The organism is Flavobacterium sp. B183 (genome assembly GCF_023539155.1).
Taxonomy (GTDB): domain Bacteria; phylum Bacteroidota; class Bacteroidia; order Flavobacteriales; family Flavobacteriaceae; genus Flavobacterium; species Flavobacterium tructae.
This window is the reverse complement of record NZ_CP097434.1, coordinates 3,862,700-3,920,370: the sequence shown is the minus strand read 5'-3', so window position 1 is coordinate 3,920,370 and position 57,671 is coordinate 3,862,700. Positions and strand designations below refer to the sequence as shown.

The 57,671-nt window shown below is 33.4% G+C and carries 45 protein-coding genes and 3 pseudogenes (2 of these 48 running past the window's edge); 27 read left to right on the top strand and 21 right to left on the bottom strand.

The window, feature by feature from the left end:
- Together M4I44_RS16530 and M4I44_RS16525 are read right to left on the bottom strand one after the other, a co-directional pair.
- Window positions 1-2,213 carry the 5' portion of a CusA/CzcA family heavy metal efflux RND transporter gene (locus tag M4I44_RS16530; protein WP_249965420.1) on the bottom strand. 2,128 nt of this gene lie to the left of the window's left edge, so 2,213 of the gene's 4,341 nt are visible here — the first part of the coding sequence; the start codon lies at window positions 2,211-2,213; the stop codon falls past the left edge of the window.
- Window positions 2,214-2,308: 95 nt separating this feature from the next.
- Window positions 2,309-2,605 carry a hypothetical protein gene (locus M4I44_RS16525; protein ID WP_249965419.1) on the bottom strand — a complete coding sequence of 99 codons (297 nt, stop codon included), beginning with the start codon at window positions 2,603-2,605 and terminating at the stop codon, window positions 2,309-2,311.
- 955 nt (window positions 2,606-3,560) lie between these two features.
- Between M4I44_RS16525 and M4I44_RS16520 the strand changes: the two genes are divergently transcribed.
- The 4 genes from M4I44_RS16520 (at window position 3,561) to M4I44_RS16505 (ending at window position 6,167) form a co-directional block, all read left to right on the top strand.
- The gene (locus M4I44_RS16520) at window positions 3,561-3,713 is read left to right on the top strand and encodes a chromate resistance protein ChrB domain-containing protein (protein ID WP_249965418.1); all 153 of its coding nucleotides are present in this window, start codon (window positions 3,561-3,563) and stop codon (window positions 3,711-3,713) included.
- Complete coding sequence (locus tag M4I44_RS16515) at window positions 3,697-4,410, top strand: chromate resistance protein ChrB domain-containing protein (protein ID WP_249967424.1); 714 nt, start codon at window positions 3,697-3,699, stop codon at window positions 4,408-4,410. Before M4I44_RS16520 ends, M4I44_RS16515 begins: the two co-directional genes overlap by 17 nt.
- Before the next feature lie 78 nt (window positions 4,411-4,488).
- Window positions 4,489-4,989, top strand: a complete 501-nt coding sequence (locus M4I44_RS16510; protein ID WP_249965417.1) for a hypothetical protein — start codon at window positions 4,489-4,491, stop codon at window positions 4,987-4,989.
- Window positions 4,990-5,000: 11 nt separating this feature from the next.
- Window positions 5,001-6,167 (top strand): chromate transporter, encoded by a 1,167-nt coding sequence (locus tag M4I44_RS16505; RefSeq protein WP_249965416.1) that lies wholly within the window; start codon window positions 5,001-5,003, stop codon window positions 6,165-6,167.
- A gap of 514 nt (window positions 6,168-6,681) precedes the next feature.
- Here the strand turns inward: M4I44_RS16505 and M4I44_RS16500 are convergent.
- The 5 genes and pseudogenes from M4I44_RS16500 to M4I44_RS16485 all read right to left on the bottom strand — a co-directional run bounded on the left by M4I44_RS16500 (window position 6,682) and on the right by M4I44_RS16485 (window position 12,267).
- Window positions 6,682-7,695: an NAD-dependent epimerase/dehydratase family protein gene (locus tag M4I44_RS16500; RefSeq protein WP_249965415.1), complete on the bottom strand. Its 1,014-nt coding sequence runs from the start codon at window positions 7,693-7,695 to the stop codon at window positions 6,682-6,684.
- A 63-nt stretch (window positions 7,696-7,758) separates the two neighbouring features.
- A complete protein-coding gene (locus M4I44_RS16495) occupies window positions 7,759-8,334 on the bottom strand; it encodes a Crp/Fnr family transcriptional regulator (protein WP_249965414.1) in 576 nt (191 codons plus the stop codon).
- A 206-nt stretch (window positions 8,335-8,540) separates the two neighbouring features.
- A pseudogene (locus M4I44_RS22620) lies at window positions 8,541-8,705 on the bottom strand (hypothetical protein); the annotation flags it as partial.
- Between the two features lie 232 nt (window positions 8,706-8,937).
- Entirely contained in the window at window positions 8,938-10,431 is a 1,494-nt protein-coding gene (locus tag M4I44_RS16490) for a hypothetical protein (protein ID WP_249965413.1), read from the bottom strand.
- 51 nt (window positions 10,432-10,482) lie between these two features.
- Entirely contained in the window at window positions 10,483-12,267 is a 1,785-nt protein-coding gene (locus tag M4I44_RS16485; RefSeq protein WP_249965412.1) for a T9SS type A sorting domain-containing protein, read from the bottom strand.
- Window positions 12,268-12,313: 46 nt separating this feature from the next.
- On the opposite strand from M4I44_RS16485, the gene M4I44_RS16480 reads away from it, so the two are divergent.
- The gene (locus tag M4I44_RS16480) at window positions 12,314-12,550 is read left to right on the top strand and encodes a hypothetical protein (RefSeq protein ID WP_249965411.1); all 237 of its coding nucleotides are present in this window, start codon (window positions 12,314-12,316) and stop codon (window positions 12,548-12,550) included.
- Between the two features lie 957 nt (window positions 12,551-13,507).
- Here M4I44_RS16480 and M4I44_RS16475 read toward each other — a convergent pair.
- Window positions 13,508-14,563: a linear amide C-N hydrolase gene (locus M4I44_RS16475; RefSeq protein WP_249965410.1), complete on the bottom strand. Its 1,056-nt coding sequence runs from the start codon at window positions 14,561-14,563 to the stop codon at window positions 13,508-13,510.
- A 749-nt stretch (window positions 14,564-15,312) separates the two neighbouring features.
- Between M4I44_RS16475 and M4I44_RS16470 the strand changes: the two genes are divergently transcribed.
- Entirely contained in the window at window positions 15,313-15,996 is a 684-nt protein-coding gene (locus M4I44_RS16470) for an SDR family NAD(P)-dependent oxidoreductase (RefSeq protein WP_249965409.1), read from the top strand.
- Window positions 15,997-16,005: 9 nt separating this feature from the next.
- Window positions 16,006-17,420, top strand: a pseudogene (locus tag M4I44_RS16465) (SDR family oxidoreductase).
- A gap of 834 nt (window positions 17,421-18,254) precedes the next feature.
- Here M4I44_RS16465 and M4I44_RS16460 read toward each other — a convergent pair.
- The 3 genes and pseudogenes from M4I44_RS16460 to M4I44_RS16450 form a co-directional block, all read right to left on the bottom strand.
- A pseudogene (locus M4I44_RS16460) lies at window positions 18,255-18,711 on the bottom strand (ferrochelatase); the annotation flags it as partial.
- Between the two features lie 542 nt (window positions 18,712-19,253).
- The gene (locus tag M4I44_RS16455) at window positions 19,254-20,201 is read right to left on the bottom strand and encodes an MBL fold metallo-hydrolase (RefSeq protein ID WP_249965408.1); all 948 of its coding nucleotides are present in this window, start codon (window positions 20,199-20,201) and stop codon (window positions 19,254-19,256) included.
- Window positions 20,202-20,255: 54 nt separating this feature from the next.
- The gene (locus M4I44_RS16450) at window positions 20,256-20,831 is read right to left on the bottom strand and encodes a Crp/Fnr family transcriptional regulator (RefSeq protein WP_249965407.1); all 576 of its coding nucleotides are present in this window, start codon (window positions 20,829-20,831) and stop codon (window positions 20,256-20,258) included.
- Between the two features lie 469 nt (window positions 20,832-21,300).
- Between M4I44_RS16450 and M4I44_RS16445 the strand changes: the two genes are divergently transcribed.
- On the top strand, window positions 21,301-22,398 hold the full coding sequence (locus M4I44_RS16445) for an IS3 family transposase (protein WP_249965406.1): 1,098 nt from the start codon (window positions 21,301-21,303) through the stop codon (window positions 22,396-22,398).
- A gap of 37 nt (window positions 22,399-22,435) precedes the next feature.
- Entirely contained in the window at window positions 22,436-23,596 is a 1,161-nt protein-coding gene (locus M4I44_RS16440) for an IS3 family transposase (protein ID WP_249965405.1), read from the top strand.
- Window positions 23,597-24,361: 765 nt separating this feature from the next.
- Here M4I44_RS16440 and M4I44_RS16435 read toward each other — a convergent pair.
- On the bottom strand, window positions 24,362-25,018 hold the full coding sequence (locus tag M4I44_RS16435) for a hypothetical protein (RefSeq protein ID WP_249965404.1): 657 nt from the start codon (window positions 25,016-25,018) through the stop codon (window positions 24,362-24,364).
- Between the two features lie 312 nt (window positions 25,019-25,330).
- Between M4I44_RS16435 and M4I44_RS16430 the strand changes: the two genes are divergently transcribed.
- The 11 genes from M4I44_RS16430 to M4I44_RS16380 all read left to right on the top strand — a co-directional run bounded on the left by M4I44_RS16430 (window position 25,331) and on the right by M4I44_RS16380 (window position 40,759).
- The gene (locus M4I44_RS16430) at window positions 25,331-26,995 is read left to right on the top strand and encodes a T9SS type A sorting domain-containing protein (RefSeq protein WP_249965403.1); all 1,665 of its coding nucleotides are present in this window, start codon (window positions 25,331-25,333) and stop codon (window positions 26,993-26,995) included.
- A 56-nt stretch (window positions 26,996-27,051) separates the two neighbouring features.
- Entirely contained in the window at window positions 27,052-31,638 is a 4,587-nt protein-coding gene (locus tag M4I44_RS16425; protein ID WP_249965402.1) for a DUF5977 domain-containing protein, read from the top strand.
- A gap of 45 nt (window positions 31,639-31,683) precedes the next feature.
- Window positions 31,684-35,388 carry a DUF6443 domain-containing protein gene (locus M4I44_RS16420; protein WP_249965401.1) on the top strand — a complete coding sequence of 1,235 codons (3,705 nt, stop codon included), beginning with the start codon at window positions 31,684-31,686 and terminating at the stop codon, window positions 35,386-35,388.
- Between the two features lie 476 nt (window positions 35,389-35,864).
- The gene (locus M4I44_RS16415) at window positions 35,865-36,230 is read left to right on the top strand and encodes a hypothetical protein (protein WP_249965400.1); all 366 of its coding nucleotides are present in this window, start codon (window positions 35,865-35,867) and stop codon (window positions 36,228-36,230) included.
- Between the two features lie 216 nt (window positions 36,231-36,446).
- Window positions 36,447-37,556 (top strand): RHS repeat domain-containing protein, encoded by a 1,110-nt coding sequence (locus tag M4I44_RS16410; protein WP_249965399.1) that lies wholly within the window; start codon window positions 36,447-36,449, stop codon window positions 37,554-37,556.
- Window positions 37,553-38,095: a hypothetical protein gene (locus M4I44_RS16405; protein ID WP_249965398.1), complete on the top strand. Its 543-nt coding sequence runs from the start codon at window positions 37,553-37,555 to the stop codon at window positions 38,093-38,095. Before M4I44_RS16410 ends, M4I44_RS16405 begins: the two co-directional genes overlap by 4 nt.
- A 59-nt stretch (window positions 38,096-38,154) precedes the next feature.
- Entirely contained in the window at window positions 38,155-38,418 is a 264-nt protein-coding gene (locus tag M4I44_RS16400; protein ID WP_249965397.1) for a hypothetical protein, read from the top strand.
- 2 nt (window positions 38,419-38,420) lie between these two features.
- Window positions 38,421-38,819 (top strand): hypothetical protein, encoded by a 399-nt coding sequence (locus tag M4I44_RS16395; protein WP_249965396.1) that lies wholly within the window; start codon window positions 38,421-38,423, stop codon window positions 38,817-38,819.
- Between the two features lie 302 nt (window positions 38,820-39,121).
- Window positions 39,122-39,676, top strand: coding sequence for a hypothetical protein (locus M4I44_RS16390; protein WP_249965395.1), 555 nt, complete (start codon window positions 39,122-39,124; stop codon window positions 39,674-39,676).
- A gap of 217 nt (window positions 39,677-39,893) precedes the next feature.
- Window positions 39,894-40,361, top strand: coding sequence for a hypothetical protein (locus M4I44_RS16385; RefSeq protein ID WP_249965394.1), 468 nt, complete (start codon window positions 39,894-39,896; stop codon window positions 40,359-40,361).
- A 152-nt stretch (window positions 40,362-40,513) separates the two neighbouring features.
- Window positions 40,514-40,759, top strand: coding sequence for a hypothetical protein (locus M4I44_RS16380; protein ID WP_017496431.1), 246 nt, complete (start codon window positions 40,514-40,516; stop codon window positions 40,757-40,759).
- A 107-nt stretch (window positions 40,760-40,866) separates the two neighbouring features.
- Here M4I44_RS16380 and M4I44_RS16375 read toward each other — a convergent pair whose 3' ends face one another.
- Complete coding sequence (locus tag M4I44_RS16375; RefSeq protein ID WP_249965393.1) at window positions 40,867-42,171, bottom strand: PcfJ domain-containing protein; 1,305 nt, start codon at window positions 42,169-42,171, stop codon at window positions 40,867-40,869.
- A 238-nt stretch (window positions 42,172-42,409) separates the two neighbouring features.
- Here M4I44_RS16375 and traN point away from each other — a divergent pair, with 238 nt between their 5' ends.
- The 5 genes from traN to M4I44_RS16350 all read left to right on the top strand — a co-directional run bounded on the left by traN (window position 42,410) and on the right by M4I44_RS16350 (window position 45,870).
- A complete protein-coding gene (traN, locus tag M4I44_RS16370) occupies window positions 42,410-43,255 on the top strand; it encodes a conjugative transposon protein TraN (protein ID WP_249965392.1) in 846 nt (281 codons plus the stop codon).
- Between the two features lie 15 nt (window positions 43,256-43,270).
- The gene (locus M4I44_RS16365; protein ID WP_249965391.1) at window positions 43,271-44,422 is read left to right on the top strand and encodes a hypothetical protein; all 1,152 of its coding nucleotides are present in this window, start codon (window positions 43,271-43,273) and stop codon (window positions 44,420-44,422) included.
- A 5-nt stretch (window positions 44,423-44,427) separates the two neighbouring features.
- Window positions 44,428-44,745 (top strand): hypothetical protein, encoded by a 318-nt coding sequence (locus tag M4I44_RS16360; RefSeq protein WP_249965390.1) that lies wholly within the window; start codon window positions 44,428-44,430, stop codon window positions 44,743-44,745.
- Window positions 44,746-44,991: 246 nt separating this feature from the next.
- Window positions 44,992-45,432, top strand: coding sequence for a hypothetical protein (locus M4I44_RS16355; RefSeq protein WP_249965389.1), 441 nt, complete (start codon window positions 44,992-44,994; stop codon window positions 45,430-45,432).
- Window positions 45,433-45,528: 96 nt separating this feature from the next.
- Window positions 45,529-45,870, top strand: a complete 342-nt coding sequence (locus tag M4I44_RS16350; protein WP_249965388.1) for a helix-turn-helix domain-containing protein — start codon at window positions 45,529-45,531, stop codon at window positions 45,868-45,870.
- A 48-nt stretch (window positions 45,871-45,918) separates the two neighbouring features.
- Here M4I44_RS16350 and M4I44_RS16345 read toward each other — a convergent pair whose 3' ends face one another.
- The 3 genes from M4I44_RS16345 to mnmE form a co-directional block, all read right to left on the bottom strand.
- Complete coding sequence (locus M4I44_RS16345) at window positions 45,919-47,061, bottom strand: site-specific integrase (protein ID WP_249965387.1); 1,143 nt, start codon at window positions 47,059-47,061, stop codon at window positions 45,919-45,921.
- Complete coding sequence (locus tag M4I44_RS16340; RefSeq protein ID WP_249965386.1) at window positions 47,048-47,620, bottom strand: helix-turn-helix domain-containing protein; 573 nt, start codon at window positions 47,618-47,620, stop codon at window positions 47,048-47,050. Before M4I44_RS16340 ends, M4I44_RS16345 begins: the two co-directional genes overlap by 14 nt.
- A 232-nt stretch (window positions 47,621-47,852) precedes the next feature.
- Complete coding sequence (gene mnmE, locus M4I44_RS16335) at window positions 47,853-49,253, bottom strand: tRNA uridine-5-carboxymethylaminomethyl(34) synthesis GTPase MnmE (protein ID WP_070905684.1); 1,401 nt, start codon at window positions 49,251-49,253, stop codon at window positions 47,853-47,855.
- 181 nt (window positions 49,254-49,434) lie between these two features.
- Between mnmE and M4I44_RS16330 the strand changes: the two genes are divergently transcribed.
- Together M4I44_RS16330 and M4I44_RS16325 are read left to right on the top strand one after the other, a co-directional pair.
- Window positions 49,435-50,268 (top strand): universal stress protein, encoded by an 834-nt coding sequence (locus M4I44_RS16330; RefSeq protein ID WP_089078454.1) that lies wholly within the window; start codon window positions 49,435-49,437, stop codon window positions 50,266-50,268.
- Window positions 50,269-50,336: 68 nt separating this feature from the next.
- Complete coding sequence (locus tag M4I44_RS16325; protein WP_249965385.1) at window positions 50,337-52,109, top strand: DNA mismatch repair protein; 1,773 nt, start codon at window positions 50,337-50,339, stop codon at window positions 52,107-52,109.
- Window positions 52,110-52,206: 97 nt separating this feature from the next.
- Here the strand turns inward: M4I44_RS16325 and M4I44_RS16320 are convergent, their stop codons facing one another.
- The 5 genes from M4I44_RS16320 to gldF all read right to left on the bottom strand — a co-directional run.
- Entirely contained in the window at window positions 52,207-52,836 is a 630-nt protein-coding gene (locus M4I44_RS16320; protein WP_070905686.1) for a DsbA family protein, read from the bottom strand.
- A 116-nt stretch (window positions 52,837-52,952) separates the two neighbouring features.
- A complete protein-coding gene (locus tag M4I44_RS16315) occupies window positions 52,953-53,990 on the bottom strand; it encodes a hypothetical protein (protein ID WP_249965384.1) in 1,038 nt (345 codons plus the stop codon).
- A gap of 191 nt (window positions 53,991-54,181) precedes the next feature.
- On the bottom strand, window positions 54,182-55,300 hold the full coding sequence (gene dnaN, locus M4I44_RS16310) for a DNA polymerase III subunit beta (protein WP_026109975.1): 1,119 nt from the start codon (window positions 55,298-55,300) through the stop codon (window positions 54,182-54,184).
- A gap of 108 nt (window positions 55,301-55,408) precedes the next feature.
- Window positions 55,409-57,094, bottom strand: a complete 1,686-nt coding sequence (gene gldG / locus M4I44_RS16305; RefSeq protein WP_249965383.1) for a gliding motility-associated ABC transporter substrate-binding protein GldG — start codon at window positions 57,092-57,094, stop codon at window positions 55,409-55,411.
- Window positions 57,094-57,671, bottom strand: partial view of a gliding motility-associated ABC transporter permease subunit GldF gene (gene gldF / locus M4I44_RS16300; RefSeq protein WP_249965382.1) — the 3' portion only. It continues 148 nt past the right edge of the window; only the last 578 of its 726 coding nucleotides appear in the window; the start codon falls outside the window, past its right edge — the gene reads right to left on this strand; the stop codon is at window positions 57,094-57,096. Before gldF ends, gldG begins: the two co-directional genes overlap by 1 nt.

Here is a 57,671-nt window from a genome sequence, read left to right as displayed (position 1 = left end):
GCTGGTCGGTTATAGGATATAATTACTTGTGGCATACCGGCAATAGGTTCTATGAATAAATTGGCAGTTCCGTCTACCTTGCTAATAATTTTGCCCAGTTTGTTTGCTGTCACCGCTAATGTATCGAGATTTTCTCCAAATATTTTAAGAACAACATCTTGTCGGGCTCCGGTCATGAGTTCATTAAAACGCATTTGTACCGGGAATTGAAATCCTGTCGTAATTCCAGGAACATCTTCTAAGGCTTTGCTCATCTTAGCTGATAATTCATTAAAAGTTTTAGCAGAAGTCCATTCTTTTTTATCTTTTAAAATCACCATCATATCACTGGCTTCCATCGGCATCGGATCTGTAGGAACTTCGCCGCTGCCTATTTTAGTCACTACTTTTAATACTTCCGGAAACTGGCTTTTGAGTATATGTGCCGCTTTCTGGGTACTTTCAATAGTAGTATTTAAGTTGCTGCCTGTAAGTACTCGCGTGTCTACTGCAAAATCGCCTTCTTCAAGAGCCGGTATAAATTCGCCTCCCAAAGTGGTAAGTGTTATAACAGCCAATACAAAAAGAAGCAAGACGGAACCTAATACGGCTTTAGGAAAACGAAGGATCCTTTTTAATGTATTTTGATAGCTGTTTTCAAGGCGTTTCATTACCCGGTGTGATAGATTCTCTTTGTGTTTTGTTTTTTTGCTTAGAAAAAAAGCACTCATCATCGGAATATAAGTCAGAGATAAAATGAAAGCACCCAGCAGAGCAAAAGCAACTGTCTGCGCCATTGGTTTAAACATTTTACCTTCGATACCCTGTAGCGTAAAAATAGGTAAGTAAACGATCAATATGATGATTTGTCCAAATACGGCACTGTTCATCATTTTGCTGGCCGAGCTGGTAACGGTTTTATCCATCTGATCAGTAGTAAGCGGGACATGTCCCTTAAATTTGGCAGAACCCGAGAGCTGATGCATAATAGCTTCTACAATTATGACAGCGCCGTCTACAATTAATCCAAAATCCAGCGCTCCAAGACTCATTAAATTCCCGCTTACGCCAAAGAGATTCATCATGCAAATAGCAAACAGCATAGCCAGTGGAATTACTGATGCCACGAGTAATCCTGCCTTGAAATTACCCAAAAACAGTACCAGAACAAACACCACAATCAAGGCGCCTTCAAGTAAGTTTTTCTCCACTGTACCAATGGCATTATTGACCATTTTTGTCCGATCGAGAAAAGGTTCAATTTCGACGCCTTCAGGAAGTGTTTTTTGTATTAGGGCAATTTTTTCTTTTACATTTTTAATGACCTCGCTACTGTTGGCGCCTTTAAGCATCATAACTATCGCCCCGGAAACTTCGCCCTGATCATTATAGCACATAGCTCCGTAACGGGTAGCAAAACCGGTTTTTACCTGAGCTACATCTCTTATAAACAATGGAATATCACCATTTTTATTGGGAATGGCGATATTCTCGATATCCGCAATATTCCCAATAAGTCCTTCGCTACGGATATAAAGTACTGTTGGTCCCTTTTCTATATACGAACCGCCTGTATTTTGATTGTTGTTCTGAACCGAGGCAAAAACATCATTAATGGTTATCCCGTAAGCATTTAGTTTATCAGGACTAATGCTGATTTCATACTGCTTGAGTTTACCGCCAAAACTACTCACTTCAGCTACTCCTTTAACACCTAGTAGTTGCCGCCTTACAATCCAGTCCTGAATCGTTCTCAATTCGGTTACATTAAATTTTTGTTCATAGCCTTTTTTGGGTTTAACCACATATTGATAAATTTCACCAAGTCCTGTTGATATTGGTCCGAGTGTAGGTGTACCAATGCCTTGTGGAATCTCATTTTGTACTTGTTGTAAGCGTTCAGCAACTTGCTGTCTGGCCCAGTAAACATCAACATCATCATCAAAAACGATGGTTACCAGAGACAATCCAAATCTGGAAAAGCTGCGAATCTCTTTCATACCGGAGATATTGCTATTGACCTGTTCTATAGGAAAAGTGACCAGACGTTCAATATCAGTTGCGCCAAATGAAGGCGCTATGGTTATAATCTGTACCTGATTGTTGGTAATATCGGGAACAGCATCAATGGGCAGGAGGGTGGTTTCATAGGAGCCATAACTAATCAAGGCAATTATAAAAAGCCCTACGATGAGTTTATTCCTCACGGAAAACTCAATTATTTTAGTAAGCATAATTTTGTGTTGTTAATCGTGGTTATAAAAAATAAGGAATAGCAAAAACACGCGCCATTGGTTAGACGTGAAGGATTTAAGCCAATATAAAACGATTAACAGTCTCTGGGTGGCTGCCAGATTGACGAAAGAGAAATGGAAGAATAGGCAAAAGAATACGTATATAAATTTTGTTTTTTATACGTAAAATTCACTTTTTGAATGCTTCTGTATTGTTGTATCAATGGATAAAATACAACAGAACTGATATTGGTATGTGATTTAAAAGGCAGTTTCATATCCTTGGCATAGTCCGCATCAAATACATCTGGTCCCTGATAATGAATGCATAAAAATTGAAAAAAAGTTAAATTAGGATTTTGTTCCTTATGTTCCACATAATGTTCCACCATTACTGGCAGCTTTATAAACTCTATCAATTGTGTTACAGACAAAAGGTAGATAGATAAAAATAATATGGAAAGATGTTTTTTCACAATTCAAATATAGCAAATTAAAGTACAGAAAAAGCTATAAGTTCTTGTTTAAAAGTATTATAAATAATTGACCTGAAGGAAGAAATATATCAGATTCCAGTCTCAGTCGAGCAACAATTAAAATCGAAAATACTAAGAGGGCAAAATTTAAGCAAAGATCATAAATCATTTTAAATTAGATTTTATTATTTGCCATTAAACAGCAATTAAAAAACGATTTTAGATATTTCAGAGTCATAATTTTTTTCTTAATTTTTGATTTTCGAAACTGATTAAGTTATCACACACACAATTTTAGAGTTGTAGTTTTTTCTTTGTTTTAGAGTGATGCTAAAAAAGCAAAAATAAATAAATCTTAATTCTTTAATAAGGCATCTAAAATAAGAGCATCAATTACCTTCAATTAGCGCCTTTTGGCTTTGGAGCCCCTCTAGGGGACAAATTTCTACAAATTTTATGGGAGATTTGAAAAGATTGATTTACTATTAACTAGAGGCTGTCTTTGATTTAGCATTTTTTTGTTTTAAAAAAACAAAGATCATGTGCTTTGTGTTTATTTTCTGGTATGAATTGTACTAAATTTTTGCGCAATATGTAGTATGTCAGAAAGTTGTTAGCGTAGGGTGACTGTACGAATTTTAAACTTTAAACTGTAATTTTTCAAACTTTTTCAGACTCCTAAATTTAAAAAGTACCAGGCTCTTGTCCTAACAAAGTTAGAAAGACCACTATATTTTTAGAATGATTTTAGTAAAAAAATAGCTTAAATGATTTCTAATTCAGTATCTGGGGCAAGAAAAATAGTAAAGAATAAAAACTGTAAATTAGCCTACGTTTTAACTAAAACACAACTAACCTGAGAATATATACTATGAAATGGATTACAAGAGAAAGGCCCAAAATTGATCGAATTGCTTGTCCTTGGTTAATTAAAAAAATTGTGGACAAAGAGTCCGAATTTATTTACGTGCCTTATAATGAAGTTTTAATAAAGGCTAAAGAACTTGATGCCATTCCTTTTTGATATTCCTAATGTCGAATTTACCCATTATAATGAGCAAAGTACCTTTGACTACATTGTTAAAAAATATGAGATTAGGGACCCAGCTATTCTAATTATCGCTGATATTGTCCGTGGCGCTGACACAGACAGACATGATATTGCAAAGGAATCGGCGGGACTCTGGGCAATTTCAGCGGGGCTTTCCTACAATATTACTGATGATTATAAACTATTAGAAAGCGGAATGGTTATTTATGATGCGCTATACAGTTGGGCAAAACATTTATACAAGCAAAATCATTTGCAAAATAGCCCTTTTGAAAGTCTATTGCACCAAGTGTATCATAAATTTTTAAAGGAGAAAAAATCAGACACAAAAAATGCGCCTGCTTGGGTTAAAGATTTAAAAGCAATTATTCAGGATCAAATAGATACCCAATTTACTTTCGACTTAAAGAAAATTTCAAATGACTTGGAACTTAATCCTTCTTATTTATCAAGAGAGTTTTCCAAATATTTTGAAGATCTTAATTTTGGAGATTATGTTAGGAAACTGCGAATTGAAAAAGCTATTACTCTTATTCAAAATTCAAATTATACACTTACCGAAATAGCTTATATGACAGGCTTTTCAGACCAAAGTCATTTTACGAGAATATTCAAACAGAGTACAGGTAAAAATCCTTCTTCTTATCGCAAAAAATCGCAAAAAAAGTAATTCAAATACAAAAAGTAAATAACATACTATTTCTACCTTTTTAGTATAACTAGTTTTGTTATCATAAATAAAAACGATATGATACAAATTAGATCTGTACTCTTTTTTGCTCTGTTTGCATTGAGTACCACTGTTTTTTCTCAGACGACTTATCCAAAAATAACAGGGTATTTTTCTGTGATGCATCCTATAACCACTTTTAGTGAAGAAGGAACTACTGTAAACTTCAGAGATTATTATTCCGTTAATTTTCCAACAGGAATCAATATCTGGAAAAGCCCCAAAATTGGATTTTCTTTTGAAATAGCCCCTAATATAAGAACTGAAAACGGAATCAGCAAAGTAAGCAGTGTGTTGTTTCATCCAGGCGTATTGGTGGCATTAGGGGACGGCTATACTTTTGCAGGTAGGGCAGCGTTTGAAACCAGTGGCAGATTTGGTGTTACTCCGGTAATAAGCAAAACGGTAATAAAAAATACGAATAGTAGTTATTATGTTTCCATTCCATTACCTCTAAGATTTGGCAATGATCATCCTACTACTTTTACTGTAGGCTTGCAATTTGGTATTGCGTTTTAAAATATATCATTATGAAAGAGAACCCAATATATAGTTTAAAAGAAATATTTCTTTATTTTCTTAAATTAGGAACAATTGGTTTTGGTGGCCCAGTGGCATTGGTTGGTTATATGCACCGAGATTTAGTTGAAGAGCGAAAATGGATTTCTGAAGATGAGTATAAAGAAGGTCTGGCTTTAGCACAATTAGCACCTGGACCATTAGCAGCACAATTGGCAATTTACCTTGGATTTGTACATTTCAGTTTTCTAGGAGCAATATTGGTTGGTTTTGCCTTTGTTCTTCCTTCCTTTATCATGGTGGTATTGCTTGGAATGGTATACAAAGTATATGGTGGTTTGTCTTGGATACAGGCTGTGTTTTATGGTGTTGGGGCAGCAGTTATAGGCATTATTGTAATGAGTTCTTATAAACTGACCGTGAAATCGATTGGTAAATTCAATTTAACCTCTTTTAAAACGAATTGGTTATTGTGGTTGTTTTTTATAATTGCTGTAGTTATTACTTTTGTTACAAGGCAAGAACAGGTTTTATTATTTGTAGCTGCGGGACTCCTGTATATGCTTGTTAAATCACCTCCAAAATGGTTTAATAGTAAAACTTCCAATTCAATTGTTCTGCTGCAAATGGGTTTTTGGAGTTATGGCAATTCTACTCTTATGAAAATTGCCATCTTTTTTGCCGAAGCAGGAGCATTTGTATTTGGCAGCGGGTTGGCTATAGTTCCATTTTTGCATTCAGGAGTTGTGATAGAAAATCATTGGTTGACAGAGCAACAATTTGTTGATGCAGTTGCTGTTGCAATGATTACTCCTGGTCCGGTTGTTATCACGGTTGGTTTTATAGGTTATTTGGTTGCAGGTTTTCCGGGTGCTTTGGTTGCAGCTTTAGCTACATTTTTACCCTGTTATTTATTTACAATTGCATTGGCGCCATCCTTTAAGAAAATTGCGCAAAATAAATCAATTAAAAGTTTTGTTGATGGGATTACTGCGGCTGTAGTTGGGGCATTAGTGGGAGCAGTTGGCGTAATTGCATCTAAAAGTATTTTAGACATTCCAACAGCGTTAATAACTATTACTACAATTTTTTCACTACTTTATAGTAAGAAAATTCAAGAACCATATATTATTATGATTGCAGGCATTTTAGGCATTATTGTTAAGTTAATTTTATGAAATTTATCACTTACTAAGGTTATTATTTCTGAATAAGAAACATCATTTTTATTGATCTTTTAAAGGTATTCGTCTAAAACAAATAAGAGAATTGACTTCCTCTCCTGTGGTACATCTGGGTAACCATATTTGTAATTGGTTATCATTTAGGTTATCTATAAGGGAAGGGGAAATAGTTTGCTCCAAACTGTAAAAAATTGAGAATTACTAAAAAAAAGCATGTTGCAAATTAAGAATATCGTTAAAAAGTGAATTCTGTTCATTTATATTTTTTTTTAAGAATATTTGTATGTTTTCCTATAGTTTCTCGTTTTGTAATAATCATTCACTTTAAAATTCTTTGTTGAATAGTCTGTGTTTTATATAGGTGAAAGCTTGTACCATTTTTAAATCCAGCAGATTAGTTATATTTTATAAACATTTTCATCTTCTGTATTTTCATTTTATTATGTAGTATTTCTGTTTTCCAATTACGTTTAATATGCTTCATATTACCTCAAAGATACTTTTTTTGTTATTGTAAATGTTTTTTGTTTTCGAATAAATACTCCATTGCTTCTTTGACAGCTTGTGTTGAATTTTTTGGATTAAACCCCAATTCTGTCTTTGCTTTTGTGATGTCAAAGTTTTGTTGAAGTCCAGAAAACATTGCGATATCTTTGGTACTCAACAAAGGTGCTTTACCATTTATCTTACTTCCAATTTCCATAAACCAGGCAATGATATATAATAGTGATTTTGGTACTGCCATAGGAAGTTTTATATTCAGTTCTGGAAATAACTCCTGTGCAATTTGTGTAGTCTCTTTTATAGAGGTACAGTTTTCATTTGCCAGAATATAGCGCTCGCCATTTTTTCCTTTTGTTGCGGCGAGATAGCAGCCTTCAGCTACATCTTTTACATCAATCCAATTTAAAGTAATGTTTGTTTCAACTGGTATTTGCTTTTCAAGGATTAAAGAAATAATATTGTAAGAAACACTTAAAGGTCTAAATGCACTGCTACCAATCATTGCTGATGGTAAAACGGAAATCAATTCTATGTTATGTTTTTGAGCTAATTCAAAAGCTAACTTTTCGCCATCATTTTTTGAATTGTAGTACATATCCCTACGGTCAGGATTTTGACCATAACTTTCTTTCGTAGGCAGTTTAGAATAATTAAGGGCAGCAATTGAACTTACGTATATAATTCGTTTCACACCAGCTTCTACTGCAGCTTCAATAATATTTTGTGTACCTTTAAGATTAACATCATAAATTTCTTTTTTAGGGTCTTTGGCCCAAAGTTTGAAAACTGCTCCAACAGCATAAAATATTTCTACATCTTGTAAAGCTTTTACTAAGGATTGTTTATCTGAAATATCGGATTGTACTAGTTCACAATTTAAACCAATAAAAGGCTCTTTGTTTTTAATATTGCGAACTGATGCCCTTACCGGAATACCTTTTTTGATAAGTAATCTTACTAAGTTGTTACCAAGATGCCCATTTGCACCTGTAACTAGAGCTAAATTTTTTTGCGCCATTTTGTTTAATTATTATTAAGGCACAAAATTGAGAATTGATTCTTTAAATATACTTCACAAATGTTACTTAATCATTTGTTTTCTAATTCTACTTAAACTTTTTGGGTTCATTCCTAAAAAAGAAGCAATGTATTGAAGAGGAACATGGTATACAATTTCAGGATAATTGTTAATCAATTTTTTGTAACGCTGCTCTGCCGTTAGAGTTGCTAAATCTTTTGAACGGTTTTCGTTGTATGTTAGTGATTGCTCAAATACCCATATACTAAAATCCTTAAAGGCTACACTTCTTTGAATGAGAAAGTCCAAGTCAATTTTTGTAATTCTCAAAAGTTTACATTCAGTAATACACGCAACATTTTCATTAGATTTTGTGTGGTTGATAAAATTGCTGTATGAGGCAAAAAAACCTGGTGGGCAATTTATATGCGTTGTAACTTCATCGCCTAAATTATTATAATAGAACAGTCGAATAAAACCCGACACAACAAAATAAAGATATTTTGGAACTTGGCCTTCGTCTTCAATAATTTGATTTTTTGAAAATAGCACGGGCTCAAAATACTTTCTACATAATTCTTCTTCATGTTTAGTAAGTAGAATTTTTTTACTTATCAGATTTAATAATTTGTCATGCATCTACTAAAATTATTTGTTTTGTAATCGTTAGTTTTTAATTAACAGCAGTATTAATTTGTGATCAAATTCACAGAAATTTACAAAAAAAACTTAAGCTTTTAGTTTTGAAGGATTTTTTATGGTTTTGGTTCAATTTTCAATATTTAGAGGCATAGAAGTATAATCATAAGAAATATTATTGATTCTAAACATATCCTTTGTTATGCTCAATTCCTCAAAATATTTTTTTTGTAAAGTCTGGTTGATGGAATATTATTTGTCAAAACTTGCAAATCAATCCAGCTAATTTTATGATTATCTTTACAATAATCAGTTCCTAATAAATTTTGACCAATTTTCAATTTTCTAAAATTGCTGTCAACACTCACTCTAAGTAAAGCTCTATATTCTGCATTTTACTGATTAGAAAGTGGTTGAAAAAGTGTTGTTCCTTTTGTCTATTTTCAGAAAGATGAATTTTCTGGTATTGAATAAAGTCGTCAAGTGGATCTTTATTTAACTCTTTAATTGAAATCATTTTATTCAGAGAATATTTGTGTTATTATTGGCATTAACACAAATATATAGCTATTTTAGATTTGCAAACAAATAGGAGAAAAAAAGTTACCTGATGGTCAATGTCATATTAGGAACAATTATAGCATCAGTTATTCCTCCCGTGTATCGTTGGGCATATACTTCAAGATAATCATTTGTTAATAGTTCAACTGAAGCATTTAAAGGAAGAACAACAATGTCATTCAGCGCCAATCCTCTTCCGTAAATTTTGTACTGTGTTAAAGCTGTTCCATTCTTTGCAATATAGATTATATAGGTACCTACTGCGGATACTTGAAAGGAAATAGAGCCTGTAACCTGAAAAATTCGTTTCTTTTTTCCCATATATCTCAATCTGTTATTATTATTTGTTGGTGCATCTAAGGAAAATCTAAATAAATTATAGGATGTTGAATTTCCGTTAACTTTCACAATATTACTTGGATTCGATGTATTAAAGCTTGTAGAAGCACCTGAGCCAACAGGATAATCTACAGTGAAATCAGCTACAGCATTGGCATCAGTTTCGGCAGGAATTCCGGCTGATCGTACGCTCCAGCTGTTGGTAAAGTTATATCCGGCATAGGTACCAGCAGTGTAAGCTTTTACATATCCGCTTGTATTGGTGCCAGTAAAAACAACTGATTCTAAGACCGCATCTCCGGATATTGTCGGGTTTGAAGATACATCAAATCCAATAGCAGTACCATTGACCTGACTGAAGCCACCTTGTTTTTCCACAAGAGTAAAGGTTCCGGTTAGTTTTTCATAAGTGCCTGAATTATTACTGAACCATCCTAAATTACTAAGTAATAATTGTGTGATATTATTGTATGTTATTCCATTTGTATTTCCTGAGAATTGTATAATACTTAAAAAAACCAATCCAAAGCCAGATATGCTTCCTACAGAATTGGAATTAGCCACTATGCAATCTCGAAATATTAAGTTTTGAGTTGCCGCTCCATTAAGGTTAAAAACATTTCCAGTTGGAGCAAGAAGGGTCAGGCCTTTTATAGTTCCTCCGTTTGCACCTTCAAAAATATTTCCTGATGACCTGATAATAACATCCTGATTGGAATCTATTCCCTGTAAATAAGCATTGTTTAAGTCAATAGGAAAATTAAAAGTGACATTACCGTTAATTTCATATAATGTAGTGGAATTCAAAAGATATTTGGAACCTCCTCCGGCGGCAAGTTCATCAGCTAAAATAGTTGCTAAATTATCCGTAGATCTTATCCTTTTAAAATTAATTCTTCCCGGTACTCCACTGCTTAACGGTAACCATGAACTGCTGCCTGTTGAGTAATAATAAAAAACTTTTAAATCCGTATCATAGACTATAAGACCGTCAGCCGGAGTTGCGATCGCGTTTCTTTGAACAGTTGTCATTCTAGGAGTAAGTAATCCTTGTGTAGTAGAGCTAAGGTCTAGTATTGAACTGGAATTTGGTGTTATTGTTCCAATTCCAACTTGCGCATTTATTGTAAATCCAAAAAGAAGAAAGAGAAACACTAAGAATATTTTATGATTTCTAAGAGCAGGTTTTTTGATCATAATTTTTTGGTATTAGTTATTTTTTCTGTTGTCTATTATGAGTAATTACTTCTAATTTTTAGAGTTTAAAATGATTATTTTCTCCGTGAACCTTTCATTATTCAGTGTCAAAAATTGGGCAATATAAACTCCGCTGCTTAATCCATTGGTTGAAAAAGTATAATTGTGTTCTATTCCCAGATTTTCTTTATGCAGAATAACTTTCCCGGTTATTTCATAAAGCTTAAACGTTCTTAAAGAAAGATTTTTGGGATTAGATACTTTTAAACTATTATTGATATTATCCTGACTAATGAAAAATGGGTTATAGTTTTTGTCTGTAGTATTAAGTGTTTTATCGTTTTTGAATGCAATTTTAAAACGATCTGCATAGATTCCCTTTTCAAGATTGACTTCATACATCGCATTTTTTATGTCAAAAAAAGAATCATTCAGTGCATCATGGAGGTAAATCATTTGTGAAGTGTCCCAACTTATTACTTCAGGAATCTTAAATTTAAAAGTAGTATTGGTAGTTGCCTTTACGATTATGGGGATTTTTTTTTCAGGATCGAAATTTACACCCTGAATCACATAATTATTGTTTTCAATTAAAAAACCCGCATCATTGGGAAGTACATCCATCATGGGCGCATCAATACCGTTGTCAATTCCATCAGTTGCACGGGAAACAAATACAAGGGCTAATTGTCTGGTAAATTCATTATTGATTATAACATTTAATTTCAAATATGAAATCTCCTCAGTGGCTTCAATTCCTTTAGTACTTTTTTCTTTAGGAATATGTTTTTCAAATTGTGACAAACCACTTCCTTGTTTATAAAATGCCCTATGGGCATTTTTAAACGTCGCAGTTCCACTAGCGATCGCACTAATTACAAAGCCCTGACCAATTGGAGAATATTTCCTTTGTATTACAAGTCCGGAAGACAGTCCTGTATTGTTTACTGAGCCATCTGGGTTATAGGTATTGAAAGTAGCTGGTACATACACACCATTGGAACCTAAACTGATTGGAGAATATGCGCCATAGCCCCCTTTGTAATTTACTAAGGTATGCGTGTTTACTGTCTTATCTTGTTCCCAGAAGTAAGCAATACCACCTGTATTTGTATTAGAAGGATCTAAGAGAAAAGCATTTAAATGTAAAGCTGATGGATATGGATTTCCGGTTAAAGTTGCGTTATTAGCCCCCAAGGAAATAGTAATATTGCCATCATTTGGTTTTCCTCTAAAATCATATCTTTGTGACCCGCCGGGATTATTGGTAACACCAGTTCCTTCAGGATCTGTTGAATCAGTTCCACTTGTTCCTTTCATTGAAAAACCTTCGCCAGGGGCTAAAATGGTGGATCCTCCAACAAAAAGCCATTGTGAATAATTATTGGCATTTATAAGTTTATAAACCCATTTTGGTGCTATTGCCAGAGGATTGGAAGTTCCATCGGAATTATTTACGGGTAAAATTGTTGATGCTACTGAAGCAATTGTCGTAGTAGGTCTGCTCAGCATTGTAATGCCAAAGTTTTCATTTCCGGATAAATTAGATGCGCTTCCAACAGGAGAACACCAATAATTATAATCGAAATTATCTGAAGTTCCCCTTTGATAAACTGACAATGTACCCAATCCCGAATTAGTTGAATTCCCTGTTGTTCCCTGCAACAATTGTGAATTATTACGCAGATACAGATTAGAATTCAAAGCTAAGTTGATATCCTGTTGAACAAATAACACTTCATTCTTTACATACATGTTCGTATTGGGACTGAAATAAATTTGTGAGATACATTTTGAATGAATCAAGAGGAAAATAAATAGAATTATGATCTTCATTACTTTAACTTTAGGGTTAATAGCGTTTATTTAATAAAACTATATAGTGGATGTTTTTCTTTTTTTAATTAAAAAAAAAGCCCCAAGTATTATTCCGCTTAGAAATAATATTGAAATTTCGTTGTCTATTGGTACAGGATCTCCAACTGGTGGAGGTATTGATTGTGGTTGCGGGGGCGATGGCGCAGCTATGTTATTAAAAGAAACAAAAAGAAGAATTACTAACAATTTTAACGATTTAACTTTCATATTACTTAGAATTAAGAGCTGTGAAATTGATTAAATTGTAATTTTTTTTACTATTCTAATTTTGGTATAGCAACAATAAATCAGGCAAATTTGTTTAATCAAATATATAAAAAATCCTACATATTTAAAAGCGGAGTTTTTGGAAATTTTTTCTTTAGAATTTTAAATCCATCAAAAAATGAATACTAAAGGTCATTGTTATCCAAAATTCATGATTCTTCAAGCAGTATATTTAAAATTAAGATTCTACTTAGTCACCATGCTATTAAATAAATACTGAAGATTAGAGGAGTGATAGTGGATCATGAAATAATTCAAAATCTAGGTTCATAAATTTAGTCGATCTTATTGAAGCGCAATTAAAGAAGCGCAAGAAAGAAGTTTGGAAAAGTTAGATCTAGGATAAGACCTATATATAAAGTCAAAGGCATTTGGTGTTGTTTATATCGTGCAGGAGTTAAATTAGACAAACAGCAGACTTGCTTCTCAACAGAAAAAGAAATGGAATAATTGCTCAGTCATTTCTAATTAAATCAATTACTAATAACTGCAGGTCAAGTATAATTAACATTGAGAAAAGTAGTTCTCATACTATCGCAATCAAATTTTACCACAAGCGCCTAATTTCAAAGATTAAAATCCAGCAGTGTAAATATCATAATATGTGGTATAGCAGGATCATTGTTTTATTAGATGACGTCTACAAAATGGCTTAGGTTTTAAAAGTTCTGAGTCAGTGATACGTAAATTGGGTGGAATTGAGTGTATATGCTAAGAAAGAATCAAATGATTCAACCAGATAAAACTATGTTTAAATCATTTTACAAATTAGCTTCTTTATTATGAAATTCCTTAAATTTCGGGTATGATTATTACAGAAGTAATAGAACACTATTTTACTGTTTACAATAAATTCCTTGGTATTAGAAATTTAGAGCAGTTCTTGAGATTTTTTTTTAAAATATTGCCAGAGCGAAGAATTCATTATCATTTATTCAAGACCTGCAAACTTAAAAGGTTCCATCACTTGGAAATTTTTTAGCGATTCACCGGAGTAATTCTCATTGTTTTCTAAAGAAAGTTTTTTAGTTTTTGCTTTTTCACTGAAATCAATTTTGCTGAACTCTAACCAAATAACATTGGGATTAAGAACATTATCAAAATAATAAATGAGATTTTTTTGATCGGCAACAGTTCGCCATCTTGTTGATGAAATATTTGGTTCAGTTGGAGAAGAAATACCAAAAGGAACTGAACAATTTCGAATAACTCCAAAAACACTTGCAATAGCTACTCTTGTATTATCAGTTTTAGGTATTGCATCAATGTAATAGGATGCTCTGGTAAACCTGTCGGCCGCTCTATTTGTTCCCGGTAGCATAACAGTTCCAGGAATTCCTTTCCAATAGGCATTTATAGCTAACTGCTCCTCAAAAATAGGAGAGTTGGTCATTACGTTAAATTTTTTATCGTGATGTATAATTAGTTTTCCATTAATAAATTCTAAAATTGCATTGTCTCCAGTGGAATCAGAGATCGATAAATGAACTGTAGCAAAAATGTCAGTTCCGGGAATATGTGATGAAACAACTACAAAATCATTTTTTTCAAATGAGTTTACAACTTCTGAAACTGTAGCAAAGTTATCTAATGTATACTGTAACCATAGAGATACAGCTAATCCTTTTTTAGTTCCATTTTTCTCAAAACTAGGAAAACTTGATTCGGCGAGCCACAAAAGATTAGCCACCAAACCTTTTTCATTCATACCGTCTGATGATGCAATATCCCATGAACTGGTGATTACACTTCCATATTTGGATTTCCATTTTACTGAATTGTTTCCTGCTTCTCCAATACGCTCTATTCCTCGAGGAAAAATCCATAAATTGGCAGGAATGTCGCTCTTCCAGTCCATGGAACGTGCTGTAATAACCATATTATTTAATCCTTTATAAACAACTCGGGTACATGCCGTTGCTTTTTCTTGATAAATAAGTGCAATTGTAAAAAAAAGAACTGTTATTATTTTGTTTTTTTTTCTCATAATACATTTTTTTATTCAGTATATAATTTATGGTAGTACTTTTTTGTAAGTGCGGTCGTGTCTATATATTCTTAAATGAAAGAATTTTATTTAAGAATAAAGATACAAATAAAATCAATTGCGATTTTAAAAATTATAGGTGGGTAAGTATTATTTTGTCGCATCTGCAAACAACTTTTATCTTTAGAATTTTAAATCCATCAAAAAATGAATACTGAGGGCCATTGTTATCTAAAATCCATAATTTTTCTTGTAATATATTTAAATTAAGATTTACACTTAATTACCGTGATGTTTAACAAATACTGAAGATTAGAGTAGTGATGGAGCATCATGCAACAATTCGATGCCGGGTTTATAAATTTAGTCCATTTAGTGAAACGCAAATAAAGAAACGAAAGAAAGCAATTAGGAAAAGTTGTAGATCGGATGAAACCTATATCAAAGAAAAAGGTATTTGATGTAGGTTTCAAAACCCTTTTACTTCAAATTCCGATAAATCAAATTAAAATTTAACAGTATCAAATAGAGTTTGGTCTTCTCAAGCTGTTTTATGAATTACAGGTAAATTCTTATTATAAATTTTTGATATAATTACTTTCAAGTTTATTTTTGAGAAGTCGCACCTTAAAATTTAGTTTAAGAATTATTTGTGTTTAACTTTTGTTACAAATCATTAAACATTTTGTAATTTTATTGTATTCACTAATAACACTATTTATAAAGCATTAAACTAAAATTATTTAATTATGAAAAAAATTGTAATTGTTGGTGGAAGTAAAGGTATTGGCAATGCTGTTTTAAATCAACAGTTGCAAAACAATATAGTTTATAATCTAAGCCGTACTATTCCGGATATTAAGCATCCCAATCTTTTTCATTTTTCTGTAGATGTTCTTCAGGACAATCTTCCAGAATTAGATAATATTGATTCTTTGATTTATTGCCCGGGATCGATAAACCTAAAACCGATTCATAGCTTGAGTATTGAGGATTTTAAAAATGATTTTGAAATTAATGTTATTGGAGCGGTAAAGGTTATTCAAAAGTATCTGCCTGTTATAAAGAAAGGAGTAGAACCATCTATTCTCTTATTTAGTACAGTTGCTGTGAAGCTGGGAATGCCTTTTCATGTCAGTACAGCAACATCTAAATCAGCAATTGAAGGATTGGTAAAATCTCTTGGTGCAGAGTTGGCAGGTATAATAAGGGTTAATGCTATTGCACCAACAATAACTGAAACTTCCCTTTCAGCATCGATTTTAAGAAATGAGAGAATGAAGGAAAACATGAAAGAACGACATCCTATGAAAAATTATCTTCAAACAAACGAAGTTGCTCAAATGGTAAATTTTTTGATTTCTGAAAATGCAAAATCAATATCGGGACAAATTATTTCTATGGACTATGGATTAATAAGTTTTAAATTATAACAGATAATCATGAGAATTCTACTAACAGGTGTAACAGGATATATTGGGAAACGACTTTTACCATTACTCATAAAAAATGGACATACGGTAATTTGCTGTGTTCGGGATAAAAGGAGGTTTTATTATCCTGAATTTTTGCGGCAAAATATTGAAGTTATTGAAGTTGATTTTCTTGATGCCGGAAGTTTGGTAAATATTCCTAATAACATTGATGCGGCCTATTATTTAATACATTCCATGTCTGATACTGCGGAAAATTACGATGAAAAGGAAAGTGATTGTGCCCTTAATTTTAGAGAAGTACTTGTACATACAAAGGCAAAACAAATTATCTACCTTAGTGGTATTGTTAACCAGGCATCTCTGTCTAAACATTTGTCGTCCCGAAAAGCCGTTGAGGACATCTTAAGAGGAGGGGGATTCCGACTACTACTTTAAGGGCTGGAATAATTGTAGGTTCTGGAAGCGCTTCTTTTGAAATAATACGTGATCTGGTCGATAAACTACCTGTGATGATTACTCCTAAATGGCTTAATACCAGATGTCAGCCAATAGCAGTTGCAGATGTGCTAGATTTTTTAATTAAGTCGTTGCTGAATCCTCGGACCTATAGTCAAAGTTTCGATATTGGTGGTACTGATGTACTTACCTACAAGGATATGTTACTGGAATTTGCAAAGGCAAAAAATATGAAACGATACATTTTTACAATTCCTGTTATGACTCCAAAGCTGTCTTCATACTGGCTTTATTTTGTAACGTCAACATCATATAAGTTGGCTTCATCTTTAGTAAATAGTATGAAGGTAGAGGTTGTTTGTAGTGATAACAGAATTAATTCACTTTTAGAGGTAAAACCCATTTCTTACGAATTGGCATTACAGCTGGCATTACAAAAAATTAAGGAAGATGACATTATATCGAGCTGGAAAGATTCACTTGTCAGTAGTCGATTTAGAGGAAACCTGAATCAATATGTTAAGGTTCCCAAAAAGAATTGTTATATTGATAGAAGAAAAAGAGAAATTTTAAACCGCGAACTTACAATTGAAAAAATTTGGGCGATAGGTGGAGAAACAGGGTGGTATTATGGAGACTGGTTATGGAGTTTGCGCGGATTTATAGATAAGCTTTTTGGAGGTGTAGGAGCAAGAAGGGGAAGAACCCATAAAAAGGCATTATTTCCTGGGGATGCTCTCGATTTTTGGCGTGTAGTATATGCTGATAAAAAGAAGGGGAAGTTAGTTTTATATGCCGAAATGAAACTGCCAGGTGAAGCCTGGCTGGAATTTAAGGTTATTAACGATACTTTGTATCAGGCGGCAACCTTTAAACCTAATGGTTTGCTTGGTAGATTGTATTGGTATTCTATACTTCCTTTTCATGGATTTATTTTTAAAGGGATGATTGATAAACTAATTTAGAAACTATAGTTGTATTTTAAACTATTTTAATTATTAACTAAATTTATGATAGCGTTAACCGAATGGCAATAGTTTTGCAAAATTTGCAGAAATTTATGCAATTGAAAATGTAGGGCAGCAATGGTTTAAGCCATGGGCTATCTATAGTTAGAAAATCCCATACTAGACAGTATATGATTTTTTGTTTAAATTGAAATCTTCCAAATTTAAATTTGCTTTAGGGGACAAAACTATAGTAAATATAATTAAATTATAGGGAAGAAATAATTGAATACATATCTGCTTTCTTTAATCGCTTATGATTATCGAACAATCTATAAAAATAAAATAAATTCTTGCCTTTCTGTTATTCGAATCACAATAGAAAAGAGTTTGATACTAATGAGACGAAGAATTATGCGTTACGATTCTGTTACAAAATTTGAAATAATATATTTAAATTAGTGTTCTCTTTTTTAGCGGAAAAGGTATCAATTTCACTAAGTTATCGTTTTAATGTTCTTGCCATTTTTGGTTCATATAATAAAATGAATCTTTGTGATTTGTTTGTAAGTTAAATAAATTGCCACGAAAAAGAAGCTATATATTATAACTAAAGTCTTCTGTTTACAATGTTTGCATTATTTTAATTAGGAAATATTGATTTAAATTTATTTAATTTGTCACCAATTATAATCAATTATTGAACAATAGGCATTGGTAACAAACGAAAATAATATCTGCGAACGTTACATAAAGAAAATATTTGATGAGCATTATCGATCACTAGTTCTATTTGCAAATCGTTTTTTGAGTATAGATGAATGCGAAGATTTAGTTCAGGACATTTTTGTAAGTAAAAGCCATCTGCGTAAATTTCTTTTTACGTATTTCTTCTGCTTTATTAAGAATAGTCAGGGTGGAAGCCATTGCATATTGCGGATACAAAGGAAATAACACCACATTTTTAACACCTTTATCATTTAATTCCTGAAGTCCTTTCTCGATTGACATAGTGCCGTAACGCATGGCAGGAGAAACAGGAATATTCACCGAGCCTTGGACTTTTTTTTTGCAATCTTTTAGAAAGAACTACTAAGGGAGAGCCTTCCTTCCACCAGATTTTTGTGTATGCATGTGCCGACTCTTTGGGGCTTTTTCTTAAAATTATACCTCGCACCAAAAGGGCTCTAAGTAGATAAGGTACATCAATTACATATTTATCCATTAAAAATTCATCCAAATAAGGTTTAACATCTTTTGCGGTTGGACTTTCGGAGGACCCCAGATTTACCAGTAATACACCTTTCATTACTTTTTTATTTTTAGCTATAAATATTTTTAATCTTCGAAAATAATTTAGTATTAACAGTTCTAGATGCACTCATTGAATAAAAAGTCATGATATAGCTACAAAGATTTCCACAGAAAAAATTGTTTTCAAGTAGATAAAAGTTTTTTCTTAACAAATAGATGTGAGTACTTATCGGTTATTGAACTGTAAATTCATTAGTCAGTTTCCAAATTATTAAACGATTTAAAGATAATAATTTGTTTAATGTAATTTAATTAATGTTAAACAAAATAATGCATTTTCGACTTGAAACCAATAAAGTAATATGTAATTTAATCAAAAACAGACATTGAAATTAGCCAAAGAACAGACTCCTTTGCTGTACAAATGGCGTCAGGATTACCAAGAATTTGGAACAGGAAGCTTTCCTGAGAAAGAAAAATTAAAGCTTAGCTATGTTTGAATTGTTTTTGTAAAATTGTATGAACATTTGTTAGCGGTTCGTTCTTTTTTATATTTGATTTCATCATCAAATGCATTATTGGATTCTAACTCAACAATTAGTATTGAAATTCAGGAAAATGTTTTAATGTTTTTTGGATTTCAAAGTCGTGCGCAGGTATAACGACTAAATTTGTATCCAATTTCATTAAGCTATGAATTTTTATAATAGTTGTATCTAGTTTATTTTTATTGTAGTCAACTAATTTACTTGGTATTCTATTTTTGGATGATGGTCTTTTAAAACCTTCAATAGCCCAAGTTACATCACCTGTAAAAAAGTATCTTTTTTGCCCATTGATGAACATTCCTATTGAACCAAGCGTATGCCCAGGAAGTTTTACAAAAATCACACTTCCATCGCCAAAAAAATCGCAAGATTCTTCAAAAAACTCGTATTTATTTTTTTCAAAATTAAGAAATTTCCATTTTGTTGATTTGTTGTTATATTGAGATTTTATGAATGCTGGCGAAAAGGCTTTGTTTGATTGTGCAAATTTTAGTTCTTCTTCAGTAGTGTAAATATCCGAATTAGGAAAGTCATTAATCCCACTTGCATGGTCCCAATGTAAATGGGATAAAATAATTGTTCTTATTGAATTATTATTTAACCCATTTAATAATAATTGTTCTTTGACACTTTGTCCCTTTTTATATTTAAACATTAGTTTATGAAAAAACGACATTCCTTTATCAAATTGAATATTAATACTATCTCCAAGTCCTGTGTCAAATAAAAAATCGCCATCTGGGTGTTTGACCCAAACAGAAATATGTGCAATTTTATGGTTTTCAAACAAGCTGCCACCTTTAAATGCAAATGCTTTTTGCGTTTTCGCTGTTCCTGTTTCAATGATTGAAAACTGTACTTTATTATTTGTCCTTGTATTAAAAACCCTGTTTGTTTCTATTTTGGAAACCTCTAAAATACTATTACAAGAATTTATGGATAGAATTGATACAAAGACTAAAGCCATTACGATGAGAGAAAGTGTATTTTTTTTCATTTTGCTTTTTTTAGCAAAATTGCATTACATTTCACTGCTTGGCATTGATAAATGTCAAGAAATAGAAATTTCTTTTCGTACTCTGCTCAATGTTTCGGGAGTAATACCCAAATAACTTGCGATATGTAGTTGTGGAACTCTTTGGACAATTTTTTTTTCATATTTTTCAATAAAATATAGATACTTCTCTTTTGCTGATTTCGACTGTAAGTAAATCATCCTTTCTAATACACATAAATAGTTTTGTTCTGCTAAAATTTTCCCAAATTTTTCAAGTTTAGGATAGCTTTCGTATAGATTGTTTAGTTCTTCAAATGAAATTGAATACAATATACTTGATTCAAGAGCCTCTAAATATTGGATTGATGGTGTTTGTGTTATATAGCTAGAAAAGGAAGTTATAAACTGCCCGTCACAAGCAAAATAGGTATTTATTTCTTTACCCCCAGATATGAAATAAGTTCTCAATAAGCCAGATTTTACAAAATATAGTTTTGAAACTTTTTGGTTAATCTTTATAATTATGGTATTTGTTTTAATCTCTTCTACCTCCAATTTAGATTTAATTAAGTCAAACTCTTCATCAGTCAAATTCATAAATTGACTTAAACTTTGTCGAATATCATTCATTAAATTTATGTTTTTTATTATTTTTATATTTTCGTCTAATATGTGTCTAGCTAAACAATGACTACTAAAATGGTAGAGCTCAACAGTAGATTCTATTTTTGGTCTATCATTTTAGTTTGTAATTTCATAAGTAATTTTCAATTGTCAAATGTAGCAAATATGTAAAATTTAGACACGGGTTCTGTTGTATCTATTAATAACTATTATCTTCTGAGATAAATATGAGTTTTGAAGCAATGGATAGCAAAGGCAGATTTAAACATAAAGACTATAATTAAAAATGGGATACATGGTAAGTTATTATCAAATTTGTAGGAGGAAATATAGATAGGCTGCAAAAATCAATTTTTAAATTTAAAGAGGGGCTTTCTAATAAAAGATTGCGATATTTCAGTATATTAGTTTTTACTTTTTTTGCATCTCTATGTCATTATATTTCTTAAATTCATGTAAGATATAATTTTAAGATATGGGAAAGCTGAAAATTTATGACCGTAATTTGAGGGTAAATGCAGTTAAACTAGGCCTTGAAACAAATCTTTCTAAAGTTGCAAAAGAACTTGGCATAGCTCCGACCAATATCTATAGATGGCAAAAAGAACTTCAAAAATATGGGAAAGAAAGTTTTTGTGGGCCAGGTCGTTTTAGGAATCCTGAACAAAAAAGATTTTCCGAACTTAAAAGAACACTTAAACAAAAACTTAAAGAGACTCAGCTTGAAATTGAAATTTTTAAGAAATCAAGTAAATATATTTCTGAGGGAAAACCAATGATTTTTCATTTTATTGAAAACAATTTGAATACATATCCGCTTTGGAGAATGTGTAAAGTTTTAGGTATAAGAGATTATACATATTATAGGTGGAAGAATCATGTAATATCTCCAAGACAACATCAAACAATCTTATTAGAAGAAGAAATAACTTCTATATTTCATGAATATAAAGGGATATATGGTAATGTAAAGATTTCAGCAGAATTGCAAAGTCGGGGTTTCAAATTATCACGTGCTCAAGTTACTTTCTATATGAAAAAATTAGGCCTTACGAGCAAGGTTAGAAGAAGAGATAAAGCTACCTCTAGTAAATTTTATAATCCTTATGTTTTTCCCAATGTTCTCAATCGACAATTTAAAGCTGAAGAACCTTCTCAGGTTTGGGTTTCGGGTATAACCATTATAGAAACAGCGACTGGATTTTTGTTCCTAACAATTATTATAGATTTATTTGACAAAAAAATTATAGGATGGAGTTTGAGTAATGGATCAACAATAAAAGAAACTTCTATCCCTTCCTGGGAAATGGCCGTTCATAATCGAAAAATAAAGAAGGGGTTAATATTTCATTCTGATCGATCACCTCAATACGCCAATAAATTGTTTACTCATAAATTAAACTCTTATAAAGAGGTTAGACAAAGCATGAGCCGAACAAGGAATCATTTAGATAATATTATTCCTAAAAACTTTTTTACTTCTTTTAGATCTGAATTGATGGCTTCAAATATACTTCTGACTAAAAAACAAATAGAAGAAAAGATATTTGAACATGTTGAAAATAGGCATTAAAAAAGTCATCTTTTTATAAATAATTAAACTTCAGAATATGAGAAAATATGAACGTACTTTCAAAGAATATGCAGTAAAATTAAGTTATGGCAGAGGAAAGGGGCAAATTGAAAATCTTGAAAAAGAGCTGGGGACAACTCGAGGCTGTCTAAATAGATGGCGGAAAGACTTTAAAAAATTTGGAAAAGGAAGTTTTTGTGGAGGTGGCTACTTAAAATTAACTCCCGAACAAGCCTTAATTACTAACCTTGAAAAGAAACTCAAAGAATCACAGCATACATTGGAAATTTTAAAAAGTGGAAGTAAATACGTTTCTCAAGGAAAAGCAATGATTAAACAATTCATTGAAAACAATAAATCTAAATTCTCAATTTTAAAGATATGTACCGTGTTAGAAGTGTCGAGAAGTACATATTACTGGAGAAAAAAACATGAACCTACAAATACGAAAATTCGAGTAAATTTATTAAAAGAAGAAATTACAGCTATATTTTATGAATTTAAACATACGTATGGTTGCATAAAAATTACTAAAGAGCTTGAAAAGAGGGGATTTAAAATACACAGCTCGCGAGTATCACTATATATGAAAATGCTGGGCCTTCGAAGAAAAGTCAAAAGAAAATATAAGGTCACAACTGATTCAACTCATAATCATTATGTGTCTCCAAATGTATTAAATAGAGAATTTAGAGTTAATGAACCTTCTAAAGCTTGGGTTTCCGATATTACACACATACAAACAACGAATGGCTTTCTATACCTTACCATTGTTATGGATTTATTTGACAGGAAAATCATTGGATGGAGTTTAGGTGATCGATTGAGCACTAAACAAACTACCTTACCTGCTTGGGAAATGGCAATTAAAAACAGGAAAATTGCTAAAGACTTAATTTTCCATTCTGATAGAGGTGTTCAATATGCCAATAAAATTTTTACCAGTACGTTAGACTCCTATAAATGCGTTCGGCGTAGTATGAGTCGGAGACAAAGTCATTATGATAATGCCGTTTCTGAAAGTTTTTTCAATTCTTTTAAAGCTGAGTTAATTAATGGAAATAAACTCCTACCGAGGAACCAAATGAAAGTTAAAATATATGAATACATCGAAAATTGGTACAACAAAAAGAGAAGACATTCATTCTTAGGTTACAAGACGATCGAAGAGTTTGATGAAATTAATAATTTAATCTAAAAATTCCAGATTAATTATTCGTTAAGCGTTAAAGATCTCTTTCTTATTATTTTCAGTTTCATTAAATTGAGACAGAACTGAACTAGCAAGTTGCTTTGTAATTTGTAACCGTATAGATTTTAAATTCCAAAGTTCCCTTTTTTCTAGTTGTCTTTATAGTTTCAAATTTTTAAAGAGTTGAATATTGTTTTTTGTCTTTAGTAATGATGTATAAATTTGTATCTTACGTGTACTTCAAGATCATTTTATACTACCTAATAGTACAAAACTAATTTCGGGAGTGGAAATTAGCAAAGACATTTCGAATCTAATTCTTTGAAAATAATGATTCAAATTCCAATCTTTACTTTTTGATATTTAAGAATATTTAGGTTGTCCGGGTGTTTATGCCTTCTATTAGATATTGTAAAATTTTTCAATGTATTTAGAAATTGCGGATTCAGCTTAATGTTTGTTTCTAAAAGGATTTTGGTAAATCAGTTCTATTTTCAATGTCTTGAAGAAACTTTCTGCCACAATATTGTCTTTGCAGTTTAATATATTCGAACTTCGGCTTCTTAGAGCCTTATTTGGTTGGATTTCTAGTTTTCAAGAACATCATGTACCGTGATTTTGCCATGATGGATATTACAAAGTAAAGCAAGATTATAAATAATTTGCTGCTTTAACTTTTTCTGATAATATAGAAGGCAATTTTAATAGTGTGATTAAATGTTTATTATGCGTTTGAGCGGATTTAGCGAATTTGATCCCGTTCTATTTTGTTTATTTGATGGGTTCGGGGGTATATATTAGGATATATTTTGATGTGCTGGTTACGTAGTAACGTTCTGTATCACTTTTTTTTAAAACGAAGGAACCATCTTTGAGCTGTATGTCTTTTTTTCTTGCTGCTTTTTGATAATATTTAGCATCTGCGCTGGCGGCACATATTAAAAATATACCTGAGAAGACTGCAAAAAGATATTGAGCATGCTTTGTAAAAAATAGATAAGCTATTGTAATACATATAGAAATAATCGTTAGTATAATCGTCTGGGTATATTTAAAATGACTGACATTACATAAAATATATGTAAGAAGACAGACCAGCCCTGTTGTTACGAATTGAAGGCGAAATTTCCAAAAATGTAACGCTGTCGTGGAGAGTACTGCAGACAGCATTAAAACGGTAAGAGTATACCAGAGTACCGTTCCTTTATAATAAAGGATATAGTAAACGTCGTCAAAAGTGTAGCAAAACTCAAAATAATCGGTATTGAATTTTTCCAAGAGAATTCTCCAATAAGTAAAAGCAGAAAGAGGTAAGACAATGGCAAATGACGCTAACAGATTCGTAATCTCTGCTCTTTGTATTTCTGTACGACGCCGTTCAGATAATCTTTGTGCCTTTCTACTGAGTGACCACAGTTTTTTTTTCATTATTCTTTGAAGGTATTTCAATTTAGTGGAGGTATTCATTTATGCGGTATTGATTTTATGTTGATACTCTAAACCTGTACAATAAGCCTTTCTCAAAAGTACTTATGAAGCAAGTACAAATGTTTGCTTCATGCAATTATAATGATATAAATTCTGATAATTAGCTGAATGTTTATAGTAAGAATAAAATTAAGCGAATAAAAGGAATTTATACTTGTTTTATTTAAAACAAGGGATGAATGTGGAAACACGTAAGGATATTGGAATTCAGTACTATAGTTTTGCGCAAAAAAAAATGCAACCATAATGCTTATGAAAAAACGTTACCTGTTACTTTTTTTGACCTTCCCCTTCTTTATGCATTCTCAGGACATCCTTTGGGAGAAATCATATGGAGGGCAGCATGCCGATTATTTGTTTGACGCACAGCCCACAGCCGATTATGGCTTTATTCTGGCAGGCAGCTCTTTGTCTAATAAAACCGGAAATAAAGACGATGACAATCATGGGGATCTGGATTATTGGATCTGGAAAATGAGTGAAAAGGGAGAGCTGGTCTGGCAAAAAAGTATAGGCGGAAGCGGATTTGATTTGCTTCAGAGTATTAAAAACACAAAAGACGGAGGCTTCATTCTGGCAGGAACTTCAGATTCGGGGAGAGGTTTTCAAAAGAATGAAAAATGCAAAGGCCTTACTGATTTTTGGGTCATCAAATTAGATGCTTCGGGTAGCGAACAATGGCAAAGAACCATTGGCGGTAAAGGAAAAGACGAACTCTTATGTGCTTTTCAGACCAGAGACGGAGGATATATGTTAGGAGGCTCCTCAAGTTCCGATTATTCAGGGAATGCACTCGCTGCTATAAACGGAATGCCTAAACCCACCACAAAAGCAGATCAGTTTAATAAATTAGAGAAATGCCGTGGTAACATGGACTACTGGATTGTTAAACTGGACAAACAAGGAGATGTCGAATGGCAAAAGACCTATGGAGGAGCATATACCGATGTGCTGAGAAGCATGGAACAAACCACAGACAACGGCTATATTCTGGCAGGCTATTCTAATTCTCCTGTTTCAGGTGACAAAACTGAGAACAACAAAGGAGTCGGAGATTACTGGGTACTTAAAATAACAGATGCCGGTGAAATTCAATGGCAAAATACTTATGGAGCCGAAGGAGACGATCAGCCTTATGTCATTCATCAGACTGCCGATGGCGGTTATATTGTCGGAGGAAATTCTAACAGTAAAAATGCTCTGACCACTATGGGCGGTATTGTAGGGAATGGAACCGATTATTGGATCCTGAAACTCGATAAAGACGGAGGTGTTGTATGGAGTAAAACCTATGATTTCGGAAAAACAGACATCCTCACTTCTCTGGTAGAAAACAACGACCAAAGTTATCTCATAGGCGGTTATGCGCAAAGCGAAAGCAGGCGTCCTCGCGAAGGGATTGTGGCCAAAGCGCTTAACGCAGTCAGTAAAGAAAAAGAAGGCATCAACGATTACATCGCGATGAAAATTGACGATAAAGGAGAAGAAATCTGGAACAAAACTGTAGGCAGTGCCGGCGAAGATATCCTCAGGAAGTTAATCGAGACCAGAGACGGAGGGTATCTGATGGCAGGAACCTCAAATTCGGCTGCCTCAAGAGATAAAAACGGCAGTATGGGAGGTAATGATTTTTGGGTAGTAAAGCTCAAAGACAAAACCAAAGTGGAAAAAGTAAAATCCAGTATTGAGGCTATTCCTAATCCTGCTTCAAGCTATACCAACATCATCATTGGCTATGATTTTAAAGAAGGTACTGCCACTCTGATCGACATCACCGGACGTACTTTGCAGGAATTTGACATCAACAGCAGGACTGTACCGGTTAATCTCAGTGGTTATTCTGAAGGAATCTATATTATCAAAGTCAGAACAGATGTGAAAACAGAATCTGTAAAAGTGATTAAATCTATTCATTAAAAAACACAAGGAAATAATTTGTTTAACTGCCAGTGTCAGTTTAATAGTTTAAAATTATGAAGAAAGTAATAACCCGATTTTTGTTAATTTTTGTTTTTTGGAATGCGGCTTATAGCCAGCAAAGTACCTTAAATCCCGATTTGTTAACGTTTCCGGTTTCTCCTGAAGCGGCACGATTGGGAACCTTTGGAGAAATACCTGTAAATCTATTTTATGGAAGATTGCAAAAAAATATTGAACTTTTTACCGGTAGTGTAGGAGATTTTAACCTGCCAGTCCAGTTAAGTTATAATTATGGAGGAAACCGATTGGAAGAAACACCATCGATAATGGGATTGGGATGGCAATTAAGTCTGGGAGGCGTGGTGAGCAGAGAAGTGAGAGGGTTGCCGGATGAGCACCCACGAGGGATTAATAATGCAGCTGTCAAAAGTATAGTAAATAATTATTTGAATAATAACAATATTACACAACATGATGCTGAAAGTTTGGCTAAGGGATTTTATGATTCTGAAGTTGATAAATATAGTGTAAGTGTAAATGGAATCCATTTCTCTTTTAAAATTGGTATAGACGGAACTCCTGCTTTTTTATCCAAACATGATTATAAATTAGAAATCATTAGAAATATTGGTGACAATCAAATTATTGAAGGTTTTATTTTGACTGATACCAGTGCAAATCAGTATTTTTTTGAACAGAAAGAAATAAACGAGCCATATACAGGATATAATTCATTTTTTGAAGAAGGTTTTGCCAGTTATACGTCGAGCTGGCAGCTGTCAAAAATTGTGCTTAATAATCTAAAAGAGATTATTTTTACGTATGATGATAATAATTTTACGACTTATAGTTTTTATGCTAATGTAGAGAAAAGAATTACAAGTCCTCCTGCAAATGATGTGTACAATCAGGGATGTACCAGTGATATAATTAAAAGGAAAATTTTAAAATCAATTAGCTGCTCTAATTTTAAAGTCAGTTTGAGTTATAAAAAATTAAATAATTATGAAGTTTATGATAGGATAAGCATTTCGGATATGAATGATAAAATTGTTGATTCTTACAGTTTTAGTTATTCAGGAAGTAGGAATCTATTAGATATAATAACGAAAAATAATTTGTTTTTTTACGGTTTTGAGTATTATAATACAGCTTACTTACCGAATTTTATAAACTCTCGTTTCAGTTACCCGAACAATCAGGATGAATGGGGGTTTGCAAACGCGGCACATAATTTTTCTGCAGTGCATGTTTATGGATCATCCATCTATAATGCCGATAAGAGGCCGGATTTTACTTATACAGTAAGTGGCGCATTAAAAGTAGTAAAATATCCAACAGGAGGAACAACAGAAATAAAGTATGAACAAAATTTAAGCGGTGGAGGAGTTGAAAATCAACATAATCCAAATGTTAGAATTAATTTAAAGTTTAAATCTGATTTTTCTGCTGATGCTCCTGTAAGTAAAGAGAGTGTTTATACAAAAACTTTTAATACGGATGTAGTGGCGACTTTGAGCCATTATATAGGAAATGTAAATTTTATTGACATGATGATAAATAAAATTGCAGGTCCGTCATATCCGGGAAATAATTCAACGGCTTATTACTTGTTAGCCCCAAGTGCACGTGTTGGAGGACAGGAAATACCTAAAATATCTACCCAGTTAAATGAAATGTCACAAATAGACAGTAATTGTGCGAGTTTTAATAATTGTGCTGTAAGTCGGGATAGTGGTGGTAAATTTATAATTCCTGCCGGTACTTATGAATTTAAAATTCGAACAGATTACAACAGAACACAAGATTTAACTGCAGAAATTAAGTTAGATTTTTTTGATGTTGATGTCGCTCAGTATACGCAAGACATCCCTACGAAAGAAGTTGGCGGAATAAGAGTAAAAGAAACAACAGATTACCCTACAATAGGAGAAACAGTCACGAAAAAATATGATTATACGGATTTAAATAATTATCCGAGTGCAACACCTTTTAGTAATGGAGATTTACTTTATTCTATTTTTTCAAAAGAGACCTGTTGTGCTGATCGGGTTGGGCAAAACAATCCATTTGCATTTAAAATACCTGCATTTCCTAATGTTGAAACTATAAATTCGACAGCACATAATTTATTACTGCAAAATAATTCGCCATTAGGTTACCATTCAATTAAAGAATTTCCAATAAGAATTCAAAGTATTAAGGCCGAAAAATTTTTATGCAAAAACTGTACTGGAAATACGGCTGTTAATTGGGACAACACGGTAGTATATTCCTATTTAGGCGAAATTTACGGCAAGAAAAAAATAGTTTATCCAAAAGGTTACAAAATGACCCGATATTTTGTTCCCGGATTAAAATTTACAGACTATCCCTTTACGCCAATGGGCTCCGACTTATCTATTGGACTTGAAGAAGGTAAAACGATTTATGATAGTAATACACTTACTACAGATAATAAAAAACTTATTGACGAAACCAGTTTATATCTTAATGTAGAGAATCGGGAGGCTTTTTTACCGATAGTTAATAATCCTAACTATCCTAATAGTCTTAAAGTAGCTTTCAAGGTTAGACTTATTGATGGCTCACGTATAACATCACCCTGGACCCTGAATGATTTTTTCTATTTTAAGCCATATAAAGAATTTGATGTAGAAAAAATTACGGAAATAAAAACTGTTACCGAATATTATAATGATCGGCCTTTGGAGAGAAAAACAAAAATTGATTTTGATTCTCATTTCAGACAAAAAAAGGTAACAACAACTTATAATGACCAAAGCAGTACTAGTAGTGAGATGTTTTACCCATATGACTTTGCTGACAATGTTTCCAAGACTATGGTAAATAAAAATTTTGTTTCACCAATAGTGCAAATCATAAATAAGAAAGATGGAGAAATTATCGATGTGTATAGGTATGACTTTACGCCTGCCGCGAACAATTTATTTAAACCCTTGTCTTTTTCAAAAGGGATGAACAACAATCCTTTAGAAAAAAGAAAATATTATGGTTATGATTTTGATGGGAATGTGAATTTCATTGGATCAGTAACGACAGATAATCGAAGACCTGGTTTGATGACTACAGATGCTAATATTACTGTAGTATGGGGGTATAATAAAAGCCAGATCGTGGCCAAAATTGAAAGCGAGAGACCGGTTATTGTCCCTGCCAATTTAATTACTGCCATAGAAAATGCCTCTTCAACTACAGGTAATGAAGCCTCTTTAATAACAGCATTAAATGCATTGCGATATAATTCCGCAATGGGAAATAGTATGGTAACAACCTATACTTATATACCCTTAGTAGGAATAAGTACTATGACTGATCCAAAAGGATTGGTAACTTATTATGAGTATGATGAACTTAACAGATTAAAAGCTATTAAGGACAAGGATCGAAATGTTTTACAAGTGTATCGTTACAATTATAAAGGGCAGGTTATTTATGAAAACACAGCTCAAAACAGGGCATTTGTAAAAGAAGATTGCCCAGCTGGAGCTAGTAGTTCACCGATAGATTATACAGTAGCTGCTGGAGTATATACTTCAATCATTTCACAGGAAGATGCCAACGGAAAAGCAGTGGCAGATATAATTGCAAACGGACAGGCCAATGCCAATAGAAAAGGAGAGTGCATCTATAGAAGTATTGCCTTTAGTGGTTTATTCCAAAAAAGTAATTGTGCTCCCGGTGGTGTTGGATCTGATGAATTCTTTAGTCAGGTAGCTGGTGCCGAAACCTCAAAAGATTCACAGGCTGATGCTGATTCAAAAGGATTGGCTTTATTTAATGCAAATGGTAGGGCCAATGCCAATACAAAGGGGTATTGTACTTTTACCAATACTACAAAAAGTGGTTCGTTTACTAAAAATAATTGCGCGCCGGGTGGAGTAGGTTCAACGGAAGTCTATACCGTTCCTGCTGGGAGTTATTTCTCAAGAGAGTCGCAAGCGGCTGCAGATGATTTGGCGCAAAGAGATGTTAATAATAACGGTCTGGAAAATGCAAATACAAAGGGCTATTGTACTTTTTGGAATGCAGCGATTACTAGATCCTATACTAAGGATAATTGTCCTTCAGGTAGTATTGGGTCATCTTTAGATTATACAATACCGGCGAGAGAAGTTACATCGAGGGAGTCGCAATTTGATGCAGATGATCACGCAGCTAGAAAGTGTGATGTATGGGGGCGGATCAATGCCAATAATAAAGGGACTTGTCGTTTTTACAATACAGCCAAAAGCGGCATTTTTACAAAAAATAATTGTCCTGCGGGGCTATCGGGGGCACCTGTAACGTATACGGTTGCAGCCAATATTCATTGGTCGGAATCATCACAGGCTGAAGCTGATATGAAAGCCCAGGAGGATGTGGCAGCAAACGGACAGGATTATGCTAATGCAAACGGAGAATGTGGGTACTATAATACACTAGCAAAGGAAGATTTTACCCGAAACAATTGTGGAATTGGGTATATAGGATCAACTGAGACCTATATGGTTTTTCCTGGTGTATATTTTTCTACAATCAGTCAAAAGAATGCGAATCTTAAGGCATTTAATGATTTAAGACAAAATGGGCAGAATCACGCCAATACTGTTGGATCTTGTACTTATGATAATCGCTAATGTGAACCGCATGTAAACTTTTTTTTAATCAGAAACTACAACCTAATGAAAAAATATATAACATTAGTAATTTTATTGTTTTTTACAGTCACGGGTGCAAGAGCGCAGACTTTTAGTGATGATAACTTTATTTATACCCTGGCACCAAAGAAACCTGTTCAGACTGCAGGTCTAAATGCGCTGACCAAAGATGAAAAAAAACAAAACATCACTTATTTTGACGGACTCGGACGTCCGGTACAAACCATCGCCATTGGTCAGGGAGAAGGAGGAAAAGACATTATTACTCCCGTGGAGTATGATGTTTTTGGAAGACAAGTCAAAGAATATTTACCTTATGCTTCTCAGAACGGAGGTGATAATTATGCCCGAATAGATCCTGCAACTGCTATCAATGCGTTAACAGGTTTTTACGGTACCCAAACGTATGATAATACAGCCAATCCATTTTCGCTGAAAAAATTAGAAGCCTCTCCCTTAAACAGAGTGTTAAGACAAGCAGCTCCGGGAAATTCGTGGGCTATGGATAGCGGACACGAAATAAAAATGGATTATCAGACCAATATAGCCGATGAAGTAAGGTTGTTTACGGCCACTACAACCTGGGATGCTGGATTAGGATTGTTTAAAACTGTTTTTTCAGATGAGGGAAATTATGCAGCAAATCAGTTGTATAAAACCATAACTTATGATGAGAATACAGCAGCAAATCCAAGTGAATCATCAGGCTCTACAGTAGAGTTTAAAAACAAAGAAGGACAGGTCATCCTTAAAAGAACTTACAATTCAGGTGATAAACATGACACCTACTATGTTTATGACAGGTACGGAAATCTGAGTTATGTATTGCCGCCAAAAGTGCAAGGTGTGGTTAGCGTTGATGTTTTAAACGGTTTGTGTTACCAGTACAAATACGACCATCGCAATCGTTTGGTGGAGAAAAAACTACCCGGAAAACAATGGGAGTATATTGTTTATGACAAACTTGATCGTCCCGTGGCCACCGGACCTGCTTTTTCGCCTTTTAAAGACGAAACAACAGAGGGCTGGCTCATTACCAAATATGATGGTTTAGGAAGACCTGTTTATACCGGATGGAGCAGCACACCTCCTGGTTCAGCTAATAGAAAAACATTACAGGACCAACAGAATTCCGCCGCTGTTTTATTTGAAACCAGAGGTTCTGAAGGAACTATAGACGACAATATAGTGATATACTACAGCAATTCTATTGCTCCGATAAATTTTAAACTTTTAACCGTTACCTATTACGATGATTATGCTTTTCCTAATGCGGTGGTCAAACCTGCAACTATTGAAGACCAACCCGTTTTAGACAATATTAAGGGTTTGGTGACTGGAATCTGGACAAGAGCCCTGACTACCGCCTCAGAAACATTAGGAGAAACCACTACCACTTTTTATGATAGCAAAGCACGAGCCATAAGTACCCGAATCCAAAATCATCTTGGAGGATACACCAATATGGATAGTAAACTTGATTTTATTGGAAAGTCGCTCTATACGGTGACCAAACACAAACGTGCTTCGGGAGACGCAGAGCTAACAATAAAAGAAGAATTCACTTATTCGCCACAAGATCGTTTGCTAACGCACACCCACCAAATCAATGGCGGAACTGTTGAAGTTTTGGCGAACAATACTTATGATGATCTGGGACAATTGAGTGCAAAAGATGTAGGGAACAGTGCGGCAAATCCTCTACAGAAAGTACAGTATACCTACAACATCAGAGGCTGGCTCACCGAAATTAACAATATTAAAAATCTACAGCAAGATACAGACCCGTTGGATTTGTTTGCTTTTAATATTAATTATGACAAACAACCGGGCAATTCTCAAGTACAAGCCTTGTATAATGGAAATATCTCAGAAACCTACTGGAAAACCGGAACAGATCTTGCCAAGCGCTCTTATGGCTATCAGTACGATAATCTGAATCGTCTAACCAGTGCAATTTACAGTAAACCCAATGACGCCATTCCGGTTTCAGGAGCGTATAACGAAAGTTTAAGTTACGATAAAAACGGAAATATTAAGTCTTTGCAGCGCTATGGAGCCAGCGACGCGCCGACTATTGTTTTTCAAATCGATGATTTGACTTATGGTTATTTGGATCAAAACTCGAATCAACTCACTAAAGTAACTGATGGTCCTGCCGGAAATGATAACAAAGGCTTTAAAGATGCAAATAAAACGGGGGATGATTTTACGTACGATCTTAACGGCAATATGATTGCCGACAAAAACAAAAACATCACCACAATACAATACAACCAACTCAATTTACCCAAGAAAATTGTATTTGGAACAACGGGGTCAATTGAGTACATTTACAACGCCACGGGGCAAAAAGTGGAGAAAATTGTAAAAGAGACAAGCGGTATTACTCATACTGATTATCTGACAGGTTTTCAGTATAAGTATAGTGAGAGCCAGGGCGATCAGGGAGGTGGTAATGAAGGCGAAGGTGATCCTCCTGCACCGGATGATCCGGGGAACACAGATCCCCCTATTGATGGATACGATCCGGTTCCAAAAGATCCTCCGGCAGAGGCAAGTCGTTTTAGTGCCTTTGCAGCACAGTCGGTAAGTCAGGCTGTTCCATCAAGACCTACGTTGCAGTTTTTCCCTACGGCAGAAGGGTATTATGATGACATATATAAAAAGTATGTGTACCAATACAAAGATCATTTAGGGAATGTTAGGGTTAGTTATGCTAAAAATCCAGCAACCCAAGTTCTTGAAATTATTGAAGAGAATAATTATTATCCTTTTGGGTTGAAACACACGGGGTATAATGATTATGTGGCTAGTAGTAATAAGTATAAGTACAACGGAAAAGAACTGCAAGACGAGCTGGGACTTAACATGTACGACTATGGATGGAGAAATTACGACTCTGCTTTAGGACGTTGGGTAAACATTGATAATATGGCGGAAAAATTTATTTCACTATCACCATATCATTATGCAGGAAATAATCCTGTATTGTATTTAGATGTTGATGGTAATGAATTTACAGAAAGTGCTTGGAAATGGGTTAATAAATTAATTAAAGATATAAATTCTAGGCAAGAAAAAAATAATAGTGATATTACGGATTATAAAGCCAAAATTGCTGCAGGAGGGAGCGACAGACAAATAGCCAGATGGAATAAAAATATTAATTCCCTTACGGCTAATAATGCAGAATTAGAAACAACGAGAGGGGAAACAGCAACTTTAGCGGCTTCTAATCAAGTTTATGATGTTGTTAGCAATAGTGGAAACACGCAACAAGATGGATTAGGTAACTCTACAACAGTTAATCAAACAACATTTAATAGTGATAACAATAGAGTTCAACTAACTGTTTCATCTGGAACAGACTTAGGGCTTTTTTCCCATGAATTAAAACATATGTATCAATTTGAGACAGGAGAAACTTCGCTAGGATTAACTAAAAATAATGGAGCTGTTAATTTAAAAGGAAATAATCTTTTATTTTATGACTTATCAGATGAAGTTCAAGCCTATCAAAGAGGGGCATTGTTTGGACAAAGAGAAAATGTAAATTCTGTATCCGATATTTTAGAAAGGGGAGTATACAGTGATAAAATTCCATCGGGTCCAATTAATGCTATTAATTATCCTAATGCAGCAGGCATAAAGCAAGACCCACAATCAATTGCCAATAAATATAATGCAGCTTTTAGAATTGGAACGACAACATATAAACCACAATGATTATGAAAAAAATAATACTAGTTACAGCATTCTTGGTAATATTCACATCCTGCAGTAAAAATATCTTTGGAAAGTATAGTACCAGTTATTCAAAAGATAAAAGTTCATTTTTTCAAATAGTTTTGAAGTCCGACAGTACTGTGGAAAAGACAGAGATCCATACGATAAGTAATTCTGCGAGTGGTAAGTTTATTTTAAAAGATAAAAGGATAATTTGTTATTTAGATTCGACAAAATTTGGATTTCCGTCCGATACTTTGATTTTTAAAGTTTCAGGTAATAGGCTTTATCCTATTAGGAAAGGATATGTTAATACAAACTTTTATCTAAAAAAAGAGAATTGATTTTTTAATAATGTACAGATAATTAGTTGCTCATTAAGTTGGTCAAATCAGTAACAGAGTTTATAAAAGATTGAAAACAACTTGACACTTGCTTTTAAGGTTGGTAACAAACCATATTATAAAGAAATTAAAATGAAACTTATATTTTTAGTTTTTGGTTTATTTATTTGTTGTAAATCTGTAAAACCAACTACTTATTCTAGTAGTTGTATGCTCTATGGAACATCTGAAGTTAGTTTAAAGTTAAATTTGAATAAAAGTTTTATTTATAATTTTAAATATGCCGATAGAGCAATAATAGGAAAATGGAAAGTAAAATCTGATACTTTAATTTTGACTTGTGATCTTTGGACTGAATCTATAGATAGTTTAAGTCCAAAAATTAAAACTTCTGATATGTATGGGGTAGATAAATATTTAGTAAAAGGCAGTAAACTTTTTATTATAAATAGGGATGGACGAAGCAAGAATTGTTATTTAAAAAGTACGAATAGGTAATAATAGTCAGATTTTATAAACGTTAATCCAGACGTTTCACCTTTTCAAATATTAGGTAATGTTACTGATTAGGTATTTTTAGAATATAACCACGCAACGAATTGGGTAGTGTTTCAAAGTTAGTGATATGAAACTTTGAAATTATAACCAGATGATCCGGGAGATACAGATCCTCCTATTTATACTCCGGATCCTGTAAAAGATCCACCAGTTGAAGTGAATCGCTCGAGTCTGGCTGGAGGACAACAGTCAGGAGGAAGTCAGAATGTTGCATCACGACCAATCTTAATATTTTTCCCTACAGCAGAAGGATATTACGATGACATATATAAAAAGTATGTTTACCAGTATAAAGATCATTTAGGAAATGTTCGGGTTAGTTATGCTAAAAACCCGGTTACCCAAGTTCTTGAAATTATTGAAGAGAATAATTATTATCCTTTTGGTTTAAAACACACGAGGTATAATGATTATGTGGCTAGCAATAATAAGTATAAGTACAACGGAAAAGAACTTCAAGACGAGAGTATTGGAGGTAATCAGCTAAACCTGTATGACTATGGGGCACGTAATTATGACCCTGCGATTGGGAGTTGGTTAAACATTGATCCTAAAAGTGAAAAATATTTAAATTTAAGCCCTTATAATTATGTGGCTAACAATCCAATGATAAACATTGATCCAGATGGTAATGATATTATATATATTGTAAATAATGGTAACCAACAAAGACAGTTTAAATATCAAAAGGGTAGTTTTTATGAACAAGATAGAAGAGGAAAATATACGAGAAGATATGATCCAAGGCAAGAAAGTGTTAGCCCTTCAATGTATAAAGTTCTCAAAGCATACAGAAAAATTGAAAATTCTAATAATGAAACGTTAAAAAAAGTTCTTCACAAACTTGAAAATAGTTCACGAAAACATAATGTTTCTGATTGGGATGGTAAAACTATAACATCACGTAATAGCAAAGAAATTTTCGATCCTTCAAATCCAAATGCGCCTTCGGGGTCTTTTACAATGATAAATTTTTCCGAAGAAGAAAAAGATAGAGTCAAAGAAAAAGGGAGTACACGAGATACCGATTTTGATATTATTGTTCATGAAATGGCACATGCTTATGATAAAGATATTGGTAATACCGCTGATGATGAAAGCCCAAATTCAGCTACTGATCCTTCAGAAATTAGAGCTACATTCTTTGAGAATCTTGCTCGAATGATGGAGAAAAAAGAAAAGGCTACAATAAGAATTGAATATGGTGGCATTTTAATAGATCCAGAAAAACTTAAAAATCCACCTAATAATAAATTTAAACGATGAGAATAATAATTTATGTTTTAATATTTAGTTGTTTCTTTTCATGCAAAAAGAAACATGTAATTATAGACACTGATGATATTGATAAGTTATCAAAAGCAAAATATGAAATGCCGTCAGTTTATGGACAAACTAGTCTATTTATTTTAGTAAAAAATCAAGAAATAATAAAAACCAATGCCGATTTTTTAAATTATTTATATGAATTAAAATTTAAAAAGTCGTTTGGGTCTTTCAGAGATTTCTTAGATGCAGTTCTGAATCATAAAATTGAAATTACTAAAGAAGATTTTAAAAATATTTATTATGAATTTTTTGTCCTTAGTAAAAGTATAAAAAAAGAATATGAACAAGGTTTTGGTTCTTTTTATTTAAAATATACTAAGGATTTTAACAAAAAGAAAGTTTTGAATATTACTAAATTGAGCAAAGATGACTTTTTTACAATCCAATATTATTTCTATTTAAATGGTTATCAAATACAAGAAGATGATTATAATGGATACTACTATTTGGTCAGTAGAGATATATTACTTAAATAATCTCAGTTGGTAATCCTTTAGCATCAGAATTTAGATGTACTCAAATTGGAAGCTTTTGGATGTGGTTTAAAACATATGTTAAAGGAGGCACAATTGAAATTCAAATAGGTACATTAATAAATGAAGCTCCTTCAGCAGGAAGTGCCATAAAGCTTTTAAAAACAATGGAAGCTGAAGCTAAAGCCTCAGGAGCTACAAAATTAATAATTGAAGGAAAGGGAGTAGTTGAAACAAAATTATTAAATGCTCAAGCTTGGGAAAGATTAGGCTATACTATTGAGAGGATTGAACAACACTCTGTAAGAATTTATAAAAATTTGTAAATATGTTAAATATATCGGTAATAAAAGCTAAATTTAAGAGAAGTGGTTTAAATTTTAAATCAACTTTTATATTTGACGAAAATTCGCATCAAGTTAATCCAAAAGATTTGTTTGTTTTTCAAGCAAATGAAAAATGTATTATTTATTTTACTAGAGACAATAATTATAGCTGGTACCTAACAAACAAGAGGTTAATTATTCCTGTTGAAAATAAATTTATTAGTTTATCAGATTTGACAAAAATTGATTTTCCAAATATTAAAAATAATCCATCATCAAAAATGGAAAATGCTGAATTAACCTTGTTTACAAATTCTAATCAATTTAAATTGTTTTTAGAGGAAAATAGCTGGCACGTTTTTTACAATATCTTTAAATTTATCATCGATAAAAACAATTAATTATTTGGTAGTGTTACAGACTAGGTGTTTTTATAGAATAACGATGTAACGAACTGATAAAGAATATAAAATTTTAATTTTTGAATAGAAAGAGAGACGACCAACCGGTCGTCTCTTTCATTCTTTTGTCTTTTAGTAAGTCTTAAGATGCTTTTACCTTACCTCAGTGTTTCAAATTAGGTCATAAAAATAAAAGGATAAAGATGGATTTTAAAGCAACGGATAGCGACGGCAGATTTAAAAATATAAACTATTATCAAAATTAGTACACAGGATATATTATTATCATAAATTATTGAACGATGAATAATCAAATTATTATTGAGAGTAAAAGAAAAAAGATAGAAACATTAATGGTAAAGTATCCAAATTTTGAGATTATTGACATTACTTCAAAGGCTCAGAATCAATGGGTGAAATTCAGTCCATTTTATCCATTAGGAAACATACCTATTCCTTTTAGTGAAAATAAATTTTCTAAAAGTGTGGAAGGGATTTGGCAAGGATTAAAAGTATTTGAAAACTCCGATATTGACCCTACTAAATTTGATATAGAAAACATGAAAAATATCAAACGAACAGTTAGAAAGTATGGGAAAGTGATAGGACATAGAAAAGGGATTAATGGAAAAGATATTTTAAGTTATTCAGATTCAAAAAAACTTATTTATTTGCCATCATACAAGTGGATATTAGATAATAAGTTAGAGAATGAAATAACTGAATTAAAGAAAATTTTGGATCAGAAACCTATAATTTTATTAGATTATGAAACAAGTGAAGATATCTTTTCGTTCAAACCAATTTCCCATGCTTTTTTAGTTAAGTTATTTTTAGAGAATAATTATCCTGTTTAAAAAAATCGCTTGATAACGAACATTTTGTTTGTGAGTATTAATGAATTTGATAAAGAATAGAGTAAGATAAAAACTGACTTCGTAGTGAGGTGGTTTTTTGTTTATAGTCGTAATCTAATTATATCTCAGGCCTAAAGGCAGATCTGTTTTGCTTAAAATAGATTTACCAGGAAATAAGAGTAGTACTCTAGTTCTGTGTTATTAAAAAGTTTAAAGTATGAAAAATAGAACCATATTGGAACATTGGTCAAACGAAGAATTGATTGGAATAGATTCTTTGCAAAAAAACAATGGTGAAATTATAATTTTAAATAGTTTTAATGTGAGTAATACAGATAATATTTCCTATTATTCATCGCCTCTTTGTTTAACAACTGTAGAAAGTTTGGAAAAGTTTAATTCTGATATTTGGACAAGTTTTGAAGTTTTTTCAAATAGATTAGAGATTAAGGATGAATATGTTGTTTTTGGAGGTGAAGGAGGAATTGGAAATGAAGGTTTTATAGCTTGCACTGATAAGTCTAATGATTTTTTATGGGCTCTTTTTTTTACAGATTCAAATCCATTTTATAAAATCGAATTTGATCATAATGAAATTCATGCATACTCGTCAAGTAATTTGAAATATAGAGTCAATTTAACTAATCCCGAGATTATTGTAATTGAACAAAAAGATTGGCAATAACAGAAGAGTAATCAGTTTACAGATAAAACTTTAAAAGTAAAGATAAAAGTCTAGGTGCAGTACATGCTGCAATGTGTTATTCTTAATTTGACAATTAAAAATTCAGAGTATATTTGATATGCCATAGAACATAAACGAATGAATCTTTCACAATGGAAAAAGTGATACAATTAAAGGTGAGAAAAGATTTGGATGCCCAACTGCAGCACACCATTATTAAACTCAAAGGAAGACTGATTTCAAAAGGGTATACTGAAATAATTCATATTTTGGATCAGGACGAGGACTTTCATATCAATACGTTTGAAACCGAACTGGAGAAACGAAATGAAGTAAGGCAGTACATTGCCGCTTTTATAGAGCAGGAAAACCTAGCCGAAGCCATTACTATTAAGTAAATCCAACTTATAAGTGTATTTACTGACTGAGCCCGCCGGCTGTCAAGCCGGCGGGCTTTTGGGTATTATGTGAGCACAAAAAAAGCTGATACCTTATCGGCTTTGGTTTATAATTGCTTTTTTTCTTTTTTCATGCGCTCCCTGATTTGATAGAGGTTTTGATTCAATAAACGTAGGATTTGGGAATGATGCCCGGAGGGTTCGTTCTTCATACCTCTGCACTGGAGCACCTGCATTCGGTTTAGTGATACTTCAATGGTCTCGACAGACTTCTCACAGATCTTAGCGGAAAGAATAAGGGAATCTTTTCTTTCATAATACTCATTAGTAAACACACAGTGGTTTAAATCATCGCCCTCCTGCATGAAATCCTTAACATTTTCAATGACGGAGATGCTAAGTTCCTTTTCCTTGAAAAGAAGCCCGAAAAAGCGTTTTTTATCGCTTGCGTATCTTTTTTGTGCCTTTTCGATTTCAAGGCGCAGGTCTTGAAGCTTTTTCTTTCTGAGCAGTTCTCTTTTTCTGCGTACCAAACGATCGTGCGCTTCATTAAGACTAGTAGGACAGACATACAGCGCACTATTTAAGTCTTTTTTGAAATACTGTAATAATTCGATATAATCTTCCCAAATAGTAATGTCAATTATTACATAGCCGTTTTTGATAACTGTTTTAACTGCCTGCCAATTGCGTTTGATGTTTTGGCGCGACGCTCCGAGATAATACTGCAAAAGTGAAAACTGTTTGGCTTTTAGGAGGGTTTCAGCGATGGAATCTTTTAAAAGAGCAGTAAAGAGAACTTGAGGGGCAATGGAATGTACCGAAGTTTTGAAACCGTTTCTTTTCAGAATTGGAAGTACTTTTGCATTGGGATATACTTTGTAGGGATTGATGCGGTATTTGGCATTATGGCAGAAATCCTTCGGGCGGATTTCGAGCGGAGAATAAAATTTCCAAGCATCGCAGGCATGTGCAAATACGTTGACACTCATTGAGAGCGTACGCACTTCCCCCTCAGGGCTGATCCAATGTTGCATGACCTCGCTGTGAGAGTAGGTTGGCGCGCAGTTCTTTTTCATGTGCTTTTGGGAGCAGATGATGCGCACCACCTGAAATCCTCCATAGGTCTGCAACACAGTGGAGTACTCTAATTCTTTGAAATACTTCTTATTATAAGGTTGTATTTTAAGTTTTGCTTTACAGGTGGTGCAGGCTGTAAATTTAGAGCAGGTATTTGGATCTGTGGGTTTCCAAATGTGGGTGCACTCCAAACAATAGAATTTGGAACGTGATAAAACGCACCATTTCAAAAAAATATTTTTTTCAGCCCATACGTAAACTTCGGGTTTTATTTTGGGCAGAGAAGCGCTGAGTGCGGTCAACTGTTTCTCAAGATTGGTTTTGGGTATCATAGGTCAAAGAGTGTTAAGGCGGTCTGCGCGGGTTTTACATTTTGTTTTGTAACTAGAGGAGCGGGGACGGTAGACTGCACAGGAGGAGCAGGGATTTCAGGCTGTGAGAACAGGTCTGCTGATTGAGGCTGTTGAACTATTGCTTTGCAGGCAATAGGAGCAGGTGTGTCGATGCTGTCATCAGTGTAGTATTTTACCGCCATGTCGTAGATTTCCTGATTATCAAAGGCGCAGAGACTTGTTTTTGATTAGCTGGATGCTGGTTTGCTCTTCGGCGTTTCCACAGTCTAAAGTAATAGAGACAGACTTTAAAGAAGAGAATTACAAGAATCTGCAGGTCGGATTCTCTAAAACTACAAGTATTGTTTTTCCATACGCAATTAAGAGCGTTGATAAAGGAAGCGCAGATGTACTGGTTCAGAAGGCCAAAGGAGTGGAGAATATACTGCTGATTAAAGCAGCTAAGCAGTATTTTTTCCAGACCAACCTAACGGTAGTGACGTCAGATGGTAAATTATACGTGTTTGTCCTAAATTATAATGCAGACTGCCCTGATCTAAATATAAAAGCGGACAATGCAGCGGCCACATCCAGGGAAGTGCTGTTTCCTCTAGAAAATGAAAATCAGAAAAGAATTGAGCAATGTGCTTCACTCGCATTATCCAAAATGAAAAAGGCCACTGGTTTAAAAAAATCCAAGTATCAAATAAGTATGGAAGTAAACGGAATCTTTATACAGCAGGACGTTTTATATATACGCGTAGTTTTTGAAAACAAATCAAAGATTAACTACGATATTGATCAGCTTCGCTTTTTTATAAGAGACCGTAAAAAGTCAAAACGTACGGCATCGCAGGAAATAGAATTACAGCCTTTATACACAACTTCATCCTCTTCAGTCATACCTAATGAGTCTGTAACTATAAAAGTTTATGCGCTGGGGAAATTTACTATCCCTGAGAATAAATATCTGACAATTGAGATGATTGAAAAAAATGGCGGCAGGCATTTGGAAGTTGATATTAGTAATAATTTGGCTGATAAGATATTTCCGATTACGGAATTCAGCATTGATACTTTTTAAATTTTAAAAAACATTATGATAATCAATCTAGCTGATACTGAAATGATGCTGTCGTTTGCTGAAGAAATTGCTCAAAACGGCCATCGATTTGTCGCTTTTAACACTGATGAGGTAACCGACACCTACACAATAGAATTTTTTAGAAAGTCAATGGATGCTCAAGAGTACTGTTTAGTTATGACTAACGATGCAGATTATTTTCAGAGTCTGCCAGTTGAATCTGTTATTGGCGACTTAAAAGAGGTTTTAGAGAGCGGCATTGACATATCCGATAATGAAGCTTTTGATCTGACTGGATTTGCTAAACGCTTCAGGGACCGAAAAGAATTATTAGAAAACAACTTAAATACGAACATAATGAATCAGAAAAATTTAGAATACCTGAAAGACCAGTTGAAATATACTGGATTTGGAGAAACGTTCGATGCAGAACTGAAAGAGAACATGATGAAAGGTGACAAGGATTTTAAAATTATGCACACTGGTATTATGAACAATGGCCTCCCAAATAAAGACACCTTGACTGTAGAATTAAATTTCAAGAGGTCAGAGCAGTCTGATATGTATTTTTTTAACTCTTATCAAGTGAATCTTAAGAAAGAAGAAAACAAACCCGGACTTGAACAGACCTTTTATATTAACAAAGACAGCGCCAGCATTACGATGAAAGAGGCGTACAATTTAATGGAGGGGCGCTCTGTCAATAAAGATCTTAAGACTAAAGAAGGTGAAAGTTACAATTCTTGGATAAAAATTGACTTCAAACAGACAGATGACAATGGCAACTTTAAGTTGAATTATTACCATCAAAATTATGGATATGATCTGGAAGCCAGCATTTCCAAACATTCTGTCAAAGAACTGAATAGTCCACAGTATAAAGACGACCTTTTAAATTCGCTTAAGAAAGGAAATCTTCAGTCAGTAACTTTTGTGGTAAATGGTACAGAAAGTAAAATGTTTGTGGAAGCAAATCCTCAATTTAAAACGTTGAATTTTTATAACGGAAACCTGCAGCGTATCAATCATAGAGAAAGCAAGCAAGAAAAAAAATCTGAATCTCAAAAAGAGTCGGTTTCTAAAGATAAAAAGCATAGTCATGACTCTGATGAAAATGATGTCGGTAAAGAGAATAGAGCTAAGAAACGCAGGGTCCAATCAATGTAGGTAAAATGGAAAATTTAAAGCCCTTATTAGATTTTTTTGAAGCCATTCAAAATGACTTTAGAATTAGTCCCAGTCATATTGCTATTTATACGGCTTTACTTAAATATCGAGCTAAAAATGGCCTTGAAAATTATATTCAAGTTTATAGGCATGATATAACGCCTATTGCGAAAATTTCTTCACCATATACTTATCATAAATGTGTCCAGCAGTTACACGATTACGGGTATCTTGTTTATGAACCTTCATTTAAAAAGACGCAAGGGAGCAAAATTTATTTTACGATTGAGAAAGAAGTTATAACTAGACAAAAGCCCATATAGGGCTTTTATTATTTAAGTAAATAATGATGAAAAATGAAGAAGAAAACATGAGGGGAAAAATTACTCTAGAGAAGGCAATGGAAATTATATACTTCACTGCTTTATGAAACTCATCGAGATTTAGCAAATAGTGCAGGTGAGCAAAAAAGAAGACTTTCTGAGCAGATAAAAGATTATGAGATCAGATTAGGAAACGCGAGAGATCTTTTATTATCATTAAAAATTGATCCGGACGATTACAAAGTGATGAAAGAAGACTATCATGAACGAATTACAAATCTCGAACGAGAGTTATCGATGGTTGTCAATGAGAAGCATAGTATTGAAGAACTACTAAACAAAGGCGTTGACAATCTTATAATGCTCAATGAAACTTATGCTGACAAAGATTTATCGGACAAGAGGAGTTTAATTGGTTTAATTTATCCTGAAAATTTCACTATTAGAGAAAATAAAGTACAAACCGCTAGATTGAACCAAATTACTGAGTCTATCTATTTGATTGATAAAGAGTTAAAGATAGAGAAAAACGGGACAAAAGATGATTTTTATCTTTTGTCCCGTAGAGTGACCTCTACGATACAATTTACAAACCACTATTTTTTTGTTGATTTAATGAGACTTTTACATGCGAATATATCAGATGTTAATATATTTGAATACAACGATTTAAGTATTGCTGCTTAATTGATTACTTTGTTTATTTAAAAATATAATGATCCTAAAATTTAGGAAATTAATAAGATGTACAAAACAATCTTTACATCTATAAATTTAGATACTATGAAACCATATAGATTTGAAGATTTGCCGGATATTATCGGAGAGCTACTTATGAAAATGAACAGTATTGAAAAACTTTTGCAAGAAAATAAAGTAAAAACTGTTGATGCTGATGATGATTTGCTAACTATTTCTGAGGCTGCAAAATTATTAAAGTTGTCTGTAGCCACTATTTACACCAAAGTCTGTAGAAATGAGATTCCTGCCAATAAACAGGGCAAGCGTTTATATTTTTATCGTGGAGAATTATTAAATTGGATAAAATCTGGTCGAATTAAAACTATTGCTGAAATACAACTAGAAACTGAAGCTAAATTTAATTCAAAAAGCATTTATAAATAAACAAGAAAGATATTACTTTGAGTAATATCTTTCTTGTTTTAGGGTATTTTATTTTAAACTTATTCTCATCGAAGCTTCTCTTTTTTTCTCGTTAATTATTTTGGTATATATTTGAGTAGTTTTTACACTTTTATGGCCAAGCATTTTGGATACAGTAAATATATCGGTACCCGAAAAAATTTGTAACGTAGCATAGGTATGTCGGAAACAGTGAAACGTGATATGCTTTTTTATGTTTGCATGGGCAAGCCATACAGGAAGAACCCTATGTATGTCCCATTTTTTTAGTCCAAAAAAGACTTTTTCATCTTCATTTCCACTCTTGCCAAGCAATTGGTACGCTTCTTCCGAAATAGGTAAAGTCTGGAGGCCTTCGGTCTTTTTCTGTTTGAACCTTATGTAGTATCCATCTTCTTCAATAAATTCAATTTCTGACCATGTTAATTTTGCTATATCTGAGTATCTGAGTCCTGTCAATGTTGAAAACATAGATATTCTATATACAATTTGGTTTGAACACGACGTTTTAAAAAGTCTTTTTGCCTCATTTAAAGTCAAGAAATTGCGTTGGGTTTCAGATTCTTTTATTGAGTCGATCCCGGCGTTAATATCAGTTCTTAGTTTTCCCTCTTTATAAGCTCTTTTGAGTGTAGTTTTTAGCTTGTTGTAATAGGAGAGTGTCGTATTACAGGCTAAAACGTTTCCGGTTTTTCTTCTGCTTTTAGCTTTAGTAAGATACTCTTTGTAGTCATTTACCAAAGTTATAGTGATATCCTTAAAACATAAATCATTACCTTCAGTGAAATCTAAAAAATGTGCTATTGCGCTATTCCAGATTGCTAAATTTTTCCCCTCTTTTCTCTCAGCCAAATCCTTAAAATATTTTATAAACGAACCTTTTCCTATTTTCTGCAATTCAAGCTGTTCTTTTTCAAAGGTTGAATACACGTCGTGTTTTCGTAGCTCATTCTGTCTACGGATTTGAATCAGTTCAGCTGTATGAAGATTCTCGATGTTAGCAATTTTTTGAATTTGTTTTTTTGGTTTCTCAAAAAGATATAGCTTTAAAAATTCTCGTCTAGTATGTTTGTTAGTTTCAGGGTTAAGTATTGCAGGATAAAAATCCAGATATAGGGATATTCTGCCATCAGCCAACAATTTTCTTCTCAGTGTTACATTAATCTTTTTCATTTTCTCCTGCATTAAATATAATATCAATATCTTTTTTCGCGACATAATTAAACTTTCCGACAGAATATTTGGCTATTCCATGCCTTTGTATAAGCATATACAGGGCGCCTGCTGAAATTTTAAATTTCTGCTGTATCTGTGTGATGTTGTAGCATCTGTCTAGACCAGGAAATTCCTGGACTGGCTGCAGCACCGATTCCTCTAACGGAATGGAAAAAAAGCTGTCCAGATCGCATCTGCGAATAATGGTTCTTCTGCCGAATTTTGCAATATGAAGCTCGCCCCTTTCGATCAGCCTGTAAATAGTCCTTTTACTGATGCCGAGCAAATTACTGGCCATATTAACATCGATGAAATCTTTGGTCTTAATGACCTCCAAATTGGAATTTTTGACCGATTCTGCCTGCTTGTTGCTTTGATCGATTTTTGACTTCCTAGCCCTTGATTTATAGGCTTTGGAGCTGCATTTAAGCGAACAGTAAAATGTCTTTGTTGTGCGTGCTGTAAACTCATTTTTACAGAATTCACAGATTCTGGTAATCTTAATGTTTGAACTCATAGAAATGTGACTTTAAGTGTCCCACTGTGACTATGTGTGTCTCTACGTGCCATCATTTGGCCACGAAAAAATATTTTTTGCATCTCAGTTTTTCGAGGTACAAACAGGGTACAAATTTAATCAAAACATAACGTAACATCCAAAAGAAAACGTAAGTAAAAAACGAGTTAAAATATTGTTTATTAATACTTTAACTCGTTTGTTTGTTTTTATTTTGTGATGTTTTGTTTCCCTATTTCCCGATACAGAAATTCGCAAAAATATTCCCTAACAATTCGTCATTAGAAACCTGACCGGTAATAAGACCAAATTGGTACAGGGCTTCACGTATGTCAAGTGCAATCAGATCACTTGAAAGATTAGTTTCCAGACCAAATTTCACTTTCTGAATTTCATCCAGGGCTTTAAGTAGAGAATCGTAATGTCTTGTATTAGTTACGATAGTTTCATTATTACGAAGTGCTCCTGTGTTGACATAAGAAAGCAATTGCTCTTTTAATTCTTCGACTCCAATATTTTCTTTAGCCGAAATTTTTAGAAGTTTTAAGTTTAAAGTTTCAAGTTTTTGATTGATGTTCCCGATTTCATTTTCACTCAATAAATCAACCTTGTTGACCACTACTAATATAGGTTTAAGAGGGTATTTGTTTTTAACTTTTTCAATTTCTACAATATAGTCAGAACCTGAAACCTGAAACCTGAAACCATCAAACAAAAAGACAACAAGCTGTGCCTGATCAATTTTTTCGAAGGTTTTTTTAATTCCGATGCTTTCTACCACATCTTTAGTCTCACGGATTCCTGCCGTATCAATAAATCTGAAACCAATTCCGCCAATCACTAACTCATCTTCGATGGTGTCGCGTGTGGTTCCGGCAATGTCAGAAACAATGGCGCGTTCTTCGTTCAATAAGGCATTGAGCAGAGTAGATTTACCCACATTTGGTTCTCCTACAATAGCAACCGGAATTCCGTTTTTGATCACATTACCAACGGCAAACGAATCAATCAGACGTTTTAGAACAAATTCGATTCTATTTAATAACTCATGAAATTGAGTACGGTCAGCAAATTCTACATCTTCTTCTGCAAAATCCAGTTCTAACTCAATTAAAGAAGCAAAGTTTAGTAGTTCTTCACGAAGTTTGGCTATTTCATTGCTAAAACCACCGCGCATTTGCTGCATAGCGATTTGGTGTGACGCTTCATTATCTGATGAAATCAAATCGGCAACCGCTTCTGCCTGCGATAAATCAAGTTTTCCATTTAAAAAAGCTCTAAGGGTAAATTCGCCCGCATCAGCCATTCGACATCCTTTTCGTAACAATAACTGAATAATTTGCTGCTGGATATACGTCGAGCCATGACATGAAATTTCAATCGTATTTTCTCCTGTATAAGAGTTAGGTCCTTTAAAAACAGAAACCAATACTTCGTCAAGTGTTTTCGAATCGTCCACAATATGCCCTAAATGTAAAGTATGGGTTTTTTGGAGAGTTAAGTCTTTGTTTTTTATGGATTTAAAAACCGAATTCCCAATGGTAATAGCATCGGAACCTGAAATACGAATGATCGCAATAGCTCCAGCCCCGGATGGGGTAGCCAATGCAACTATAGAATCTTGATTTATCATGCTGCAAAGGTATAAAAAAAGCCATAAAGTTGCGAACTCAAAGAAGAGTTGATTAGGAGACTTTCAGCCTTTTAAATGTCAATTTTAGTAATTTTTTAAATGTTAAAATACTGATAATTATCAGTTTGATTTGCGTTTAGAATGTTTAAATTTGAGAAACAAACCTTTAATCTCAAGCAAAATGAAAAAGATACTATTTCCCACAGATTTTTCTGAAGCGGCGACAAATGCTTTTGTCCATGCCTTAGAATTTGCCAAAATTGTAAACGCCGAATTAGTTTTGTTACACACTTTTGAGATTCCGGTTTACGATAGTCAGTTTTTCCCCGAAAATTACGCCTCGATTTACAGTTCAATCGAACTGGCAAAGTTTGAAATGTTTAAAGATGAGATCCCAAGGCTTAGAACTATTGCCGCGGAACGAAAATTAGATCACATTGTAATCAAACATCGTTTGATGGACGGTGATTTGATTTTTAATCTGAAAAATGCAGTTGAAGAAGATCATATCGATTTTGTGATAATGGGAACTTCAGGTGTTTCAGACTGGACAAAATTTTTCCTCGGATCGAATACAAGTTCTGTAATTTCAGAAGTCAAAGTACCCGTTTTGTGTATTCCCGCAGATGCAAAGTTCAAAAAAATAAAAACAATTGGTTTTACAACCCGCTATCGTGAAAAAGACAAGGCTGAGCTTCGAAAAGTGTTGGAAATAGCAAAGAAAACAAATGCTAAAGTAAAAAGTCTATACGTTAGAGCATCAAACACAGATGTTTCTGATGCCACAATTAAAGAATGGGATAAAGAATTTGCTCATGAAAATGTAGAGTTTTTAGTCTTGCCTAGTGATGAAGTAAAAGAGACTATTCTCGATTTTGTACTGTATAAAGATGTGGACGTTCTGACGGTTATTACACACAAAAAATCTTTCTTTGAAAGTATTTTCGAATCCAGTTTCAGTAAAAAAATAACTAAGGAAGTTTCGATACCGGTTTTGGTTATGCATGAAAGCTAAAATCAAAGACTAATTAGTGCTGGAATGTGAGTGTAAAAGCTATATTTGTGTTTCATTAATTTATAAGAATGGAAGCCTATCACAATAAAGTTGAATACTATACAGCACACTTTAATAAAATCAACAAAAAATACAACAGCATCAGTATTCTGCGTCTTTTAAGCGTATTTCTGTGTTTGTTTTTATTGTTTTACTACATAAAAACGAATGAAATACTTTACGTAGCTTTTGCTTTTTTGTCTTTTGTTGGTTTTCTTTTTTTAATGCGCATTCATTCGCATTTATCTTTTAAGAGAGAACATACGAAGGCAATTCTAAAATTAAATAAGAATGAAATTGCTTATTTGAAAAGAGAAAAAATCCCTTTTGAGAACGGAATCGAATTCAATGATTTCAGTCATCCGTATGCTTACGATCTGGATGTTTTTGGAGAGCATTCGTTATTTCAAAATCTAAACAGGACCGCCACTTATATTGGAAAAAAAACACTGGCCAATCAATTGCTGAATTTGTCTTCCAATGAAACTATTCTTGAAAATCAGGAAGCAATCGGGGAATTGAAAACTAAAATGGATTGGCGTCAGGATTTTTTGGCCTTGGCAATGATTAGTTATGACACAAAGAATACTTATGATGCTTTAATTTGTTGGAAATCATTTGAAAATAATAAACTACCTAAAGTTTTAATTGGGTTATCCGTTATTCTTCCAGTCCTGTTTTTTGGCTTTTTGGCAGCCTATTTTATTACTTCAAAAGTAATTTTATTATCGTATCTGACCTATGTTTTTATTGCCAATATGATTGTTTTGGGAAGTTCTTTTAAACGGATTCAGTCAGAGATTGCGAAGGCTGATAATGTGGATAAAATTATTAAGCAGTATAGTTTACTGGTTCAAAAAATCGAGACAGAAACTTTTCAGTCAAAAAGATTGATTGATTTACAACAAGAGCTTATTTTTAAGAATGCAACGGCGAGTAAACATTTAAAAGATCTTTCGGAGCTATTTTCCAGAATGGATACGATTAACAATTTTGTTACGGCAACGGTTTTTAACGGCATGTTTTTATTCAATTTGCATGTTTTAAAAGCGCTTTTGAAATGGAAAGAAAACTATTCTGAAAAATTGGAGCAATGGATTAATATTGTCGGCGAGTTTGAAGCACTGAACAGTTTGGCTAACTTATCGTATAATAATCCTGATTTTGTGTTTCCCGAAATTAATTCCGACTATAAAATTGGATTTTCAAATTTGAGTCATCCTTTGTTAAATTCGGCAACAAGAGTAGGGAATGACACTCACTTTTATCCTGAATCTTTCCTGATTTTAACAGGTTCTAATATGTCGGGTAAAAGTACTTTTTTAAGAAGTTTAGGGATTAATATGGTACTGGGAGGAATTGGTTCAGTAGTTTGTGCTTCAAAAGCTAACATGCATCCACTTCCTGTATTAGTTTCAATGCGATTGTCCGATTCGTTAGCCGATAGTGAATCGTACTTTTTTGCTGAAATTAAACGTTTAAAGCAAATTATGGATGCTTTGGAAGAACGTCCTGCTTTTGTTTTATTGGATGAAATTTTGAGAGGAACAAACTCTGATGATAAACGAAACGGAACAATCGAAGTCGTTAAAAAGGTAATCGCTAAGAATGCAATTGGTGCGATTGCTACACACGATATTGAGGTGTGTTTGACAACAAATGAATACCCTAAGGTTTTAACCAATCAGTGTTTTGAAGTCGAAATTAAAGACAATGAACTTCATTTTGATTACAAGCTGCGTGATGGAATTTGTAAAAATAAGAGTGCAACTTTCCTGATGAAGAAAATGGGAGTAATATGATTGTAGGTTGTGAAATGTAAGATGTGAAATGTAGATTGTAAGTTGTCCCTCTGAGCGAAGTCGAAGAGCGAACCAAGTTACAATCTACAATCTGCAATTATTTCTGTACCTCTTTGATTGTATTTACAAAAGCTTCAACTGGCTGAGCTCCCGAGATCGCATATTTTCGATCAAAAACAAAAAACGGAACTCCTTGTATGCCCATATTCTGCGCCTGAATAAGATCAGTGTGTACATCGCTGATATAAAGTTTTTCATTTTCAACTGTTTCTTTGACTTCATCCGCGTTTAAACCTGCTTTTACACCAAGTTCAATTAGAGTTTCGGGATCATTTAAGTCTCTTCCTTCTGTAAAATAAGCTCGAAAGAAAATTTCTTCCATTTCATCGGCAAGATTTTTGGTCTTGGCCAACTGAATAATACGATGTGCCGACAGTGAATTTGAAACTATCGCTTTATCAAAATGATAGTCCAAACCAACGCTTTTAGCGTGTTCTACGACTCCTTTGTGCATTTCGATGGATTGTTCAACAGAGATTCCTTTTCGTTCAGCAAGAAACGTATAAACGTCTTTATCAGTTTGTGCTTCAATAGTAGGATCAAGCTGGAAACTTTTCCATTCAATTTCAAACTCGTCATTAGGAAATTCAGCTAAAGCTGTTTCCAATTGTCTTTTTCCGATATAACAAAACGGACACATGATGTCCGACCAAATTTCTATTTTCATAAATCAAAAATAAGGAAAAAAATTGTTTTCGATTTGGTTTTTCTTTAGAAAACAAACCCGACAGGTTTTTAAAACCTGTCGGGTTTATATGTAATAAGACAAGAAAGAGAAAAATTTTATTTTGACTTGGAATTCATTTTTTTTACAATTTTTTCAAGAGATTTGATTTTTTTATTTTGTTCGATGGTGTAAAGTGTAAGTTCTTCTATTTTTTGAAGGAGTTTCATTTGAAATTCTTTCATGTTTACTCCATTTTCTGCCATTTCTTTTTCAGAAGCTACCTCTGGGAGGTGTTTATTTGTTTTGATGAATTTTTCTAGATTGTTTAAATTCATTAGTTTATAGTCGTCTTTAAATACAAAATCACAGCCATTTACTGATTCAACTTTTATTTCTTGTGCTCTGATTGTTCCGCAGACGTCTAGCTTGTGTGTCGGTGAGTAAGTTCCTATTCCAATGTTTCCACCATTTGGAGCAAGCAGTATATTTTGTTGTGAGGTTCCTGGTTTTACACTTTGTAAATAGCCTGCAGAGTATCTGTCATCATATCCCATATATAGAAATTGATTTGCTGTTGCACTTTTTAATTTAAAAGTGCCAATTTCATAACCTGCTTGTGATGTACCCTCAATTTCAAGTTTACTGGTAGGATTAATAGTTCCAATTCCTATGTTTCCGCCAGATTTGAGATATAAAGGGGTTCTAATTCCGGTTTCACTAAATGAAAGATCATTATCGCTTGAAGTAATGTCCCATATTTTATTGTTATTATTAAAAATTACACCGCCATTTTTTACACCAATTTGTCCGGCAACAGTCAAAGTGCGATCCGGGTTATTTAATCCAATTCCAATATTTCCACCGTTAGGAGCGAGCAATATATTTTGTTGTGAAGTTCCTGGTTTAACACCTTGCAAGTATCCGGCGGAATAATTGTCGTCGTACCCCATGTAAAGAAATTGATTTGCTGTTCCACTTTTCAATTTAAATGTACCGATTTCATACCCAATTTGTGAGGAACCATCGATTTCAAGTTTTGTTTTTGGATCGGAAGTGCCAATACCTACATTTGCAGTAGTTGTTGTGCCGTTCCATTGGGCATGCATAGTTGCGATACAGTTTAATAAAAACAGGGTAAGTAATTTTTTTTTCATGGGATTTATTTTTGATTTTAATTGATTTTTGTTAGGTTTTGTGTAAAATAAAAAACCGCAACTCTTTTTGGGAATTGCGGTTTCTAGGTATAAAAAATGGTTGGTTAATAGCGATGTTGTATTTTTTTTACAATGATATGTCTTTAATTTGAAACTAAAAAAGATCTCTGTAACAAAAAGAAGTTTTGATGTTAACTATTTAACATTACCGGCATTACTAACATCGTAACAGTTTCTCCTTCTTCTAAACCGTCTACCGGAGTTAGGATACCTGCTCTGTTAGGTAATGACATCTCCAACATAATCATATCTGATTGCAGGTTAGTTAGCATTTCAGTTAAAAAGCGTGAATTGAAACCAATTTGAAGATCATCTCCTTGATAATCACAAGTTAGTCTTTCCTCTGCTTTGTTAGAGTAATCGATATCTTCTGCAGAAACGTTTAATTCAGCTCCGGCAATTTTTAATCGAATTTGGTGTGTCGTTTTGTTAGAGAAAATGGCCACACGTTTCACCGAGCTTAAAAATAAAGAACGGTCAATCATTAATTTGTTTGGATTTTCTTTTGGAATTACCGCTTCGTAGTTAGGGTATTTTCCGTCAATCAAACGACAGGTTAAAATATAATTGTCAAATGAGAAAGTCGCATTTGAATCGTTGTATTCAATTTTTACTTCAGCATCTGAAGTTCCCAGGATGCTTTTTAAAATATTCAAAGGTTTTTTAGGCATGATAAAATCGGCTACCTGAGATGCTTTTACATCTGTACGGGCATATTTTACCAATTTATGAGCATCTGTTGCTACGAAAGTTAATCCTTCTGGTGAGAATTGAAAGAAAACACCAGACATTACCGGACGTAAATCATCATTTCCGGCTGCGAAAATAGTTTTACTTACAGCAGTTGCTAAAACATCAGCAGGAACAAGCGTTACAGATGGTTCTTCAAGACTTACTGATTTTGGAAATTCTTCTCCTGCAGCGTATGCTAAAGCATATTTTCCTGAGTTTGAACTAATTTCGACGGTATTGTTTTCTTCAACGGTAAAAGTTAAAGGTTGTTCCGGGAACGTTTTTAAAATTTCAAGCAAAAGTTTAGCCGGTACAGCAACACTTCCTTTACTTGTAGAATCGATCGACAACGTAGCAGACATGGTAGTTTCAAGATCTGAAGCCGAAACGGTCAGTTCGCTGTTGTTTAGTTCAAATAAAAAGTTGTCTAAAATTGGCAACGTATTGTTACTGTTAATTACACTACCTAAAACTTGTAATTGTTTTAATAAGTACGAACTCGATACTATAAATTTCATCTCTATTGTTTTATTTTTTTGCTCTTTTCTTTAGTCTTTTCTCAACTAAGATAGGTTTTACAAATATATCGTAAACAATCTTAATTTGTGCATTTTTTTTATTAACATCTAGTTACTGTATTTTCTTTTTCGGATGTAGGTAAATGCCAGTCCGAAAATCAATAAAATTAGAATTGGAAGTCCGATAGTTATGAATTGCGTGAGCGTGTAATTTTCATAAACTTTCTCTTTGTCTAATAATGGCAGACTGACATCTTTACTTCTAATGTTAATAAGTCCTGTATCGTCCAGTAAATAATTAATACAGTTCATCATAAAATCTTTATTGTCGTACAGGTTTCCGGTACGCTGATCGTAGCCCAATTCAACCGGCATCATATTTTTGTCAAGTTGATTTCTGGCCAGATCACCATCGGCTATTACGATCATTTTGTTTGGTTTTCCTTTGGCTAAAAACGAGTTTTCTTTGAAAGGCAAAACACGATTTTCAAAAGCGGAGTGGAAGGATCCTTCTAATAAAACCGAAAGCGGAATATTTCCTTTGTTTGCATAATCCTGCGGAGTCGTTTTTTCGGTAACGCTATTTAAAGTAATGGGAGCCGGAGTTCCGATTGCTTTTGAATAAGGAGAGGATTGTAGTAAAACCGTTTTTTTGATTCCGTTTTTCAAAGTATCAATCGGACTGGCGAAATCAAATTTGATTCCCCCCAGATTTTTAACGATCGGATGTTGACTGCTCGGCTGTACCAGAGGAGCGTATTTCCATATAAAATCCTGGTATTGTGTAGCGCTTCCTTGTTCGCCTGTAGCCAGTTTAAGCGGACTTCCTTGTTCGTCCTTGATCAGATCAGGATTGATTCGGATTCCATATTTAAAAAACATATCGTTAAGATTCAGATCTCTGGGATAAGCCAGAGTCGCTCCCGCCTGGTTGTACAAGCTGTCCATATCGGCGGCAACCTGATCAATTAACCATAAAGTTTTGCCTCCATTCATGATGAATTGGTCTAAAACCTGTTTTTCCTCATCCGTGAACGTTTCGGTTGGCTTTGAGATAATGGCTAAGTCATACTTTTTTAAGGCAGCTAAAGTTCCTGTTGGATTTTGTCTCACAGAATCTAATGTAAACGGACCAATATAATAGCTTTCACGAATTTGCTGGAGCATTTTGGCAATGTGAATTTCGTTCAACTCTCCATTTCCTTTTATAATAGCGACCTTTTTTTGTCTGTCTTTACTAATTTTATTGATCGCATCTGCAATCGAATATTCTAAATGCTGAATTGATCCGATTACTTTTTGCGTTGTTGAAGCGCCCATGATGTTTTTCAACAATGGAATATTAACTTCTTTATTATTGTAAACTGCAACGGCCCACGGAAAAACCATAGCCTGCGATTGTTTTCCTTTATCGTCGACCGTAATGTTTATGGGTGTAAGTCCTTTTTGATACAGCGATTTAATAACATCCATGCTTTCGTCTTCATTTTCCAGAGGATTAACGAATTCAAAAACAATATTGCTGTTGTAGGCTTGAAATTCTTCCAGTAACTGACGAGTCTCTTGTTGAAGACGTCTGAAGTCTGCCGGAAGTTCACCCTGCATATAAATTTTAATCGATAGCGGATTCTTTACCTGTTTTACGATTTGTAAAGAAGTTTCAGATAGAGTGTATCGTTTGTCTTTGGTCAAATCGAATCGGTGGAAGAATAAGCTTCCCAATACATTTAAAGCGATTAAAACAAAAACGGTGATACCTAATGTCTTAATGTTTTGTTGAGTAGATGATTTCATTACGCTTTAAAAGATTTTAATTGATAAACAGTAAACGACAGAAACAATGCGGTGATGCTTAAAAAATAAATCACATCACGAGTATCGATTACACCGCGGCTCATGCTTTTAAAATGATCCTGCATTCCTAATACTGAAACAATAGCAGAAGATCCCGGAATCAGTGATGCGAGTCCTTCAAAACCAAAATAAAGAGTAAAACACAGAAAAACAGCTATGATAAAAGCAACAATCTGATTTTCGGACAGGGTAGAAGTAAAGATTCCGATTGCCGAATAAGCAGCAATTAAAAACAATAGTCCAAAATAAGAACCGATAGTACTTCCCATATCAATATTTCCTTCGGGAGCACCTAAACTTGAAATGACTTTCACATAAATAAGTGTTGGAACGATGGCCAAAACAATTAATAAGAAAGAGCCCAGAAATTTTCCGTTTACAATTTCCCAGATCGATAAAGGTTTGGTTAATAATAATTCCAGTGTCCCCTGTTTTTTTTCATCAGAAAAACTTCTCATGGTAACGGCCGGAATCAGAAAAATCAGAATCCATGGAGCCAACGTGAAAAATGGCGTTA

What these genes read in the sequence shown, in the direction of transcription:
- M4I44_RS16415 (WP_249965400.1), top strand. Translation starts at nt 35,865, where the DNA reads ATGAAACTTATATTTTTAGTTTTTGGTTTATTTATTTGTTGTAAATCT.
- M4I44_RS16425 (WP_249965402.1), top strand. Translation starts at nt 27,052, where the DNA reads ATGAAGAAAGTAATAACCCGATTTTTGTTAATTTTTGTTTTTTGGAAT.
- M4I44_RS16400 (WP_249965397.1), top strand. Translation starts at nt 38,155, where the DNA reads ATGTGGTTTAAAACATATGTTAAAGGAGGCACAATTGAAATTCAAATA.
- M4I44_RS16515 (WP_249967424.1), top strand. Translation starts at nt 3,697, where the DNA reads ATGCCATTCCTTTTTGATATTCCTAATGTCGAATTTACCCATTATAAT.
- M4I44_RS16375 (WP_249965393.1), bottom strand. Translation starts at nt 42,171, where the DNA reads ATGATACCCAAAACCAATCTTGAGAAACAGTTGACCGCACTCAGCGCT.
- M4I44_RS16495 (WP_249965414.1), bottom strand. Translation starts at nt 8,334, where the DNA reads ATGCATGACAAATTATTAAATCTGATAAGTAAAAAAATTCTACTTACT.
- mnmE (WP_070905684.1), bottom strand. Translation starts at nt 49,253, where the DNA reads ATGATAAATCAAGATTCTATAGTTGCATTGGCTACCCCATCCGGGGCT.
- M4I44_RS16505 (WP_249965416.1), top strand. Translation starts at nt 5,001, where the DNA reads ATGAAAGAGAACCCAATATATAGTTTAAAAGAAATATTTCTTTATTTT.
- M4I44_RS16500 (WP_249965415.1), bottom strand. Translation starts at nt 7,695, where the DNA reads ATGGCGCAAAAAAATTTAGCTCTAGTTACAGGTGCAAATGGGCATCTT.
- M4I44_RS16315 (WP_249965384.1), bottom strand. Translation starts at nt 53,990, where the DNA reads ATGAAAAAAAAATTACTTACCCTGTTTTTATTAAACTGTATCGCAACT.
- M4I44_RS16350 (WP_249965388.1), top strand. Translation starts at nt 45,529, where the DNA reads ATGAAACCATATAGATTTGAAGATTTGCCGGATATTATCGGAGAGCTA.
- M4I44_RS16325 (WP_249965385.1), top strand. Translation starts at nt 50,337, where the DNA reads ATGGAAGCCTATCACAATAAAGTTGAATACTATACAGCACACTTTAAT.
- M4I44_RS16420 (WP_249965401.1), top strand. Translation starts at nt 31,684, where the DNA reads ATGAAAAAATATATAACATTAGTAATTTTATTGTTTTTTACAGTCACG.
- M4I44_RS16320 (WP_070905686.1), bottom strand. Translation starts at nt 52,836, where the DNA reads ATGAAAATAGAAATTTGGTCGGACATCATGTGTCCGTTTTGTTATATC.
- M4I44_RS16395 (WP_249965396.1), top strand. Translation starts at nt 38,421, where the DNA reads ATGTTAAATATATCGGTAATAAAAGCTAAATTTAAGAGAAGTGGTTTA.
- M4I44_RS16525 (WP_249965419.1), bottom strand. Translation starts at nt 2,605, where the DNA reads ATGGTGGAACATTATGTGGAACATAAGGAACAAAATCCTAATTTAACT.
- M4I44_RS16435 (WP_249965404.1), bottom strand. Translation starts at nt 25,018, where the DNA reads ATGAAAAAAAAACTGTGGTCACTCAGTAGAAAGGCACAAAGATTATCT.
- M4I44_RS16475 (WP_249965410.1), bottom strand. Translation starts at nt 14,563, where the DNA reads ATGAGAAAAAAAAACAAAATAATAACAGTTCTTTTTTTTACAATTGCA.
- M4I44_RS16450 (WP_249965407.1), bottom strand. Translation starts at nt 20,831, where the DNA reads ATGAATGATATTCGACAAAGTTTAAGTCAATTTATGAATTTGACTGAT.
- M4I44_RS16445 (WP_249965406.1), top strand. Translation starts at nt 21,301, where the DNA reads ATGGGAAAGCTGAAAATTTATGACCGTAATTTGAGGGTAAATGCAGTT.
- M4I44_RS16360 (WP_249965390.1), top strand. Translation starts at nt 44,428, where the DNA reads ATGGAAAATTTAAAGCCCTTATTAGATTTTTTTGAAGCCATTCAAAAT.
- M4I44_RS16510 (WP_249965417.1), top strand. Translation starts at nt 4,489, where the DNA reads ATGATACAAATTAGATCTGTACTCTTTTTTGCTCTGTTTGCATTGAGT.
- M4I44_RS16440 (WP_249965405.1), top strand. Translation starts at nt 22,436, where the DNA reads ATGAGAAAATATGAACGTACTTTCAAAGAATATGCAGTAAAATTAAGT.
- M4I44_RS16380 (WP_017496431.1), top strand. Translation starts at nt 40,514, where the DNA reads ATGGAAAAAGTGATACAATTAAAGGTGAGAAAAGATTTGGATGCCCAA.
- M4I44_RS16455 (WP_249965408.1), bottom strand. Translation starts at nt 20,201, where the DNA reads ATGAAAAAAAATACACTTTCTCTCATCGTAATGGCTTTAGTCTTTGTA.
- dnaN (WP_026109975.1), bottom strand. Translation starts at nt 55,300, where the DNA reads ATGAAATTTATAGTATCGAGTTCGTACTTATTAAAACAATTACAAGTT.
- M4I44_RS16385 (WP_249965394.1), top strand. Translation starts at nt 39,894, where the DNA reads ATGAAAAATAGAACCATATTGGAACATTGGTCAAACGAAGAATTGATT.
- M4I44_RS16330 (WP_089078454.1), top strand. Translation starts at nt 49,435, where the DNA reads ATGAAAAAGATACTATTTCCCACAGATTTTTCTGAAGCGGCGACAAAT.
- M4I44_RS16355 (WP_249965389.1), top strand. Translation starts at nt 44,992, where the DNA reads ATGAAAGAAGACTATCATGAACGAATTACAAATCTCGAACGAGAGTTA.
- gldG (WP_249965383.1), bottom strand. Translation starts at nt 57,094, where the DNA reads ATGAAATCATCTACTCAACAAAACATTAAGACATTAGGTATCACCGTT.
- M4I44_RS16345 (WP_249965387.1), bottom strand. Translation starts at nt 47,061, where the DNA reads ATGAAAAAGATTAATGTAACACTGAGAAGAAAATTGTTGGCTGATGGC.
- M4I44_RS16470 (WP_249965409.1), top strand. Translation starts at nt 15,313, where the DNA reads ATGAAAAAAATTGTAATTGTTGGTGGAAGTAAAGGTATTGGCAATGCT.
- M4I44_RS16340 (WP_249965386.1), bottom strand. Translation starts at nt 47,620, where the DNA reads ATGAGTTCAAACATTAAGATTACCAGAATCTGTGAATTCTGTAAAAAT.
- M4I44_RS16405 (WP_249965398.1), top strand. Translation starts at nt 37,553, where the DNA reads ATGAGAATAATAATTTATGTTTTAATATTTAGTTGTTTCTTTTCATGC.
- M4I44_RS16490 (WP_249965413.1), bottom strand. Translation starts at nt 10,431, where the DNA reads ATGATCAAAAAACCTGCTCTTAGAAATCATAAAATATTCTTAGTGTTT.
- M4I44_RS16485 (WP_249965412.1), bottom strand. Translation starts at nt 12,267, where the DNA reads ATGAAGATCATAATTCTATTTATTTTCCTCTTGATTCATTCAAAATGT.
- M4I44_RS16390 (WP_249965395.1), top strand. Translation starts at nt 39,122, where the DNA reads ATGAATAATCAAATTATTATTGAGAGTAAAAGAAAAAAGATAGAAACA.
- M4I44_RS16430 (WP_249965403.1), top strand. Translation starts at nt 25,331, where the DNA reads ATGAAAAAACGTTACCTGTTACTTTTTTTGACCTTCCCCTTCTTTATG.
- M4I44_RS16520 (WP_249965418.1), top strand. Translation starts at nt 3,561, where the DNA reads ATGAAATGGATTACAAGAGAAAGGCCCAAAATTGATCGAATTGCTTGT.
- M4I44_RS16365 (WP_249965391.1), top strand. Translation starts at nt 43,271, where the DNA reads ATGATAATCAATCTAGCTGATACTGAAATGATGCTGTCGTTTGCTGAA.